Below are 56,328 nucleotides of genomic sequence, written 5' to 3'. Positions count from 1 at the left end.
GAGATCGGCGGGCGCAACGCCGCGGAGCTGATCGACGACCAGGCCTGGATCGAGAACGAGTTCCTGCCCACCGTGCAGAAGCGCGGGGCGGCCATCATCGAGGCCCGGGGCTCCTCCTCGGCGGCCTCGGCGGCCAACGCCACCGTCGAGCACATGCGGGACTGGGTGCTCGGCACCCCCGAGGGCGACTGGGTCTCCATGTCGGTGCCCAGCGACGGCTCCTACGGGGTGCAGGAGGGGATCATCTCCTCCTTCCCCTGCACCGTCACCGACGGCGAGTACAGCATCGTCCAGGGCCTGGAGATCGACGACTTCTCCCGCGCCAAGATCGACGCCAGCGTGGCCGAGCTGGTCGAGGAGCGCGACGCCGTCACCTCGCTCGGCCTGATCTGAGCCAGCCGCACCCGAGGGGGCGCCGACCGCGACGGTCGGCGCCCCCTCGGTTCCCCGGGGGAGCAGTCGCACGACACGTCGCCCAGCAGCCGGCGGATTTGGCCCGACGACCCCTCGTTACGCCACACTTCTGCCCATGAGCAACCCTTACGGTCAGAACCCTGGAGACCCCCAGAACCCCTACGGCGGGCAGCCGGCCGCCGACGCCCCCGGCATCGGTCTCGGCAAGGTGGGCTTCATCCTCGCCTGCATCCCCTGCGTCAGCAACATCGGCCTGATCCTGTCGATCGTGGCCTTCTTCCAGTCCAAGAGCGCGAACGTGCCGAACACCAAAGCCCGCAACGGCATCATCGTCGGCATCGCGTGGATCGTGCTGAGCATCATCCTCTACGTCATCGGCATCGCCGTGGGGCTGGCCAGCGGGGGCATGAGCACCTACTGACCTCCGCTCCTCTCTCCGAGTCGACCGTCAGCAGGGGCCGGGCCGTGCGGCCCGGCCCCTGCTGCGCCCGCGCTCTCCGCGTCCTGCTGGGCGTGCCCGCCGACGCGCTGCCCCACGGATGCGCCACACTTCTGCCCATGAGCAACCCGTACGGTCCGCCCAGCGACCCCAACGACCCCGACGCCCAGCGTCCCGGTGGCCAGCAGGACCCCTACAGCCAGCCCTCCGCCGGCCAGCCCGACCCCTACAGCCAGCCCGCCGCCGGCCAGCCCGACCCCTACGGCCAGCCCGCCGGCGGTCAGCAGGACCCCTACGGGCAGACTCCGTACAGCCAGCCCTCGGCCGGCCAGCCCGGCCCCTACAGCCAGCCCTCGGCCGGCCAGCCCGACCCCTACAGCCAGCCCTCGGCCGGCCAGCAGGACCCGTACGGCCAGCAGGCCGCCTACGGCCAGCAGGGTGCCTACGGGCAGCAGGCCGACTACGGCCAGCAGAACCCCTACGCGCCCGAGGCGTACGGCCAGAACCCCTACGGGCAGAACCCGTACGGGCAGGGCGCGGCCACCAAGCCCCCGGGTGAGACCCTCGGCCTGGTGGGTCTGATCCTGGCCTGCATCCCCTTCTGCTTCCTGCCGCTGATCGGTCTGATCCTGTCGCTGGTGGCGCGCTCGCAGTCCAAGGCGGTCGGCTACGAGAACAAGAAGGCCAAGATCGGCATCATCGTCGGCAGCATCCTGGTCGCCCTGTGGTTCGTGCTGGTCGTGCTCGGCTTCGTCAGCGGAGCCCTCGAGCAGTGACCCGCTCCGGGGTCGGACGCCGTCGGCGCCCGGCCCCGGCGCCCGGTCGCCCCCTGCCGGCGCCCGGTCCAGCGCGGACGGCAGGTCCGTCAGCGCAGGTAGGCCAGCACGGCCACCGCGAGCCCGCCGGCCCCCAGCAGCAGGACGTCCACGGCGCGGTGGCGGACCCGCAGCAGCCCCGCGGACCGCGAGGGCAGCACCAGCCGGAGCAGCGCGCCGAGCAGCAGCCCGCCGGCGCAGGTCCACAGCCCTCCGCGCCACCAGCCCAGACCGACCAGCACCAGGCCGACGACGAAGACCCCCAGCGCCGCCGCGAGCGGCGCGAGGCCGAGCGAACGGGGCGTCCGGGCACCGCGGCGCGGGGGCACACCGGCGGTGGCCGGCGCACCGGTCGGCTCGGGTGGCAGCACGGCCATCTCAGCCGGCGACCGGGTGGCGCTCGGCGAGCTCGACCACGTTGCGCAGCAGCATGGCCCGGGTCATCGGCCCCACACCCCCGGGCACCGGCGCGACCAGCGCCGCCTTCTCCAGCACCGAGGGGTGGAAGTCCCCGACCAGCCCGTCCTCGGTGCGGGTGATCCCCACCCCCACCAGCACGGATCCCTCGGCGACCATGTCGGCGTCCACCAGCCCGGCCACGCCGGCCGCCGCGACCACGACGTCGGCCCGGCGGGTGTGGGCCGCGAGGTCGCGCGTCCCGGTGTGGCACAGGGTGACGGTGGCGTTCTCCGAGCGCCGGGTCAGCAGCAGCCCCATCGGCCGGCCGACGGTGGTGCCCCGGCCGATGACGCAGACCTCGGCGCCGTCCAGCTCGACGTCGGAGGCCCGCAGCAGCTCGAGGACCGCTGCGGGGGTGCACGGCAGCGGGGCGGCGGTCCCCAGCACCAGCCGTCCGAGGTTGGTGGGGTGGAGCCCGTCGGCGTCCTTGTCGGGGTGCACCAGCTCCAGCACGGCGCTCTCGTCCAGGTGGGCCGGGAGCGGCAGCTGGACGATGTAGCCGGTGCAGGCGGGGTCCTCGTTGAGCTGCAGCAGCCGCTCCCGCAGCTCGGCCGGGTCCACGTCGGCGGGGAGCCGCACCTGGACGGAGGCCAGACCCACCTCGGCGCAGTCGCGGTGCTTGCCACGCACGTAGGCGAGGCTGCCGGGGTCGTCGCCGACCACCACCGTGCCGAGCGCGGGCACGCTCCCCCGCTCGGCGAGCGCGGCCACGCGGGCCCTGAGGTCCTCCTTGACGGCGGCCGCCAGCGGCTTGCCGAGCATGGTCTGTGCGGTCATCCTGCGGTCCCTGCGGTTCAGTGGAAGAAGTGGCGGGTGCCGGTGAGGTAGAGGGTGACGCCGGCCGCGCGGGCGGCCTCGACGGTCTCCTCGTCGCGCACCGAGCCGCCCGGCTGGACGATGGCGCGCACGCCGGCGTCGATCAGGATCTGCGGTCCGTCGGCGAAGGGGAAGAACGCGTCGGAGGCCGCCACGGCGCCGCGGGCGCGCTCGGCACCGGCCCGCGACACGGCGAGCCGGCACGAGTCCACCCGGTTGACCTGGCCCATGCCGATGCCCACCGAGGCGCCGCCGGAGGCGAGCAGGATGGCGTTGGACTTCACCGCCCGGCAGGCCCGCCAGGCGAAGGCGAGGTCGGCCAGGGTCGCCTCGTCGGCGGGTTCACCGGCGGCCAGCGTCCAGTTGGCCGGGTCGTCGCCGTCGGCGTCCACCCGGTCGGTCTGCTGCAGCAGCAGCCCGCCGCTGACCGCCCGCATCTCGATCCCGCTGTCCGCTCCGACAGGGCAGCGCAGGATGCGGATGTTCTTCTTGGCGGTCAGCACCTCCAGCGCGCCGTCCTCGTAGCCGGGGGCGACGACCACCTCGGTGAAGATCTCGGCCACCTGGCGGGCCATCTCGACCGAGACCGGCCGGTTCACCGCGATGACGCCCCCGAACGCCGACGTGGGGTCGCAGGCGTGGGCGCGACGGTGGGCCTCGGCCACGTCGGCGCCCACGGCGATCCCGCACGGGTTGGCGTGCTTGATGATGGCCACGGCCGGCTGGTCGAAGTCCGAGGCGGCCCGGCGGGCGGCGTCGGTGTCGACGTAGTTGTTGTAGGACATCTCCTTGCCGTGGAGCTGCTCGGCGGTGGCCAGCCCGGACCCGCCGGGGCTGCGGTAGAGCGCCGCGTCCTGGTGCGGGTTCTCGCCGTAGCGCAGCACGGACGCCCGCTCCCAGGTCGCCCCCACGAAGCGGGGGAAGCGTCCCTCCTCCTCGACCGCACCCAACCCGGAGGCGAACCACGACGCGACGGCCACGTCGTAGGCAGCCGTGTGGGCGAACGCCTCGGCGGCCAGGCGACGGCGCTGCTGCAGGGTGAAACCGCCCTCGGCCAGCGCCGCGGTGAGCTCGGGATACTGCTCGGGCGAGGTCACGATGGCCACCGACGGGTGGTTCTTCGCCGCACCCCGCACCATCGACGGACCGCCGATGTCGATCTGCTCGACACACTCGTCGGGGGTCGCACCCGAGGCGACGGTCTCGGTGAATGGGTACAGGTTGCTGACCACCAGGTCGAAGGGCTCCGCGCCGAGCTCGGCCAGCTGGCGGCGGTGGGTCTCCAGCCGGCGGTCGGCCAGGATCGGGGCGTGCACCAGCGGGTGCAGGGTCTTGACCCGGCCGTCCAGGCACTCGGCGAACCCGGTGACCTGCTCCACGGGGGTGACGGGCAGCCCGGCCCCGGCCAGCGTGCGGGCGGTGGAACCGGTGGAGACCAGCTCGACGCCGGCCTCGTGCAGCGCCCGGCCGAGCTCGACCAGACCGCTCTTGTCGTAGACCGACACCAGCGCCCGGCGGAGCGGGATCCGGTCCGGCTGCTCCAGCTTGTCGCTCGTCATCGCTTCGCTCACGTCTCCCTCGCTCGCTGACCGCCCGGGCGGGCCGGTCTCACTGGGTCGACCGGCGCCAGCCGGTCTGGTCGCGGTCGTGCCGGGCGGCCAGGGCGGCCACCGTCTCGACCAGGATCGCGCGCTCCACGACCTTGATCCGCTCGTGCAGCGTCTCCACGTCGTCGCCCTCGAGGACGTCGACGGCCCGCTGGGCCAGGATCGTCCCGGTGTCGACGCCCTCGTCGACCAGGAACACCGTGGCACCGGTGACCTTCACCCCGTGGGCCAGCGCGTCGCGCGGGCCGTGCATGCCCGGGAAGGACGGCAGCAGGGCGGGGTGGGAGTTGATGGTGCGGCCGCCGAAACGACCCAGGAAGGCCGGCCCCAGCAGCTTCATGAACCCGGCGCAGACGACGAGGTCCGGCTGGTGGGCGGCGACCTCGGCGGTCAGCCGGGCGTCCCAGGCGGCGCGGTCGGCACCCTTGGCCAGCGGCACCACGAAGGTGGGCACACCGGCGCGGGAGGCGCGGTCCAGGCCGGCGATGCCGTCGCGGTCCGCGCCGACGGCCAGCACCCGGGCCGGCAGCGTGCCGGCGGCCTGCGCGTCCAGCAGCGCCTGCAGCAGGGTGCCCGATCCCGAGACCAGCACGACCAGGCCGAGCTCCGGCTGCCGACTCTCCTCCGCCACCCGACGACCCTATCGTCTGGCGCCGCCGCTCACCGACGTCGCCGCAGCGGCACCGTCCACCCGGCCCGTCCCGCCGCCCCGCCGCGCAGGCGGAGCAGCCCGACGACCAGACCGGTGGCCAGCCCCGCCAGCCCCATCACGGTCGTCGACATCACCGCGAGCTCGGTCAGCCGCGGGCCCAGACCGACCAGCCGCCCGGTGCCGAGACTCCCCCGGGAGGCCGCGGCGACCACGGTGACCACGAGACCGGTGAGGACGCCGGCGAGCCCGCCGACCAGCGCGCTGAGGTCGAAGCGGGCGCCGCGGTGCCCCCGCACCACCCACAGCGCCGAGAGCGCCCCGGCGAGCGCGCCGCTGCCCAGCCACAGCCACTGGGTCCAGCCGCCGAGCCCCTCGGCCGGCAGCGCACCCAGCACCGGGAACCCCGGCAGCAGCCCGAGCTCGGTCACCGTCGGCGAGACCAGCGAGCCCTGCCCCACCGTGAACCCGGCACCGAGGGCGTAGCTGACGCCCCACAGCACCAGGTTGGGCAGGTAGGCCAGCTGGGCCAGCACGAGCACCACCAGCGACAGCAGCTCCGGGGTCGCCGAGCTGGTCAGCGCGCGGACCTGGTCGAAGCGCACCACCAGGGCGCACACCAGCAGCACCAGGCCGGTGGCCGCCATCGTCAGCAGACCGATCCCGACCGCCGGCGGAACGGGCCGCGCCCACCACGGCAGGTGCTGCAGCACGGGCAGCCCCAGGCCGCGCACCGCGCCCCACAGCGCGCTCGGCACGGCCACCAGCAGGCCACCCGCCAGGCAGCGGGCCAGCTGCTCGGGGCCGCCGACCACCGTGGTGGCCACGACCAGCGGGACGAGGTAGCCGACGGCGACCAGCGCCGCGACGCGGGCCGCCGTGGCGGTGGTCGCACCGGCCCGGTCCGCCCGCTGCCGGGCGGCGAACTGGCTGACGCCGGAGACCACCACGAGCTGCACCAGCGTGAGCCCCAGCGGGACCACCGTCCACGTCGTCGCGCCGAGCTCGGCCCGGCCCCCGTGGACGGAGAACCAGAACTGGGTCGCCACGGTCAGGGCCAGGCCCATCGACCCGGCCATGTCGGCCAGCCAGCCCAGCAGCACCAGGGCGGCGACGACCATCCACCCGACCACGCCGGCCGCGACCCCGCCGCCCGCGGCGGCCAACCACCAGGGCAGGACGACGGGGTGGTCGTCGTCCGGACCACGGCGGTCGCGGTCCGGCTCGGTCACGCTGAGGGCCAGCGGGAGGCGGTCGCGGAGGGTGCTGGTCGGTGGAGTCATGGCCCCGTCATGGTCCCCCGCCGAGGCGGGAGGACTCGCCTGACACGCCCGGACGGGCTAAAGTTTGGCGGCGCCGGTTGTGGGAGGGGTACGCTCGACGGTTTTGGCGGGGGAAGACGGGCCACGTACAGTTGGCTCCTTTGATCGAGTGGAAGGGTATGACGCGTGGCCGACCAGGACGCCGCGGGGCACCGTCCTCGAAGGGCACTGTTCTCGACCGACGACACCACCGTGGACGCCGACGGCGGGCAGCGTCCTCCTGCCCCGCCCAGCCGTGCCCGGCGCAGCGCCGACCCGTGGCCCGAGGACGACGACCACGACGGTCCGGCCGAGCCGCCCCGCAGCACCCCTGAGGCGCCGCGCAGCACGCCTGAGCCCGTGGCGATCCAGCCCGCCACCCCGCCGGCCCGCGACGTCCGCATCACCCCGGCCGGCTCCACCGGGCCCGCCTTCACCCCGCCCGGGAGCGGCAGCGAGGGCCTGAGCATGGCCCCGGCCGCCTGGGGCCGTCCCGGCCCGATGCCCACCGACCCGCGGCCCCACGCCCCCGAGCACCACCACGCGCAGCGCTCGGCCAGCTCGCCGCCGCCGATGTGGCAGGAGCCGCACCGCCACGTGGTCGACAGGCGGACCCGCACCGGGCTGCTGGTCTCGGCGCTCGCGCTGGTCGTGGTCGCCTGCCTGTCGGTGGGCTTCGCCGTGTGGGCCAACCAGCGTCCGCAGACCGCCGGCCAGGCGCCCACCACCGGCGCCCCCACGCCCTCCCCGACCCCCGTGCTGAGCGAGGCGTCGATGCTGACCGACGCCGACGCCCGCGCCATCGACGAGGACGCCGGCTGGAAGATCTCCCTCGACACCCAGGGCGTCACCCAGGACTCCCCGCAGGTGACGTGCATCGTCCGCGACGAGGCCGGCATGCCGATCCCGGAGATGACCCGGCTGCGCACGCTGACCACGGCGAACGAGTCGCGCACGGCGGCCCTGCACCAGGCCGACCTCTACCCCACCGCCGAGGACGCCCAGCGGGTGTACGAGGCGCGGCTCGGCCAGCTCGGCGGCTGCGCCAAGCAGCCCGTCTACCTCGACAGCGGCTGGGCACCGGCCGACCTGGGCAACCAGTCCGGTGGCGTGGTGGCCGTGGTGCAGGACGAGGTGGCGACGTTCCACTCGCTGCTGCTCGTCCGCACCGGTCGCATGGTCAACGTCATCGACGTGGCCCAGGAGCGCAAGGCGGTGCCCTACGCCGGGCTGGTGGAGGCGGCCGCGGAGGTCGTCAACAGCCAGTGCGGCAAGACCGGCGGCCGCTGCGCCACCGACGCGGAGTCCCGCGAGAGCATCCCGCCGCTGGGCACCGACCAGCCGGGCTTCCTCGCCGGCGTCGACATCCCGCGGATCACCCCCGCGGCCGGCGAGTGGGGCGGCACGCCCGTGGAGTCGGAGTTCGACGTCATCACCAGCCAGTGCGAGGGTCTGGACCCCGCCACGGTGAGCGGGCCGACCAGCCGCGCGAAGGTCACCTACCTGCTCAGCAACGACCCCGACGCCCCGCCGCAGTACGGCTTCGACGAGGTCGTGCTGACCATGGAGGACGCCGAGGCCGGGGCCGGGCTGCTGGAGCGCTTCGACGACTCGGTCCGGGAGTGCCCGGACAACCTGCGCACCGCCGACGTCTCGGAGCGGACGGCCATCGAGGGCAAGGTCGGCAAGGCCGAGATCCGCGGCAGCGCCTACACCGTCACCCAGACCGTGGACGACGAGCGGCTGCCCTTCCGGATCGCCCTGGTGACGATCGAGGAGAAGGTCGTCTACCTGCTGCTGCCGACCACCGAGGACTTCGACTTCACCGACGAGCAGTGGGCCGCGGTGGCCCAGCGCGCCGCCGAGCGGACGACCCAGGGCAGCTGAGGTCCCGCGCACCCGGGCCCCTGCCCCGGGGCGCGTCACCCGCCTGATCGCGCCACGCGCCCCCGGAGCACGAGACGGGCCGCACCCCGGAGGGTGCGGCCCGTCGCCGTTCGTGGTGGAGGTCAGCCCAGGCTGGCCATGATCTCGCGCATCAGCGCGGCGGTCTCGCTCGGCGTCTTGCCGACCTTGACCCCGGCGGCNNNCCCATCGTCTTGCCCTCGGGGGCGGTGAAGCCGGCCACGTAGCCGACGACCGGCTTGGTGACGTTGGCCTTGATGTAGTCGGCGGCCCGCTCCTCGGCGTCGCCGCCGATCTCGCCGATCATCACGATCGCGTCGGTGTCGGGGTCGTCCTGGAAGGCCTGCAGGCAGTCGATGTGGGTCGTCCCGATGACCGGGTCGCCGCCGATGCCGACGGCGGTCGAGATGCCGAAGTCCCGCAGCTCGTACATCATCTGGTAGGTCAGCGTGCCGGACTTCGAGACCAGGCCGATGCGGCCCGGCTTGGTGATGCTGGCCGGGATGATGCCGGCGTTGGAGGCGCCGGGGGTGATCAGGCCCGGGCAGTTGGGGCCGATGATGCGGGTCTTGCTCCCCTTGGCCAGGGTCCAGAACTCGGCGGTGTCCTTGACCGGGACGCCCTCGGTGATCACCACGGCCAGCGGGATCTCGGCCTCGATGGCCTCCACCGCGGCGGACTTGGTGAAGCGGGCCGGGACGAAGATCACCGACACGTCGGCCTGCGCCTGCTCCACGGCCTCGCGGACGGTGCCGAAGACGGGGACGGTGACGCCGCCCTCGAACTCGACCGTGGTGCCGGCCTTCTTGGGGTTGACCCCGCCGACGATGTTGGTGCCGGCCTTGAGCATGAGCTGGGTGTGCTTCATGCCCTCGGAGCCGGTCATGCCCTGGACGATGACCCGGGAGTCGGAATTCAGGAAGATTGCCATGTCAGTCGCTCCTCAGTTCGCAGCCAGCTCGGCAGCCCGGCGGGCCGCACCGTCCATCGTGTCGACCTGCTCCAGGCCCGGCAGGGCGGCCTCGGACAGGATCTGCCGGCCCAGCTCGGCGTTGTTGCCGTCCAGGCGGACGACCAGGGGCTTCACCTCGGCGCCGTGGGAGCGGAGGATCTCGAAGGCCTGCACGATGCCGTTGGCCACCGCGTCGCAGGCGGTGATGCCGCCGAACACGTTGACGAACACGCTCTTGACCTGGGCGTCGCCCAGGATGATCTCCAGCCCGTTGGCCATCACCTCGGCGCTGGCACCGCCGCCGATGTCGAGGAAGTTGGCCGGCTTGGGCGCACCCGGGAACTCCTCGCCGGCGTAGGCGACGACGTCCAGCGTGCTCATCACGAGCCCGGCGCCGTTGCCGATGATGCCCACCGAGCCGTCGAGCTTGACGTAGTTGAGGCCCTTCTCCTTGGCGGCCAGCTCGAGCGGGTCGGCGGCGGCCACGTCGTGCAGCTCGGCGTGCTCGGGGTGACGGAACTCCGCGTTCTCGTCCAGGGTCACCTTGCCGTCGAGGGCCACGATGGAGCCGTCGCCGGTCTTCACCAGCGGGTTGACCTCGACGAGGGTGGCGTCGCTGTCGACGTAGACCTTGCCCAGCGTGACCAGCACCTCGGCGATCTTGTCCCGGTCGGCCTCGGCGAACCCGGCGGCGGCGACGATCTCGTCGGCCTTGGCCCGGTCCAGACCCACCACGGGGTCGACGGCCACGCGGGCCAGCGCCTCGGGACGCTCCACGGCCAGCTGCTCGATGTCCATGCCGCCCTCGACGCTGCACATGGCCAGGTAGGAGCGGTTGGCGCGGTCCAGCAGCAGCGAGAAGTAGTACTCCTCGGCGATGTCGGCGCCCTCGGCGATCATCAGCTTGCGGACCACGTGGCCCTTGATGTCCAGACCCAGGATCTCCTCGGCGCGCTGCGCCGCCTCGGCCGGGCTCTTGGCGATCTTGACGCCGCCGGCCTTGCCTCGGCCGCCGGTCTTGACCTGGGCCTTCACCACCACGACGGGGGTGCCCAGCTCGGCAGCCGCCGCCTCGGCCTCCTCGGGGGTGGTGGCGGTGATGCCCCGCAGCACCGGTACCCCGTGCGCCTCGAACAGGTCGCGCGCCTGGTATTCGTAGAGATCCACGACGATTCCATCCTGATTCCGGGGACGGTGCGCCCCCTTGTCTGCCTCGATCGGTCGTCGGCGTCCGTGCGACCGGCGCCCGTAGCGGGATCGAACGGGCCTGACCCGCTCGTCGCCGCCGGGCCACGGTGCCCGGTAGCGCGGTGCGAGCCTAACGTTCCGACGGCGGCTCGAGCGAATGAGTCCACCACCACCACAGGTATCACGCCCGGGCGCGGGCCGGCCCCGCGGGGAGCCGGTCAGCCGGGGTGGCGGGTGCGGCAGTGGGCCTCCACCCAGGCGACGATCTCGGCCATGGTGGCGCCGGGGGTGAAGATCTGGGCGACCCCCGCCTCGGCCAGCGGCCCGCGGTCGGCCTCGGGGATGATGCCGCCGCCGAACACCACGATGTCCTCCGCCTCCTCCTCGCGCAGCAGCTCCACCACGCGGGGGAAGACGGTCATGTGCGCCCCCGACAGCACCGACAGCCCGATGGCGTCGGCGTCCTCGGCCAGAGCGGTGGCCACGATCTGCTCCGGCGTCTGGTGCAGACCGGTGTAGACGACCTCCATGCCGGCGTCGCGCAGCGCACGGGCGACGACCTTGGCGCCGCGGTCGTGGCCGTCCAGCCCGGGCTTGGCGACGACGACGCGGATCGGCGGCAGCGGACGCTCCTCCGCGGCCTGCGCGGGCTCCGGCGGCACGACGCTGTTCACGTCCTCACCCTACCCAGCGGTGCCGTCGACGGGGCCCTGCGGGTGAGCCTGCTCACACGCTTGCGATCCGTCCGGAGGGGTAGTTGGCGATGATCCTGAGAAATGCTAAGTTTCATCCTCAGTGAGGGTCGGTGAGTCGTTCCAACGTCTGTCCGGCACTCCGGGTTGTCGGGAACCCCGTGATGCCTGAAGTAGACGTCCGCGTTGAGGAGTAGTGCGTGTCCGTAGGAACGTTCCGCCGAGCCAAGGCTCGCAGGGCGCTCGTTGACGACGAGTCATCGCACTCCTCCTCGACCGTGAGCCCGCGCAGCATCCTCAGCCACGGTCTGGCCGCGCTGGCCATCTCGGTGCTGGGTCTCGGCGTGGCGGGCTCGGTCAGCCTCACCTCCGCCGCCCAGTCCACCCAGGTGGACGCCCGCGCCTCGCTGACCGCCGACAACCCCGACGTCACCCGCGCCGAGCCGGCCACCAAGGCCGCCGGCCTCAGCGTCGCCAACCAGGCGGCCGTCCAGCAGAGCCAGGCCTCCACCGAGGACCCCACCGGTGAGAGCGGCACGCTCGACTCCTTCAGCGGTCGCGATGCCCGCGAGACCCGCAACTCCGTCCGCGCCGAGCTCGACCGCGCGATCGCGGCCAAGCAGGTCGCCGAGCGCGCCAGCGAGCTGAGCAAGCTCGACGAGGAGGTCGTCACCAGCTCCCGCAAGGCGATCCAGGACGACCGCGCCAAGGAGCTCCAGGCCACCGGCCAGGAGATCGAGGAGGAGGACGAGCGGATCAAGGCCGAGGAGAAGCGCAAGGCCGAGGAGCGCAAGCGCAAGGCCGAGCAGGCCACCGGCACCCTCGTCTCCCCCCAGTCCGCCGCCCCCGCCGCCGAGGACTACGAGTTCGAGGGCGAGCTGGGCAAGGGCGGCGGCGCCGCGCCGATCGCCTCCGGCAGCTACTCGATCGCCGCCCGCTGGGGCGCCGTCGGCTCCTGGTCCCGCTACCACACCGGCATCGACCTCTCGGCCCCGATCGGCACCCCGATCCGCGCCGCCGCCGACGGCGTCGTGGTCTCCCCCGCTTCCGGCGCCGGCTGGGCCGGCGTGCACGTGGTGATCAAGCACGCCGACGGCAGCCACACCCTCTACGCCCACATGGCCAGCACCGCCGTCCAGCCCGGACAGCAGGTCAAGGCCGGCGACCTCGTCGGCGTGGTCGGCATGACCGGCCGCACCTTCGGCCCGCACCTCCACTTCGAGTGGTATCCGGCGGGCACCACTCCTGGGGACGTCTACTCGTCCAAGGATCCCTACGTCTGGATGCTGGCCCTCGGCGTGCGCCTCTGATCAGGTCCGTCGCTGGCCCGTAGCCAGATTGCACAGACACGGCCCCCGCCGATCAGGTGGGGGCCGTGGTGCGTCTCCGCCCGCTCCCCACCCGGCTCGGGCGGGGTCGGGCGGCTGTCGCCCCGGCGCCCCAGCGACACGGTGGAGGACGGCTCGTGCCGAGCGCACCCGGGCAGCAGCGGTGGCTCCAGCGGAGGGGTGTCGGGGTGTGGCGGGCGTTGGCGAACTCGTCCGAGGAACGAGGACGAGGCTCGCCGGGCGGGACACCCCTCCGCTGGAGTCACCGCGGACTCGACCGCAGGAGCCACCGCGGCGGGACCAGCCCCTCGGGCCCGGGCCCCTAGAGCTTCTCGAGCGGAGCGTGCTTCAGCGACAGCCGCTTGACCCCGACCGAGCCGAAGTCCACGTCGGCCTTGGTGGCGTCGCCGCTGCCGGAGGTGGCGATCACGGTGCCCATCCCGAAGGTGGTGTGCAGCACCCGGTCGCCGGCGTCCAGACACGGCACCGCACGCGGGGTGGGCCGGGCGCCGTAGCCGACGGTGCTGCGCCAGCGGCCCAACGAGCTGTCGGCCTCGTTGCGCCGGGTGGCCGAGGTGGTGGCCCAGCTGGCGACGGCGGCGCCGGTGCGGCGCCAGTCGATGAGGTGGTCCGGGATCTCCTCCAGGAACCGGCTGGGCGGGTTGTACTGCGGCGCACCCCAGGCGGTGCGGACCACGGCGCGGGAGACGTGCAGCCGCTTGCGGGCGCGGGTGATCCCCACGTAGGCCAGCCGGCGCTCCTCCTCCAGCTCGGAGCGGTCGGTCAGGGCGCGCTGGTGGGGGAAGACGCCGTCCTCGCAGCCGGTCAGGAACACCGTGTCGAACTCCAGACCCTTGGCGGTGTGCAGCGTCATCAGGGTGACCACGCCGCCGTCGCCGGCGTCGGGGATCTGGTCGGAGTCGGCCACCAGCGCGATCCGCTCCAGGAAGGCGGGCAGCGAGTCGTCGGGCTCGGGGGCGGCCTCGGCGAGCGCGTCCCCCAGCTCGCCCGCCTCGTCCTCCTCGCCGGTCCCGTCGTCGGCCGCCTCGGCCTGCAGCTCGGCCACGTCGGCGGTGATGTCCTGGGCGTGCGCGGCGGCGACGAACTCCGCCGCGACCGAGACGAGCTCGACGAGGTTCTCCAGCCGGGTCTCGTCCTGGGGGTCGGAGCTGTTCTGCAGCTCCTCCAGGTAGCCCGACTCGTGCAGGATCGAGCTGAGGATCTGGTCGGCCGGGACGCCGTCGGCGACCATCTGCTCGTGGGCGTCGAGCACCGCGGTGAAGCCGGCGATCTGCTTGGCCGAGCGGGTGGCCAGCCCCGGGGCCTCGTCGCTGCGCCGCAGCGCCTCGCCGAAGGGGATCTGCTCGCGCTCGGCCAGCTGCGCGATGGCCTCCTCGGCCCGGTCGCCGATGCCCCGCTTGGGGACGTTCAGCACCCGGCGCACCGACACGTCGTCGGCCCGGTTGGCGATGGCCCGCAGGTAGGAGATGGCGTCGCGGACCTCACGCCGCTCGTAGAAGCGGACGCCGCCGACGACCTTGTAGGGCAGCCCGACCCGGATGAACACGTCCTCGAACGCCCGTGACTGGGCGTTGGTGCGGTAGAAGACCGCGGTCTGGCCGGGCGTGGTCTCGCCGGCGTCGGTCAGCCGGTCGATCTCGCCGGCGACGAACTGCGCCTCGTCGTGCTCGGTGTCGGCGACGTAGCCGGTGATCAGCGCGCCGTCACCCGCGTCGGACCACAGCCGCTTGGCGGGCCGGTCCGGGTTGCGGACGATGACCGCGTTGGCCGCGTTGAGGATCGTCTGGGTGGAGCGGTAGTTCTGCTCCAGCAGGATCGTCTCCGCGCCGGGGAAGTCGCTGCCGAAGTCGAGGATGTTGCGGATGGTCGCCCCGCGGAAGGCGTAGATCGACTGGTCGGAGTCGCCGACGACCATCAGGCTCGGCGCCTCGATCGTCGGCCCGTCGGCCTCGACGTCCTCACCGCAGAGCTCGCGGACCAGCGCGTACTGGGCGTGGTTGGTGTCCTGGTACTCGTCGACCAGCACGTGGCGGAACCGGCGGCGGTACTGCTCGCGGACCTCGGGGAAGGCCTGCAGCAGGTGCACGGTGGTCATGATCAGGTCGTCGAAGTCGAGCGCGTTGGCGGCCCGCAGCCGCTGCTGGTAGCTGCGGTAGGCCTCGACGTAGGGCTCCTCGTTGGGCGAGGCGACCGCCGAGCCGGCCGACTCGTGGTCGACGAGCTCGTTCTTCAGGTTCGACACCCAGTTCATGACCCCGCGCACCGGGTAGCGCTTGGGGTCGAGCTCGAGGTCGCGGCAGACCAGCGTCATCAGCCGCTTGGCGTCGGTGTCGTCGTAGATGGAGAAGGTGCGGGTGTAGCCGAAGCGGCCGATCTCCTGGCGCAGGATCCGCACGCAGGCGGAGTGGAAGGTGGACACCCACATCAGCCGGGCGCGGTTGCCCACCAGGTCGGCCACCCGGTGGCGCATCTCGGCGGCGGCCCTGTTGGTGAAGGTGATGGCCAGCACGGACCCGGGGTGCACACGTCGCTGGCTGACCAGCCAGGCGATGCGCCGGGTGAGCACCCGGGTCTTGCCCGAGCCGGCTCCGGCCACCACCAGCACCGGCCCGCCCTCGTGGGTGACGGCCTGGCGCTGCGGCCCGTTCAGCCCCGCCAGCAGCTGCTCCTCGGTGGGAGCCGGCCGGCGTGCGGGCCGCTCGGCGGCGTCCTCGTCGAGGGCCTGCACCGGCGCCGGCGGGGGCGCGCTGACGGGCGGGAGGCTGGCGAACAGGTCTGGCTGGGTCATGACCCGTCCACCCTAGTCGCAGCCACCGACAGCGGCCTGCTCGCTACACTCCTGCCCATGCGGCTGCCCCGGTTCTCCCTTCGGCGGCTGCTGACGCGGGTGCTGCTCGCGGTCCTCTCGGTGCAGGGAGCGACGCTGGCGGCGCTGATGCTGATCGACCAGCGACGCAAGCGGCTCCGCGCCCCCGCCCGCTTCCCGAAGACCAAGCCGACCACGGTGCCGACCGGCGGCGGCGAGCTGACGGTCTTCACCTACGGCCAGGACCTCTACGACGACATGCTCGAGGGGATCCGCTCGGCCCGGCGCCGGGTCGTGCTGGTCACCTTCATCTGGAAGGCCGACCGCACCGGCCGGGCGTTCAAGAAGGCGCTGATCGAGGCGGCCGAGCGGGGCGTGGAGGTGTGCCTCGTCTACGACGAGTTCGCCAACCTGGTGGTGCCGCGGCCCTTCTTCCACTTCCCCGCCTCGGTCAACGTGGTGCGCCACCCGCTGGTCTGGAGCGGTGTGGGGCTGCTCAACCCCCGCAACCTGGGTCGGAACCACAACAAGCTGCTGGTGGTCGACTCCGAGGTGGCCTGGGTGGGCGGCTACAACATCGGCTCGCTCTACGCCACGGACTGGCGCGACACCCACGTCCGGGTCACCGGGCCGGTGGTCGCCGACCTGGAGGACGCCTTCGTCGACCACTGGAACCAGCTGCCGGGACGCCACCGGGCGCTGCCCGACGTGTCGACCCGGTCCTGGCACAGCTCGATCCGGGTGCACCGGAACGTGCCCCGGCAGGCGCTCTACCCGATCCGCGGGATGTACCTCGAGGCCATCGACCGCGCCGCCCACCACATCTGGCTCACCCACGCCTACTTCGTCCCCGACGACGACCTGGTGCGGGCGCTGCTCGGGGCCGCCCAGCGCGGGGTCGACGTCCGGCTGATCGTGCCCGACCAGTCGAACCACATCGTCGCCGACTGGTTGTCGCGCGGCTTCTACTCCCAGCTGCTCGCCGGCGGGGTGCGGCTGTTCCTGTACCAGGGCGCGATGGTGCACGCCAAGACCGCCACCATCGACGGGCAGTGGTCGACCATCGGCACCGCCAACCTCGACCGGCTCAGCCTGGCCGGCAACTACGAGACCAACATCGAGGTCACCGACGCCACCGTGGCGGCCAAGCTGGAGGAGGTGTTCGCGATGGACCTGTCCAACTGCCGCGAGCTCACCCTCGAGGAGTGGGTGCGGCGCCCGTTCATGGTGAAGTTCTCCGAGACGGTGCTGCGGCCCTACCGGCGCTTCCTCTGAACGAGGTCCGGGTGCTCACGCTCACCCGAGCACGGACACCGCGAGGTTGGCCAGCACCAGCCCGGTGATGAGGGCCCACAGCCCCTTGGGGATCGAGTCGAAACGGCGGTTCGCGACCACCAGCAGGGTGACCAGCAGCGTGAGGACCAGCTTCACCCCGAGCGTGAGGAGGTCCAGCTCCACGTCGGCGTACAGGTCCACCCCGACCAGCGCCAGCCCCGTCACCAGCTGGATGAGCGAGCCGTGCAGCATGGCGTCGTTGACGAGCGGCTCCCGGTCGCGCAGCTGCACGACCGCCCCTCCGAAGAGGGCACCGAAACCGACCAGGTGCAGCAGCAGCAGGATCTCGCGGGCCCAGGTCAGCGCGTCCATGCGCGGAGAGTAGCCGCTCCCCCGCCCCCTCGCCCGCTGCGCCTCACGCCCTCCCGGCAACTGCTCGGGAACGACCTCCCGCAGGCCCGGAACGGCGGGTTCCGGCGCCGTCCCCGACCACTTGCCGGCGGAGCCGGGAGGATGTCGCCGGGGCGGGACACGAAAAAGTGGCGGCTGATTGCAGTTTCAACTGCTCGCCGAGGGGTTACTGTCCAGGCATGACGATTCTTTTCTACGTGATCATCGGTCTCATCGCCGGTGCCATCGCCAAGGCGATCATGCCCGGCAAGCAGGGTGGCGGGATCATCGCCACCATCATCCTGGGGGTCGTCGGTGCGCTGGTGGGCGGGCTCATCGGCAACCTGATCTCTGGCAACGGCTTCGACTTCAGCCTCCAGGGCAACTGGTTCATCAGCCTCATCATCGCCATCCTCGGTTCGCTCCTCGTGCTCTTCATCTACGGGGCGGTCACCAAGCGTCGTCGGGTCTGACCCAAGGGCTCACGCTGCGCGACGAAGCCCCGCAGTCCACACCGGTGGACTGCGGGGCTTCGTGCGTCCGGTCTGACCAGCGGCCCGGACCAGCAGGCGGCTCAGACCAGCCGGCGGTCGGTGGCCCAGCGGGTGAGCTGGTGGCGGTTGGACAGCTGCAGCTTGCGCAGCACGGAGCTGACGTGGGTCTCGACGGTCTTGATCGAGATGAACAGCTCCTTGGCCACCTCCTTGTAGGCGTAGCCGCGGGCGATCAGCCGCAGCACCTCGCGCTCGCGGACGGAGAGCCGGTCCAGGTCCTCGTCCACGCTGGCGATGTCGATGGCGCCGGAGAACGCGTCCAGCACGAACCCCGCCAGCCGGGGGGAGAACACCGCGTCGCCCTCGGCGACCCGGCGGATGGCGGCGATGAGCTCCTCGCCGTCGATCGACTTGGTGACGTAGCCGCGGGCGCCGGCGCGGATGACCCCGATGACGTCCTCGGCCGCGTCGGAGACCGACAGCGCGAGGAATCGCTGGTCGGGGTTCACGGCCAGCACCTGCTTGAGCACCTCGACCCCGCCCCCGCCAGGCAGGTGGACGTCGAGCAGGACGACGTCCGGACGGGTGGCGGTGATCGCCGCCACGGCCGTGGGGACGTCCTGCCCCTCCCCCACGACCTGCACCGCCCGGCCGATCTCGGACTTCACCCCGGTGCGGAACATCGCGTGGTCGTCCACCACCACGACCCGCAGCGGGCGGGCGGGGTTGGCCGTCGCCGGTGGGGCGCTCTGGGGGCTGAGGGGGCGCTGAGGCTCGGTCATCGTCGTCTCTCCAGTCGTACTTCGGTCCCGGTCTCGGGGTCCGACGTGATGGTGGCGGTGCCGCCGTGGCGTCGCACCCGGTCCATGATGCTGCCCCTGACGCCCAGCCGGTCCTCGGCAATCGCGTCGAGGTCGAAACCGCGGCCCCGGTCGCGCACGAAGACCTCGACCAGGTCCTCGCCGGCCTCGCCGAAGACGTCGATGCGGTCGGCGCCGGAGTGCTTGGCCGCGTTCACCATCGCCTCGCGGGCCGCCTGCACCAGCGCCTGCAGGTCGGGGTCGAGGGGGCAGTCGCCGACCATGACGACCTCGACCGGCACGCCGCGCTCGTCCTCGACCTCCGCAGCGGCCGTGGTCAGCGCGGCCCGCAGGGTGGACTCCTCGACGGCGTCCCCGTACAGCCAGCCGCGCAGCTCGCGCTCCTGCCGGCGGGCCAGCCCCTGCACGGCGCGCGGGTCGTCGGCCTGCCGCTGGATCAGCGCCAGCGTCTGCAGCACCGAGTCGTGCAGGTGGGCGGCCATGTCGGCGCGGGCGTCGGCGCGGACCCGCTGCTCGCGGGCCTCGTTGAGCGCACGGCGGCCGCGGTAGAGCCACGGCGCCGCGGCCACCACCACACCGGCCACCGCCAGCAGCACCATCAGCAGCACCGCGGGCACCTGGTTGACCCCGATCTGGGAGGCCAGCACGAGCCCGAACGCCAGCGCCACCAGCGCGAGCCCGACCACCAGGCGCAGGATCGCCTGCCACCCGGTGCGGGCCAGGAAGGGCGCCACCAGCGGGTGGGTGCTGTCGCGGCCGCCGGCTGCGTCGCGCGGGGCGGGGGTGTCGGCCTGCCGCCAGATCAGCGCCAGCCCGGCGCAGGCCACCGCCAGCGGCCAGAAGACCTGGGAGGAGAAGCCGAACCCGGTGACCTGCGACAGCCACAGCATCCCCGCGCCGATCGCGACCAGGGCGACCAGCACCCCGCGGTCGCGGCTGCGGGCCGAGGGGTCGGCACCGCGCAGCCCGCGCCGGGTGGCGGACTCCAGGCCGAGGGCCCGCACGGTCTCGGCCCGCGGAAGGGTGAGCCAGAGGATGGCGTAGACGACCACGCCGACGAACTGGGCCAGGGCCAGCGCGACGAAACCGACCCGGAGCACGGTCACCGACCAGCCGAGGTGCTGGGCCAGCCCGGCGCAGACGCCGCCGACCAGCCGTCCCTCCAGCACCCGGGTGGCGCGGGGACGACCGGCGGCGGGCGCGACCTCGTCGGCGCGGCGGGCGACCTCGGGCGCGACCGTGGGAGTCGGCACCGGCGCAGCTGGCGTCTCGGTGCCGACCCCGGTGGGGCCCGCCTCGGTGGTTCCCGTCGGGGCGGGGCGCTGGTCGGTCATGGTGCTCCCAGCCTCACACGTCTCGGCGTCGCGGACCACGGGGATGACCCTGTGCCGCCCCCGATCCCGCGGGGCGGGCCGTGGGTCAGCCCGCCCGTGCCCCGCTCAGCGCTCCCGGCGGGCGAGCAGCAGAAGCGCCACCACCACGGCGTCGACGGCGAGGAAGACCCCGCCGGCGGCCTCGTCGTACACCGCGACCTTGACCACCGTGAGCACGACACCCAGGGCGACGGCCAGGAGTCCCACGGTGATGCGGCGTGCCGGGCGGATGCCAGGGGCGAGGGCGAACACGAGCTTGAGCGCGATCGTCGTGAGCGTCAGGGCGACGACCGGGACGTCGACGAGGGGACCGATCCAGACGGCCTCTTCCCTGGCCAACCCGAGGAAGAAGATCGCCCCGGCGAGCTGGACCGCGCCGACGAGGCCGGCGAGCACGCGTGCCGCGACGAGGGTCCGGGGCTGTCGGGCCGTCGCGGGGACGGCCGTGGTCGTGGTCATGGTGGTGTCCTTTCGTGGGTGCTGGTGCCCCTGAGGTGCTGACGCTCGAACGCTAGGCGGGACGGGTCGGCGTCCACATGGCGTCAGAGGCTGAGATCGGGCTCATCCCACGGGTTGAGGACGGCTGGGGCCGCGCGGGCCTACGCTCGGGCGTGTGGCGATCCGGGACGGCCTGGCCCGCGGGCTGCGACGCGATGACGCGCTGCTCGCCGTCGTCTTCCTCGCGGTCAGCCTGGTCCAGGTGCTGCTGCAGCCGGTCGAGGTGCTGTGGCTCCCCGGCAGCCGGTGGTTCGGCCCGCTGCTGGTGGTCGTGTCCGTGCTGCCGCTGGCATGGCGACGTTCCCGGCCGGTGGCCGCGGCCCTCGCGGGGGCCGCGTTGTGGTGGGTACCGACGGACGGCTTCCTCTACCTGGGCTACGTCACGGCCATCCTGCTCCTCTTCGCCGTCGGGCGCTGGGGAGGCGGCGGTCGCCCGGCTGTCGCGGCCGTCGGCTGGGCGCTGCTCAGCGGCACGAGCGGCATCGTGGCCATCGAGCAGGCGCACGACCGTCTCGTCCCGCTGGTGTTCGACGTCGACCTCCGAGAGCACCTGGCCGCGCTCCGGCTGCCCGGCTCCGACGCCCTCCTCAGCGCGGCGGGGTTCTGGGTCGTGATCCTGGTCCCCTACGCCGTGGGTCGGTTGATGGCAGCCCAGCAGAGGGTCTCCGACGAGCGCGTCGTGGCCGAGCGCGAGGCGGCACGACGCAGCGCCGTGGAGCAGGAGAGAGCGCGGATCGTCCGCGAGCTGCACGACGTCGTGGGCCACGAGGTCACCTTGATGTCCATCCAGTCGGAGGCGGCCGCCCAGGCGCTCCGGCACGCGCCGGAGCGCGCGGCCCAGCCGGTCGAGGCGGTCCGGGAGACGGCCCACCGCGCGAGCCGGGAGCTGCGGGCGATCCTCGACCTGCTCGGCGACGGCGAGCTGCCGGTGGTCCCCGACGAGCGCGGCCTGCAGGAGCTGGCCGACCGGGCGGCCCGTCTGGGCATCGCCAACCGCCTGAGCGTGGTCGGCGACCCGTGGAGCGACGCCCCCCGCCACTGGCTCGCGGTCAACCGCATCGTCCAGGAGTGCCTGACGAACGCCGGCAGGCACGCTCCCGGGGAGGAGGTGGACCTCCGGCTGGAGTGGTCGCCGGCAGGGGTCTCGGTGCGGGCGAGCAACCCCGTCCCGGCGCCGGCACCAGGCGGCTCCCCCCATCTCGGGCGCGGCGTACCCGGCATGCAGGAGCGGGCCCGTTCCCTCGGCGGCACCCTGGAGGTGGGGCACGTCGCCGGCCACTTCGTGGTGACGGCCTGGCTCCCGGCCGAGGAGGGCCGCCGGTGACCCGCGTCCTCGTCGCCGACGACCAGGAGCTGGTGCGCGGTGGGCTCCGCATGATCCTGGAGCTGGCGGGGATCGAGGTCGTCGGTGAGGCGGGGGACGGAGCCCGGGCGGCTGAGCTGGCGGAGCAGCTGCTTCCCGAGGTCGTGCTCATGGACGTGCGCATGCCGGGCACCGACGGCATCGAGGGGACCCGGCGCATCGTGGCCGCCGGACTGCCGTGCCGCGTGGTGATCCTGACGACCTTCGACCTGGACCAGCACGTCTACGACGCGCTGGTCGCGGGAGCGGCGGGGTTCCTGCTCAAGGACGCCTCCGCCGACCGCCTCGTCGCCGCGGTCGAGCAGACCGCAGCGGGTGAGGCCCCCATGGCACCGCAGGTGCTGTCCCGTCTCATCGACCGGTTCGTGGGACGGACGGCCCCGGACGCGCCGGCGCCGGCGGGCGTGCAGGCACTGAGCCCCCGGGAGCGGGAGGTCCTCACCCTGATGGCCACCGGGATGACGAACACCGAGATCGCCGAGCGGCTCGTGGTCTCCCTCGCCACGGTCAAGACCCACGTCCGCAACGTGCTCGCGAAGCTCGAGGCACGCGACCGCGTGCAGGCGGTGCTCCTCGCCCACCGCTACGGGCTGTCCGCACCCGTACGCTGAACCGCCGGCTCGCGCGAGAGGTCCACGAGTCCCGCGCCGAGCGGCGTCACCGGACCCGAGTGCAGCCAGGGTCGGGAATGGGTGCCTTCCCCGATGGTGGGCCGGTACCGGCGCGACGACGATGGAGCCATGGATGAGCTGTGGAGCCTGCGCCGCGGGCCCGACGTCAAGATCGCCGGGGTCTGCGGCGCCCTGGCCGAGCGCTGGCAGGTCGACCCGCTGGTCGTGCGCATCGCGGCCGTCGTCCTCGGTCTCAGCGCCGGGGTCGGCGTCGTGCTGTACGCCTTCGTGTGGGCGCTGACCCCGGCGGTGGACCAGGACGAGTCGCCCGTGCAGCACCACGCTCCGAAGCTGGCCGAGCAGAGCCGCGAGTTCTGGGTGGCCGCCGCCGTGGTCGCCACCGTGGTGGTGGCCTTCACGATCGGGTCGATGGCGCCGCTCGGGCTGATGCCGGCGCTGGTCGTGCTGGCCGTCTGGTACTTCGGGTTCCGCCGGCCGCAGCAGCAGGCCCGCCGCGACGCCCCGGTCGAGCTGCCGGACAGCCACACCGTCCAGCACGACCCCTTCGTCGGACCGCCCACGCCGTTCACGGTGGCCGCCCGCGAGTGGCAGCAGACCGTGCTGCAGCACCGCTCCGGCGCGGCCGCCGGGCAGCCCGGACCCGTACCGCCCACGCGGCCTCCCGCCGCCCCGCCGCGCCCGAGCTGGGCCGCGGCCCCCGCGCCGACGGCGCCCTCCGCCGGTGCGCCGACCTCGGGGCTGCGCTACCGGCTGGACGAGCCGGCGCCGGGCAGCGACGCCCTCTCCGACCACACCGCCTCCATCCGCTCCTACCTCAACGTGGCCGACCCGGCGGGTCTGTACGCACCGCCCAGCGAGCCACCCGCCGCGCGCCCCGCGGCCCGCCGCAACCCGGCCGTCCGCAACGGCTTCTGGGCGGGGCTGCTGGTCGCCGTCGGCGTCGTGGCCGCGGTCGACCTGTGGACGTCGCTGCCGGTGGGTGTCACCACGTACCTGGCGGCGTCGCTGCTGGTGGCCGCGCTCTCCCTGGTCGCCGCCGCCTTCCTCGGACGCTTCCGCGGACAGGCCCTGCTGAGCTGGCTGCTGCTGGGCGCTACCGCGGTCTCGGCGGTGCCGCAGACCGTCCCGGCCGCGGTGGACTGGCACAGCCCCACGTACCGCTACGCCTCGCTGGCCGAGCTGCCGCCCTCCGACCACCTGGAGGTCGGCTCGCTGACCGTCGACCTGAGCCAGCTCGACGTCACCACCCCCACCACCTACCGCGTCAGCGCGGAGGCCGGGCGGATCGAGCTCCGGCTGCCTCCCGGCGAGCACGTCGAGGTCCGCAGCACCGTCGAGGTCGGCAGCGTGGTGGTCGACGGCCACCAGGTGCACGGCACCGACCTCGCCCAGACCCACGTCTTCGGTCCGGGCCAGGACCCCCTGCTCGTGGTCGAGGCCGGCGTCGAGGCCGGCTCGGTCGAGGTGGTGACGAGCCGATGAGCCGCACCCCCGCCCGGACCCGGCACCGGGTCGACGTCGCACCGCTGATGCTCGGTCTGCTGATGCTGCCGCTGTCGTTGCTGGCGCTGTGGATCTCCTTCGGGCTGCAGGTGGCCTGGGGAGACCTGGCGGTGGCCGCACCCGTGGGCCTGATCACGCTGGGCGTCCTCGGCCTGGTGCTCTCCCGCAACTCCTCCTGACCCTCCGACCGACCGAAAGGCACACCGATGACCACCACCCAGCCCCGGCAGCTCCACCGCAGCCGCGACCAGCGCATCGTCGCCGGCGTCTGCGGCGGCGTGGCGGACTACCTCAACATGGACCCGACCCTGGTGCGCGTCGTCTTCGTGGCGCTGACCCTCGTGACGGGCGGCGCGGTGGGCCTGATCGCCTACCTCGTCGGCGCCCTGGTCGTCCCCGAGGAGCCCCTGGCCGACCCGGGGCAGCTCACCTCGCCCGGCAGCCCGTGGACCGCGCCGGCGACTCACCAGGACGCCCCGGCCGCCTCCGCCGAGGAGCCCGGCGACCTGCGCTGAGCCCGTCCACGGGCCGGGCGCTCACTCCCGCTCGCCCGAGCGCGGAGCGCTCACTCCGCCTCACCCGAGCGCGGAGCGCTCACTCCCACTCGCCCGAGCGCGGAGCGCTCACTCCCACTCAATCGTGCCCGGGGGCTTGCTGGTGATGTCGAGGGTGACGCGGTTGACCTCGGGCACCTCGTTGGTGATGCGGGTGCTGATGCGCTCCAGCACCTCGTAGGGCAGCCGCGACCAGTCGGCGGTCATGGCGTCCTCGGAGCTGACCGGGCGCAGCACCACCGGGTGGCCGTAGGTGCGGCCGTCGCCCTGCACCCCGACCGAGCGGACGTCGGCCAGCAGCACCACGGGGAACTGCCAGATCTCGCGGTCCAGGCCGGCCGCGGTCGCCTCGGCCCGGGCGATGGCGTCGGCGGCGCGCAGGATCTCCAGCCGCTCGCGGGTCACCTCGCCGACGATGCGGATGCCCAGCCCGGGGCCCGGGAACGGCTGCCGCCACACCATGGCCTCGGGCAGGCCCAGCTCCTCGCCGACCTTGCGGACCTCGTCCTTGAACAGGGTGCGCAGCGGCTCGATCAGGGTGAACTGCAGGTCCTCGGGCAGACCGCCCACGTTGTGGTGGCTCTTGATGTTGGCCGCACCCTCGCCGCCGCCGGACTCGACGACGTCGGGGTAGAGGGTGCCCTGCACGAGGAACTCGATGTCGTGCTCGGCTGCGATCTGGCGGGTGGCGGCCTCGAAGGTGCGGATGAACTCCCGGCCGATGATCTTGCGCTTCTGCTCGGGGTCGGTCACGCCGGCGAGGGCGTCGAGGAACTGGTCGGCGACCTCGCTGACGACCAGGTCCACCCCGGTCGCGGCGACGAAGTCCTTCTCGACCTGCTCGGCCTCGCCGGCCCGCAGCAGCCCGTGGTCGACGAAGACGCAGGTGAGCTGGTCGCCGATGGCGCGCTGCACCAGAGCGGCCGCCACGGCGGAGTCGACGCCTCCGGAGAGGGCGCAGAGCACCTGCTTGTCCCCCACCTGCTCCCGGATGGCCTCGACGGTCTCCTCGACGATGTTGGCCGGGGTCCAGTCGGGGCGGCAGCCGGCGATGTCGAACAGGAAGTGCTCGAGGGTGGTCTGGCCGTGCTCGGTGTGCATCACCTCGGGGTGCCACTGCACCCCGGCGAAGCCGCGCTCGCGGTGCTCGAAGGCCGCGATCGGCGCACCCGGCGAGGTGGCGAGCACGGTGAAGTCCTGCGGTGCCCGGGTGACGGAGTCGCCGTGGCTCATCCACACCCGCAGCGACGGGTCGACCTCCGACAGCAGCGCGCCGGGCTCGACCACGGTGGCGGGCGTGCGGCCGAACTCGCGACGGCCGGTGTGCGCCACCTCGCCGCCGAGCGCCTGGGTCATGGCCTGGAAGCCGTAGCAGATGCCGAAGGTCGGCACCCCGAGGTCGAAGAGCCCGGTGTCGATCTGCGGGGCACCCTCGGCGTAGACCGACTGCGGACCGCCGGAGAGGATGATCGCCTGCGGCTTCCTGGCCGCCAGCTCCTCGGTGGAGATGGTGTGCGGGACGATCTCGGAGTAGACCCGGGCCTCCCGCACCCGGCGGGCGATCAGCTGGGCGTACTGGGCCCCGTAGTCGACGACGAGGACGCAGTCATGCTCACGCGGGCTCATGGCGGCCCAGTCTAGGCCGTCCGCGCCGTGCGGCCGACCCGGCGCCGGGGGCGGGACGGACCCCGCTAGTCGTCGCGGGCGGAGAGCACGCAGAACTCGTTGCCCTCCGGATCGGCCAGCACGACCCACGTCGGCGGCTGGTCGGCGCCGGGCCGCTCGGACTGGCCGACGTCGACGCGGCGGGCACCGAGCCCGACCAGCCGCGCCACCTCCGCCTCCTGGTCGTCCTCGCCCCACGGGGCGAGGTCCAGGTGCAGCCGGTTCTTGACCTGCTTGCCCTCCGGCACGGGGACGAAGACCAGCCCCGGACCGCGGTGCTCGCGGGGCATGGTGGCCGCGTCGGTCAGCGCGTGCGGCGGCACCAGCACCACCTCGTCGGGCTCCTCGACGACCGGCACCCAACCCAGCGCCTGGCCCACCAGGCGCCCTGGGCGCGCACGTCGTGGCAGTCGACGACGACGCTGTACCACCGCACCGCCACGGGCTCCTCCTCCTGCGTCGCTGCCGGACCGGCCGGGGCCGTCGTCGCACCTCTAGGGTCGAGGTGTGCAGGTCCCGCCCGGTTTCCTCACCATGCCCCGGTGGTGGCACGACGAGCCCGGTCGCGCCTGGCTCGAGGAGCTGCCCGGGCTGGTGGCGGCCCGGCTGCGGGAGTGGGGGCTGACGGCCGACGGCGCGCCCTGGCACGGCTCCAACGCGCTGGTGCTCCCGGTGCGCCGGGGCGAGGAGCCGCTGGCCCTGCGGCTGTCGCCACCCGGGGACGACGTGGCCGCCGAGGCCGCCGCGCTGCTGTGGTGGGACGGCCGCGGCACCGTGCTGCTGGTGGAGGCGGACGTGCCCGCCCGGGCGCTGCTGCTGGAGCGCCTGGACGGCTCCCACACGCTGCGGCGGGAGCCGGTGGAGTGGTCGGTGGAGGTGCTGGCGACCCTGATGCGCGAGCTGGCCGTGCCGGCACCCGGGACGGCGCTGTCGACGGCCGAGATCGCCGCCGAGGACGCCGCCTCCTTCGAGCGCCGCTGGCAGGCCGTGGGCGGGCCGACGCCGCGGAGCCAGCTGACCCGGGCGGTCGCGGCTGCCCGCGAGCTCGCCGCCACCGACCCCGGCGGCGACGCGGTGGACGGCGACCTGCACGCCGACCAGGTGCTGCGCGGGCGGCGCACCCCCTGGCTGGTGGTGGACCCGGTGCTGCTGCGCGGCGACCGCGAGCACGACCTGGCCCGGGTGCTGTGGACCCGCCTCGACGAGCTGCCGCGCGACGCCGACGTCCGCCGGGCGGTGGCCACCGCGGTGACGGTCGCCGAGGTGCCGCGGGAGCGGGCTGAGGCGTGGCTGGTGGTGCGCTCGATGTCCTACCTGCTGTGGGGACTCGAGCGCGGCCTCACCGAGGACCCGGTGCGCTGCCGCCGGCTGCTCGACCTCTTCGCCCGCTGACCCCCTCCCTCCCTCCCTCCCTCCCCCTGACCCGCTGTATGTCGTCGCGGTCACGCCCGGTGTGTCGCGGCGTGTCCCGCTGTCCCGGCAGCACCGCGTACACGTTCTCAGGGGGCAGGCCCCGACCCATTCGCGAAGCCCGTCCGCGGTCACCGGGCACAGGCGATCTGGGGGCGCCGGCGGCAGCGCGAGCGCCGTTCCCTGAGGACGTGTACGCCGTCACAGCCGGACACCGCGACACGCCGCGACACACCGGGCGTGACCGCGACGACATACAGCCGGGCAGGGTGGGCGCGGGGAGACGGGAGGGTGGTGGCGCGGGCGGGCGGGCGGCGGCGGCCTGGGCGAGAATTGGTCCCATGATGTGAGACATCGCTGCGTGGTTGGAATGCGGCCGCCGGACTCCGATGTTCTTTGCCGCATGCGAATCTATGACGACGTCACCCAGATCGTCGGGGGCACTCCCCTCGTCCGGCTCAACCGGATCACCGACGGCGCCCAGGCCACCGTCCTGGCCAAGATCGAGTTCGTCAACCCGGCGCACAGCGTCAAGGACCGCATCGGCGTGGCCATCATCGAGGCCGCCGAGCGCTCCGGGCAGCTGCAGCCGGGCGGCACGATCGTCGAGGGCACCTCCGGCAACACCGGTATCGCGCTGGCGATGGTGGGCGCCGCCAAGGGCTACAAGGTCGTGCTCTGCATGCCCGAGACCATGTCGGCCGAGCGCAAGACGCTGCTGCGCGCCTACGGTGCCGAGCTGGTGCTCACCCCCGGCTCGGAGGGCATGCGCGGCGCGGTGGCGAAGGCCGAGGAGATCGGCGCCGAGCGCGGCGCCGTGCTGGCCCGTCAGTTCGCGAACCCGGCCAACGTCGAGGTGCACCGCCGCACCACCGCCGAGGAGATCTGGAACGACACCGACGGCACGGTGGACATCGTCGTCGGCGGCGTCGGCACCGGCGGCACCCTGACCGGTGTCGGCCAGGTCCTCAAGGAGCGCAAGCCCGAGCTGAAGATCGTCGCGGTGGAGCCCGAGGAGTCCCCGATCCTGTCCGGCGGCCAGCCCGGCCCGCACAAGATCCAGGGCATCGGCGCCAACTTCATCCCCGAGATCCTCGACCGCTCGATCATCGACGAGGTAATCCCGCAGAACGCCGACACGGCCGTCAAGTGGGCCCGTCGCGCCGGTGCCGAGGAGGGCATCCTCGCCGGCATCTCCTCCGGTGCCGCCCTCGCCTCGGCCGTCGCCGTGGCGCAGCGCCCCGAGAACGCGGGCAAGACCATCGTCGTGGTCATCCCGTCCTACGGCGAGCGCTACCTGTCGACGATCCTCTACGCCGACCTGCTCAACTGATGCTCGCAGGGTTCCTCACGCGTCTGCCGCTGCTGGCCCGCACCAGCGCGGACGCCCCCGCACCCGGGTCGCCGGCCGCGCTGGTGACCCGGGCGTGGGCGCGTTGGCGTGAGGACACCGACACGGCGATCAGCCACGACCCCGCAGCCCGGAACCGCGCCGAGATCACCCTCGCCTACTCCACGGTGCACGCCGTGTGGGCGTACCGGGTGGCGCACCGGCTGTGGGGTCGTGGCCACCGGCTGTCGGCGCGGATGCTGTCCCAGGCGGCCCGGGCCGCCACCGGCGTGGAGATCCACCCCGGCGCGGTGATCGGACGCCGTTTCTTCATCGACCACGGCATGGGTGTGGTCATCGGCGAGACCGCCGAGATCGGTGACGACGTGATGCTCTACCACGGCGTCACCCTGGGCGGACGCAGCCCGCTGGCCCGGGGCAAGCGCCACCCGACCCTGCGCGACGGCGTGATGGTGGGCGCCGGCGCCTCGATCCTCGGCCCCGTCACGGTGGGCGCCGGCGCCAAGGTGGGGTCCAACGCCGTGGTCACCCGCGACGTCGCCCCCGGCGCCACGGTGGTCGGCGTGCCGGCCCGCGAACGGACCCCGGCCGAGGCCGCCACCGAGCCCGAGTGGCACATCTGAGCTGCCCGGGCGGCTCCCCGGCCGGGACCGGCCGGTCAGCCCCGGCCGTCGACCGGTGAGCCGGCCAGCGGGCGCTCGGAGGCGATCGCCTCGTGGTGGCGGACGACCTCGGCCACCACGAAGGTGAGGAACTTCTCGGCGAACTCCGGGTCCAGCCGCGCGTCGGCGGCCAGCGCCCGCAGCCGGGCGATCTGACGTGCCTCCCGCTCCGGGTCGGCCGGCGGCAGCCCGTGGGTGGCCTTCAGCTCCCCCACCCGCTGGGTGATCTTGAACCGCTCGGCCAGCAGGTGCACCAGCGCGGCGTCCATGTTGTCGATGCTGCTGCGGAGCCGGTTCAGCTCCTCGAGCACCTCCGGAGCAGCGCCCGACCCGGCGGTCACGAGATGACCACCTCGACGCGCTGGAACTCCTTGACCTCGGTGTAGCCGGTGGTGGCCATGGACCGTCGCAGCGCCCCCACCAGGTTCATCGAGCCGTCCGGGCGGCGCGACGGCCCCAGCAGGATCTCCTCCAGCGGGCCCACCTGCTCGAACCGGACCCGCTCGCCGCGCGGCAGCGTGCCGTGCCAGGCCTCCGGGCCCCAGTGGTATCCCTGGCCGGGTGCGTCGGTGGCGCGGGCCAGCGGGGAGCCGATCATCACCGCGTCGGCGCCGCAGGCGATGGCCTTGGCGATGTCGCCGGAGTGGCCCACCGAGCCGTCGGCGATGACGTGCACGTAGCGGCCGCCGGACTCGTCCAGGTAGTCCCGCCGGGCCTCGGCGACGTCGGAGATGGCCGAGGCCATCGGCACCGCGATGCCGAGCACCGCCCGCGTGGTGTGGGTCGCCCCGCCACCGAAGCCGACCAGCACCCCGGCCGCGCCGGTGCGCATCAGGTGCAGCGCGGCCTGGTAGGTGGCCACCCCGCCGACGATCACCGGCACGTCGAGGTCGTAGATGAACTTCTTCAGGTTGAGCGGCTCCCGCTCGTCGGAGACGTGCTCGGCCGAGACCGTGGTGCCGCGGATGACGAAGAAGTCCACCCCCGACGCCTCCACCGTCGCCGCGTGCTCCTGGGTGTGCTGCGGCGAGAGCGCCCCGGCCACCGGGACGCCGGCGGCGCGGATCTCGGCCATCCGGGCCTTGATCAGCTCGGGCTTGATGGGCTCGGCGTAGATCTGCTGCATCCGCCGCGTCGCCACGGCCGAGTCCTCGATGCCGGCCAGCTCGTCCAGCAGCGGCTGCGGGTCCTCGTAGCGCGTCCACAGCCCCTCGAGGTTCAGCACGCCGAGCCCGCCCAGGCGTCCCATCGTGATGGCGGTCGCCGGCGACATCACCGAGTCGACCGGCGCGGCCACCATCGGGAAGTCGAAGGTCTGGGCGTCGATCTTCCAGCTCAGGTTCACCTGGTCGATGCCCCGGGTGCGCCGGGAGGGGACGATGGCGACGTCGTCGAGCGCGTAGGCGCGCTCGGCTCGCTTGCTCCGGCCGATCTCGTACATGCGCTGTCCTCACCCCGGGCGCTGGGCCCGCTCGTGCGGTGCCGGCTCAGCCCGAGTAGTTGGGGGCCTCGACGGTCATCTGGATGTCGTGCGGGTGCGATTCTCGCAGACCGGCGGAGGTGATCCGGACGAACCGGCCCCGTTCCTTCAGCTCGGCCACGGTGCGGGCACCGGTGTAGAACATCGCCTGCCGCAGCCCGCCGACCAGCTGGTAGGCCACCGCGCCCAGCGGGCCGCGGTAGGGCACCTGACCCTCGATGCCCTCCGGCACCAGCTTGTCGTCGGAGGTGACGTCGCTCTGGAAGTAGCGGTCCTTGGAGTAGGACGCCTTGCGGCCGCGGGAGGCCATCGCCCCCAGCGAGCCCATCCCCCGGTAGGACTTGAACTGCTTGCCGTTGATGAACACCAGCTCGCCCGGGCTCTCGTCGCAGCCGGCGAGCAGCGAGCCGAGCATCACCGTGTCGGCGCCGGCCACCAGGGCCTTGGCGATGTCGCCGGAGTACTGCAGGCCGCCGTCGCCGATCACCGGCACCCCGGCCTCGCGGCAGGCCAGCGCGGCGTTGTAGATGGCGGTCACCTGCGGGACGCCGACGCCGGCGACCACCCGGGTGGTGCAGATGGAGCCCGGACCCACGCCGACCTTGACGGCGTCCGCGCCGGCCTCGACCAGCGCCTGGGCGCCGGCCCGGGTGGCCACGTTGCCGCCGATGACGTCGACGTCGCGGGCGGCCGGGTCGGACTTGAGCCGGCGGATCAGGTCGATCACGCCGCGGGCGTGGCCGTTGGCGGTGTCGACCACCACGACGTCCACACCCTCCTCGACCAGCGACATGGCCCGCTCCCAGGCGTCGCCGAAGAAGCCGACGGCCGCCCCCACCCGCAGCCGGCCCTGGGGGTCCTTGCAGGCGTTGGGGAACTGGTCGGACTTCACGTAGTCCTTGAGGGTGATGAGTCCCGTCAGGCGACCCTCGCCGTCGACCAGCGGCAGCTTCTCGATCTTGTTGGCCGCCAGCAGCGCCAGCGCGTCGTCGGGGGCGATCCCCTCGGGGCCGGTGACCAGCGGCATCCGCGTCATCACCTCGCCCACCTTGCGCGAGGGGTCGGTCTCGAAGCGCATGTCGCGGTTGGTGATGATGCCCAGCAGCACGCGGTCGGCGTCCACCACCGGCACGCCGGAGATGCGGAACTGGCCGCACAGCTCGTCGGCCTCGGCCAGCGTGGCGTCGGCGCTGATGGTGATCGGCTCGCGCACCATCCCGGCCTCGGACCGCTTCACCAGGTCGACCTGGTGGGCCTGGTCCTCGATCGACAGGTTGCGGTGCAGGATGCCGATGCCGCCCTCGCGGGCCATCGCCACGGCCATCCGCGCCTCGGTCACGGTGTCCATGGCCGAGGAGAGCAGCGGGATCCCGACGCGGATGCGGCGGGTCAGCTGGGAGGAGGTGTCGGCCTCGCTGGGGATGACGTCGGTCTCGTTGGGTTGCAGGAGGACGTCGTCGAAGGTGAGGCCGAGAGGGGCGAACGGTTCGGGCACGCCAGCGAGGGTGAGGTCACCGGGCGGGATCGACAACGTGGCACCTTTCGGGGGAGCAGCGGCGGTGTGGCCATCGTATCCCGCGGCACCAGCGCCTCCGGACGTCCGGACGGCGCTCAGAGCAGCGCGGCCAGGGTCTGGGCCAGGTCGGTGTCGCGGTGGGTGAAGCCGAGCTCGACCAGCCGCGCCGGCAGCGCCCGCTGGCTGGCCAGCAGGGCCTCGGTGACCAGCTGGGGCCCGAGCAGCAGCTGCAGGGCCGGCAGCGGGGTGGGGACGACCGCGGGCCGGTGAACCGCGGCGGCCAGCGCCCGGGTCAGCTCGACGTTGCGCACCGGCCGGGGACCGACCAGGTTGACCGGTCCCTCGGCGTCGCCGTCGAGCAGGTGGAGCACGGCGCGCACCTGGTCGGCCATGCTGATCCACGGCATGTACTGCTGCCCGTCCCCGATCCGCCCGCCGGCGCCGAGGCGGTACACCGGCGAGAGCCGCCCCAGCAGCCCGCCGTCGGCGGAGAGCACCAGCCCGGTGCGGAGCAGCACGGTGCGGACGGGGGCCCGCAGCGCCGCCAGCTCCCACTGCTCCACCAGCTCGGCGAGGAAGCCCTGCCCGCGCGGCGAGGCCTCGGTGAGCTCCTGGTCGCCGGCGTCGCCGTAGTAGCCCACGGCGGAGCCGGAGAGGAAGGTGCGGCACCGGCCCTGGGGACGCAGCGCGGCCACCACGGTGCGGGTGGTGTCGACCCGGCTGGAGAGCAGCAGCGCCTTGCGCCGCTCGCTCCAGCGCTTGTCGGCGATCCCGGCACCCGCCAGGTTCACCACGGCGTCGACGTCGTCGAGCCCGGGGCCGCTGATGGCTCCCCGGCCGGGGTCCCACTCCCGCTCCTCGGGCGCGGCGGGGGCCCGGCGCACCAGCCGGACCACCTCGTCCCCGCGTCCGGTGAGCGCGGCGGTGAGCGCGGTGCCGATCAGTCCGGAGCTGCCTCCGATGGCGATCCTCATCGCCTCATCGTGCCACCCGGTCCGGGCCGGGCCGCGGGCGGTCAGCCGGGCCAGTCGGCCAGCAGCCGGTCGGCCACCCGCAGGCAGTTGGCCAGCACGGTGAGCGCGGGGTTGACGCTGCCGTTGGTGGGGTGCAGCGAGGCGTCGGCCACGTGCACCCGCCGGGTCCCGTGCAGCCGTCCGTCCGGGCCGGTCGCCGAGGTGCGGGGGTCGGTGCCCATCCGCGCCGTGCCGCTGGAGTGCTCCCCGGCGGCCGAGGCGGTCGCCGCCCCCCGCCGCCGGGCGACCCCGTGGACGCCGGACGCCTCGAGCCACCGCGCCCCCACGTCGGCCATGCCCTGCTCCACCTCGAGCGAGGCCGGGTGGGTGTCCTTGCGCAGCCGCGCCCCCGGCCGTCCCCAGCGGTCGCGGACCGGGGCCAGGGTGACCCGCGAGGTCGGCAGCGGGATCTCCTGGCCCATGCCGAAGACGCCGAACACGTGGCGCCGGCCCTCCCGCATCCACCGCTTGTGCTCGGCCCCCCACCGCGGCACGCCGGGCACCGGCGGGTCCGAGGCCATGGTCAGCGGCAGGATGCCCATCAGGTCCACGATCACGCCGCCGCCCCACGGGATGGTCCGGGCGTGCTCGTGGTCGCGGGTGGCCACCGAGTGGCCGGGACCGCGGAAGTCCTTGACCGGGGTGTCCACGGTGCCCAGCACGGTCACGAAGCGGTGGTCGTGCAGGTGCCGGCCCAGCTCGTCGTTGCCGAGCCCGCTGGCCAGCAGCAGCCGGGGTGTCTCGACCGCGCCGGCGGAGACCACCACCACCGACGCGGAGACCTCCAGCTCCACCGGCGTTCCCGCCCGCGCGCCCGCCACCAGCCGCACGCCGGCGGCCTGCCGGCCGTCGAGCACCTGCACCACCTCGGCGTCGGTCAGCAGGTCGCACCGCCCGGTCCGCAGCGCCCGCGGCAGCAGGGTGTTGTGGCTGCCGTTCTTGGCGTCCACCGGGCAGGCGTGGCCGACGCACTGGGGGCAGCGGACGCAGGCGGGCCGGCCGTCGTGCGGGACGCTGTTCAGCGACAGCGGGATCGGACCCCAGCCCCAGCCGAGGCGGCGGGCGCCCTCGGCCAGCAGCTCGCGGGCCGGCTCGGTGCCCATGGCCGGCATCGGGTAGCCCGACGTCCGCCGCGTCCGGGTGGTCAGGGCGCCGGTCTCCCCCGCCACCCCCAGCTCGCGCTCGGCCTCGGCGTAGTAGGGCTCCATCTCGTCGTAGTCGACCGGCCAGTCGGCGAGACTGGCCCCCTCCGGGTTGCCGTAGGTGGTGACCATGGCGAAGTCCTCGGGCATGAAGCGCCAGGACATGCCCTGCCACAGCCGGGTGCCGCCGCCGACGAGCATGGCGTTGAGCCCGTAGGCGCCGGCGTCGCCGTCGCCGTCGACGAGCAGCTGGCCCCGCTCGGACTCCAGCACCCGCGGGTGGCCGGGCCCCGGTCCGGCGCTCGGGGCGTAGACGGCGTTGCGCTTGCCGTGCAGGTGGTCGCCCCGCAGCGCCGAGTTGGGCGCTCCCGGCGCCCGCTCCACCACCAGCACGTGCTTCCCGGCGGCCGTCAGCCGGCGCGCCACCGCTCCTCCACCGGGGCCGGAGCCGACGACCACGGCGTCGTAGTGCCGGGCCACCGCGGACGGGGAGACCGAGGGCAGCGGTTCCGGGTCGACCGGCTCCACCCCGGCTGGCACGGCCCGGAAGTCGATCATCGCCAGCCCGGCCGGGTCGGCTCCCGGGCGGGCCGCGTAGTAGCCCTCCCAGCAGACCCGGCGGAGCGCCGCCAGCTCCGCCGCGGCGTCCAGGTCCTCCTCCAGCCGGGCCAGCACGGCGTCCTGGCCCGCGGCGTCCAGGTCGGCGAAGCCGCACGACTCCAGCCGGTCGGTCAGCGAGGCGAGCCGGGGTGCCGCCCAGCTCAGGTCGGGGTTGGGCGCCTGCAGGTACTGCCCGACCCCGCCGTCCCAGCCGCCGGGCCACTCGTCGGCGGGGATGATGCGGTCGACGGCCAGCCGCAGCACGGCCGGGGTGGGCAGCGCCGCTGCCTGGCTGGAGGTGCTCATCGGCCGGCCAGCGACCCCCCGATGCCCCCGACGCTGAAGTAGCGGTTCAGCGCGGCGAACACGATCACCGGCGGCAGCATCATGATGACCGCCACCGCCATCACGAGACCCCAGTTGGTGGCGTTCTGCTGGAAGAAGGACTGCACGCCCACCGGCAGCGTGAAGTTGGCCTCCGAACGCAGGAACACCAGCGCGATCAGGTAGTCGTTCCAGGCCAGCAGGAAGCAGAAGATGGCCGTGGAGAGGATGCCGGGCAGGGAGTTGCGGAGCACGATCCGCAGGAAGCCGCTGAACACCGACGCCCCGTCGATCCAGGCCGCCTCCTCCAGCGCGATCGGGATGGAGTCGTAGTAGGCGGTCATCATCCAGATGGCCACCGACATGGTGGAGCCGACGTAGATCACGGTGATCCCGGTCAGCGTGTCCACCATCTGCAGCTCGGCGAAGAGGATGAACAGCGGGATGGCCGCGGTGACCACCGGCAGCGACTGGATCACGAACAGCAGCAGCGAGTAGGAGGAGATCAGCCGGCTGCGCCCGCGCGAGAGCACGTACCCCGCCGGCGCCGCCACCAGCACCGAGATCAGCACGGTGACCAGCGCCGTCGACAGGCTGTTGGTCAGCCAGGTGCCGACGCCGGTGCGCTCGAAGATGATGACGAAGTTCTCCAGCGTCAGCCCGGTGGTGGGGCTGCCGAGACCGGGCTGCAGCGACAGCCACAGCACCGCCAGGATCGGCACCAGGACGACCGTGGTGACCACCAGGATGAGCAGGAAGCGCCACCACTGGCCGCGGGCGGCCATCTCGACCTCACGGTGGCGCAGCTGCTGCTGGGGCTGCGGGTCCCCGACCACCAGGCCCGGGGTGGGAGTCAGCGAGGCGCTCATTCGATGTTCACCTTCTTGAGCTGGCGGTAGAGGAGCACCGACACGACGACCAGGGTCAGCGTCATCACGAAGGCGATGGCCGTCCCGGGACCGGTCTGGAACTCCGCGAACACCTTGCGGTAGGAGAGCACGACCAGCGAGCTCGTCGCGTTGACCGGCCCACCCCCGGTCAGCAGGAAGATGGTCGGGAAGTCGTTGACGCAGAAGATCGTCATCAGGATCCAGCTGATGTAGGTGGAGCGCGAGATCAGCGGGAGCGTGACGTGGGTGAAGATCTGCCCCCGGCTGGCCCCGTCCACCCGGGCGGCCTCGTAGACGTTGTCGTCCACGGCCGCCAGGGCCGAGGCCATCATCATCATCATGAACGGGAAGCTGATCCACACCTTGAACACGCAGACCGTCACCTGCGCCAGCGTGGGGTCGGCCAGGAACAGCACCCGGCCTAGCCCGATGGCCTCGGTGATGATGGGGAACGGGCTCTGCGGGGTGGCCACCAGCCAGTTCCACGAGGTGGCCGAGACCACCACCGGCACCACCCAGGGCAGCAGCAGCAGCACCTTGAACAACCCGCCGGCGGGGATCTTCGTCCTCAGCAGCAGGGCGAGCGCCAGACCGACCGCCCAGCTGCCGAAGACCCCCACCAGGGTGAAGACCAGCGTGAACCCGGTGGAGTCCCAGAAGGCCTCCGAGGTCAGCACGTCGGTGTAGTTCTCCAGGCCGACGAAGTCGCCGGCGGCGATGAGCGACCCGTCGCGCAGGCTCTGCATCCCGGCGTACAGCACCGGGTACAGGTTGAGCAGCAGGATCAGCAGGACCGACGGCATGACGAACAGGATCAGCGTCAGGGTCCCCGCGGTGGGACCCCGGCGGCCGTGGTGCGCCGGCACGGCACCACGGCCTCCCCCACCCGGGGCGACGCCGCGTCCGGCCCGTCTGATCTTGTCGGTGACTGTCGCGCTGGACATGACCACCCCCTCGTGACCGGGCCGACTCAGCCGCCGATGGTGTCCTCGAGCCCCTGCTGCAGCTGCTCCAGAGCGGCCCGGGCCTCGATGTCACCACCCAGGATCGACTGCGTGAAGGTGTCCATCGCCGGCGTGGCGTCGGCGGCGGTGACGCCCTGGAAGAGCGCGTTCCCGCCGGGGGCGGCCCAGGTGCGGGCGATCGGCTGGTACTCCTCGATGATCTTGACGTTGTTCTCGTCGGACTGGAACTCCGGCGTCTCGGTGATCGAGCGCAGCGGCGGCAGGCCGATGCCGGTCTTCTCCGTCCACAGCCGGGACATGTTCTGGAAGTAGTACGTCAGGAACGCCTCCGAGCCCTCCTGGCTGGGGGTGTCGGCGTACATCATGATGTTGTTGGGGAAGAACAGCATCCCCTGGCTGCCGGCCGGGCTGGTCAGCGGCGATCCCACCACCAGGTCCGAGCCCACCTCGCCGCCGACGTTGTTGGCCAGGCCGCCGGTGTCGAAGCCCATGCCGAAGCGGCGCTCCTCCCACTGCGTCTGGGCGTTGTCGCTGGTGTAGGAGGCCGAGGCGGGGTCGACGTAGCCCTTGGCCACGCACTCCAGCACGAACTCCATCGCCTCGATGTTGGCCGGCGTCACGCAGTCGGGCTGCTGGTCGGCGTTGAACAGGCCGCCGCCGTTGCCGATCATCCAGCTGACCAGGATGTGGCCGCCGGTGTAGGCGCCCGCCCCGGCCGCGGTGCCGTAGCCGTAGACGTCGTTCTTCTTCAGCGCCTCGCAGGCGTCGAGGAAGGACTGCCAGTCGGTGGGAGGCTCGGCGCCGGCCTCCTCGAGCAGGGTCTTGTTGTACCAGAGCACCCGCATGTCCAGGTTGTACGGGACGGCCGCGTAGCCGTTCTCGGTCTTCATCGTGTCGATCAGACCGGGCAGGAAGTCGTCGTAGAGGCCGTTGCCGCGCCACGACTCCAGCAGGTCGTCGGCGTAGGCGATGGCGCCCTGGGCCTCGAACAGGAACGCCTGGGTGCCGCCGCCGGAGCTGACGGCCGGGCCGGTCCGCGACGCGACCGCGGAGGAGAACGTCTGGGTGAAGTTGGCCCACTGCACCACCTGGTAGGTGGCCGGCGGGAGCCCCTCCGGAGGCTGGTAGGCGAGCGTGATCTCCTCGTCCATGGGGTTGAACTCGGTGTTGCCCCACGGCATGTTCCAGAACGCGATGGGCTCGTCGCTGCCGCCCCCGCCACCGCCGGAGCCGCCACCGCCGCACGCGCTGAGCGCGGCTGCTGCCGAGACACCCCCTGCGGCTCCCAGCAGTCCCCGCCGGCTGAGCCTGAACCCGGATTGCGACACGATGAATCTCCTCCTGCCGGGAGGGTCGGCCGCAGCCGGCCCTCGACGTCGTTGTCGGGCACCCCCACGTCGTGGTGGGTGAGGAAGCGCTGCGACGGTGGGCCCCGCCCCGTGGTGGGACCGTCGCTGATCTCGATACTGGGACACCCGGCAGACGCCGTCAAGGAAAATCGCGGGACCTGCAACATATTCGTGACCAAGCGCCCGGACGCACCGGGCCGGGACGCCGACGGGCCCCGCCTGCCGCAGCAGACGGGGCCCGTACCGGTCCTCGGGGAGGGACGATCAGTGGCTGTGGCCCTGCTCGCCGTCCTCCTCCTCGGGCTTCTCCACCACCAGGGTCTCGGTGGTGAGCAGCAGCGAGGCGATCGAGGCCGCGTTGGCCAGCGCCGAGCGGGTGACCTTGACCGGGTCGATAACCCCGGCCGCGATCAGGTCGCCGTACTCGCCGGTCGCCGCGTTGTAGCCGTTGCCCGGCTCCAGGTCGGCCACCCGGCTGGTGATGACGTAGCCCTGCTCGCCGCCGTTCTCGGCGATCCAGCGCAGCGGCTCGGCCACGGCGCGCTGGACCAGGCGGACGCCCACCAGCTCGTCACCGGTGGCCCCCAGGCCGTCGGAGAGCACCTTGGCCGCGTGGATGAGGGCGGAGCCGCCACCGGCGACGATGCCCTCCTCGATGGCCGCACGGGTCGCGGACACGGCGTCCTCGATCCGGTGCTTCTTCTCCTTCAGCTCGACCTCGGTGGCCGCGCCGACCTTGATCACGCAGACACCGCCGGCCAGCTTCGCGACCCGCTCCTGGAGCTTCTCGCGGTCCCAGTCGGAGTCGGTGTTGGCGATCTCGGCCTGCAGCTGGGCCACCCGGTCGGCCACGGCGCTGGACTCGCCGGCGCCGTCGACGATCGTGGTGTTGTCCTTGGTGACGACCACGCGACGGGCGCGGCCGAGCACCTCCAGACCCACCTGGTCGAGCTTCAGCCCGACCTCGGGGGCCACCACCTGGCCGCCGGTGAGGATCGCGATGTCCTCCAGCATGGCCTTGCGACGGTCGCCGAAGGCCGGGGCCTTGACCGCCACGGAGGTGAAGGTGCCGCGGATCTTGTTGACCACCAGCGTCGACAGGGCCTCCCCGTCGACGTCCTCGGCCACGATGAAGAGCGTGCCCGAGGCGCCGATGACCTTCTCCAGCAGCGGCAGCAGGTCGCTCATCGAGCTGATCTTGCCGGAGTGGATGAGGATGTACGGGTCCTCCAGCACGGCCTCCTGACGCTCGGCGTCGGTGACCATGTAGCCGGAGATGTAGCCCTTGTCGAACTGCATGCCCTCGGTGAACTCGAGCTCGGTGCCGAAGGTGTTCGACTCGTCGACGGTGATGACGCCGTCCTTGCCCACCTTGTCGAAGGCGTCGGCGATGAGGCGGCCGATCTCCTCGTCACGGCTGGAGATGGTCGCCACCTGCGCCATGTCCTGGGTGGTCTGGACCTCGCGGGCCTGCTCGCGCAGACGCTCCTCGACGGCGCGGACGGCCTGGTCGATGCCCCGCTTCAGGCCGACCGGGTTGGCCCCGGCGGCGACGGCGCGCAGACCCTCGTGCACCAGCGCCTGGGCCAGCACCGTCGCGGTGGTGGTCCCGTCACCGGCGACGTCGTTGGTCTTGGTCGCCACCTCCTTGGCCAGCTGCGCACCCAGGTTCTCGTAGGGGTCGGACAGCTCGACGTCACGGGCGACGGTGACACCGTCGTTGGTGATCGTCGGGGCGCCCCACTTCTTGTCCAGGACCACGTAGCGGCCCTTGGGGCCGAGCGTGACCTTGACGGTGTTCGCGAGGATGTCGACACCGCGCTCGAGCGAGCGACGGGCCTCCTCGTCGAACTGGAGGATCTTCGCCATGGTGTGCTTTCTCCCTCAGTCGGTGGTCACTTGGAGACGACGGCGAGGATGTCGCGCGCGTTGAGGAGCAGGAGCTCCTTGCCGTCGTACTTGACCTCGGTGCCGCCGTACTTGCTGAAGATGACGGTGTCGCCCTCGGCGACGTCCAGCGGGACGCGGTTGCCGTTGTCGTCCACGCGGCCGGGGCCGGTCGCCAGGACCTTGCCCTCCTGCGGCTTCTCCTTGGCGGTGTCAGGAATGACCAGGCCAGAGGCAGTGGTCTGCTCGGCCTCCAGCGGCTCGACGAGGATCCGGTCCTCGAGCGGCTTGATCGTGACTGCCACGTCAAACCCCTTTCACGGGTGTCAGGTGTTCACAGGTTGTCCAGCCGGGGCGTCGTCGCGGGTGCCGTCCCGTGCTCTGGCACACTCAGGTCGAGAGTGCCAATCACGAATCTAGGGCCGCATTAGCACTCGGTCAAGCCGAGTGCCAACGACGATGAGTTCTGGCGGCCGAGGAGGTCTCATCCGGCATGACGACACGCACCCTCTCCACCGACGGCGCCCAGCTCTTCTTCGACGTGTCCGGTCCGCTGCCCCCCGCCGGCGGCCGCCCGCCGCTGCTGCTGGTCGGCCAGCCCATGGACGCCAGCGGCTTCCAGGCCCTGGTCGCCCAGCTGCCCGACCGGACGACCGTCACCTACGACCCGCGCGGCCTCGGCCGCAGCACCCGCAGCGACGGCCGCACCGACCACGTGCCCGAGATCCAGGCCGCGGACCTGCACGCGGTCGTCGAGGCCCTCGGCGGCGGCCCGGTCGACGTCTTCGCCAGCAGCGGCGGCGCCGTGACGGCGCTGGCCCTGGTGGCCGCCCACCCCGGCGACGTCCGCACGCTGGTGGCCCACGAACCGCCGCTGCTGGAGCTGCTGCCCGACGCGGCCGCCGCGGTCCGTGCCTTCGAGGGGGTTCGCGCGGCCTACGCCGCCTCCGGCTCCGGAGCGGGGATGGCCGCCTTCATCGCCATGACGTCCTGGCGGGGGCCCTTCACCGAGGAGTTCTTCGCCCAGCCGCCGGCCGACCCCGCCACCTTCGGCCTGCCCACCGAGGACGACGGCCGCCGCGACGACCCGCTGCTGTCGGACCGCTCCGACGCCGTGGTCCGCTTCCGGCCCGACGTGGCCGCGCTGGCGCAGGCGCCGACCCGGGTGGTGGTGGCCGTCGGCGAGGAGTCGCGCGACGTCCTCACCGGCCGGACCGCGGTGGCCACCGCCGAGCTGCTCGGCCAGGAGGTGACGGTCTTCCCGAGCCACCACGGCGGCTTCATGGGTGGCGAGCACGGCTACGCCGGCCAGCCCGAGGCCTTCGCGCGGCGGCTGGAGGAGGTGCTGGGCGACTGACGCGGCCGGTCAGGGGGCCGCGACCGGTGCTGGCGGCTCGGCGACCCGGTCCGCCAGCACGGCCCGGGCACCCTGCGGGGTGCGGGTCAGCAGCAGGGTCGCCGCCTCCGGGCCCGACGGCTTGAGCCGGCGGCGGAGCACGGCGGGGTCCAGGTCGAGGCCGCGCTTCTTGATCTCCAGGCGGCCGACCCGGTGCTGCTGCAGCCAGGCCCGGACCGTCTTCTCCCGCCAGGGCAGCACCTCGCGGACCCGGAAGACGTCCACGAACGAGGAGTCCGGCGGGGTCGAGGTGGTCAGGTAGGCGATCTGCGGGTCGACCAGGTGCGCGCCCAGCTGCTCGGCCAGCACGGCCACCCCACCGGCCCGGATCACCGACCCGGCCGGCTCCAGCAGGTAGGAGCCGATCGGCCCCACCGGTGCCCGCCGGGAGCGCTCCCCCGCCCCCACCCGCAGCCGGTCCCCTCCCGGGAGCAGGGTGGCGGTCCGGGTGCCGGGCTCGACCCCCGGACCGGACCACAGGCAGACCTCCACCGTGTCGCCGCGGTGGGTCACCCACTCCGCCTCGACCTCCTCGGGCAGCATCGCGTGCGGCAGCGCGGGCCCGAGCTTCACCGCCGCCGGCTCGGCCCGGCTCAGCAGCGACCGGACGAGGTCCCAGCCGGGGCTGAACTGGCTGACGTCCCAGAGCCGGCCGCGGGCGTCGCGCCGCGCCGGGTCGCAGTACGCGGCGACGCCGGGACCCAGCAGGTGGGTGACGTCCTCCGCCGCAGCCTCGACGACCTCGGCGAGCCCGGCCAGGTTGGCGCGGGCCACCGCGGCGGTGCCGGGGTCGCGCTCCACCGCCACCACCCGCAGACCCGCCCGGACGAAGGCCAGGGCGTCGGCACCGATCCCGCAGCCCAGGTCCACCACCGCCCGGGCACCGGTGGCGGCCAACCGCCGGGCCCGGTGGTCGGCGACCTCCGGCCGCGAGGCCTGCTCCAGCCCGTCCGGGGTGAGCAGCAGCCCGGCAGCGGCAGCGCCGAACTTGGCCGCGGCCCGCCGGCGCAGCGTCTCCTGCTGCAGGGCCGCCGACGACAGCTCGGCGTCGACCGAGCGGCGCAGCGTGGTCACCGCCGCGGGGCTGCTGGGGTCGCGCTGGGCGGCGGCCAGCTCGAGCGCGGAACGGCCCTCCGGCGCGGTCAGCCGCTCGACCAGGGCGGGGTCCATCAGACCAGGATGCGGCTGACCGGCAGGCCCGGGTCGGCACCCAGGTCCGGCGCCGACGGGCGTCCGCCGGCGCGGACGACCTCGGCGCCGAGGGCGGCCATCATCGCCCCGTTGTCGGTGCACAGCACCGGCCGCGGGGTGCGCAGGGTGATCCCGGCCTCGGCGGTGCGCTCGGCCAGCAGCGAGCGCAGCCGCGAGTTCGCCGCCACGCCGCCGCCGATCAGCAGGTGGTCCGCCCCGACGTGGCGGCAGGCGTCCACCGCCTTGGCGCTCAGGACGTCGCAGACCGCCTCCTGGAAGGAGGCCGTCACGTCGGCCAGCGGGATCTCGCGGCCCTCCAGCCGCGCCGTCTCCACCCACCGGGCGACCGCCGTCTTGAGCCCGGAGAAGGAGAAGTCGAAGCGGTGGCGGACCAGGTCCTTGGGGGCGGTGAGCCCGCGGGGGAAGCGGATCGCGCGCGGGTCGCCGTCGCGGGCGGCCCGGTCGATCACCGGACCTCCGGGGTAGGACAGCCCGAGCACCCGGGCCACCTTGTCGTAGGCCTCGCCGGCGGCGTCGTCGATGGTGGCGCCCAGCTCGGTGATGTCGGTGGCGATGTCGCCGACCCGCAGCAGCGAGGTGTGCCCGCCCGAGACCAGCAGCGCCACGCAGGGCGTCGGCAGCGGACCGTGGTCGAGCAGGTCGACCGCGACGTGACCGGCCAGGTGGTTCACCCCGTACAGCGGGACGCCGGTGGCCGCCGACAGCGCCTTGGCGCCCGCCAGGCCGACCACCAGGGCCCCCATCAGCCCAGGCCCGGCCGTGACGGCGATGCCGTCGAGCTCGGAGAGGTCGACGTCGGCGGTGCGGCAGGCGCGCTGGATGGTGGGCACCAGGGCCTGCAGGTGGGCGCGGCTGGCCACCTCGGGGACCACGCCGCCGAAGCGGACGTGCTCCTCGACGCTGGAGGCGACCTCGTTGGCCAGCAGGGTGGTCCCGGAGACGATGCCGACACCGGTCTCGTCGCAGGAGGACTCGATGCCCAGGACGAGAGGCTGTCCCGCTTCGCGGGAGGGGCGGGCGTCAGTCATCGTCGTCCTCCAGACGTCGGCGCATCACCACGGCGTCGCTGCCCCGGCCGTAGTAGCCCGGGCGGCGGTCGACCTCGCTGAAGCCCAGCCGGCGGTACACCGACAGCGCCGCGGCGTTGTCGGCGCGCACCTCGAGCAGCATGCGGCGGGCGCCGGCCGCCCGGCAGCCGGCCAGCGCGTGCGTCAGCAGGGCGGTGCCGATCCCCTGCCGGCGCACGGAGCTGTCCACCACCACCCGGTGCAGGTCGGCGGTGTCGCCGACGACCCGGCAGCTCACCACGCCCAGCACCTCGCCGGCGCCGCTGCGGGCGACCCACACCCGGCGGTCGTGACCGTGCAGCTCCTCGGCCCAGGCGCCCTCGCTCCACTGCTCCCGCGGGTCGAAGCTGGCCTCCTCGAGCTCCATCACGAGCTCCAGGTCGTCGGGGCGGGCACGGTCCAGCTCGGGGACGCTCACCGCTCGCCGTCCTGGGGGCGCCGGCGGGCGCGGAGCGCGGCCGGCGGGGGCGACAGCCGCGCCGTCCGCGGCGGCTCGACCAGCGTGGACTTGGGACGTCCCGGCACGGTGGCGTCGGGGCGCCGCAGGTACAGCGGCTCCAGGCCGGCGTCGGGCAGGTGGTCGGCGGAGCAGGCCATCACGCCGGCGTCGAGGACGGCGGCCAGACCCAGCCGGCGGGCCGGGTCGGGGTGCAGGGCGCTGCCCGGCCCCACCACCGGCAGGTCGGGCAGGACCTCGGCCGGGCCCACCTCCGGGCCGGCGGTGCGGCGTCCGGCGGCGTCGTGGCGGGACCAGTAGAGCTCGCGGCGGCGGGCGTCGGTGACCACCAGGAAGTCCCCGTCGAGCGGCCCCTCGGCGACGGCCTGGGTGGCCAGCACGTCCAGGCTGCAGACCCCGCGGACCGGGACGCCGAGGGCCAGACCCAGCACCTCCGCGGTGGCGAGGCCGACCCGCAGGCCGGTGAACGGGCCGGGTCCGGTGCCGACGACGATCCGGCTGACGTCGGCGAGGGTGTGACCTACCTCGGCCAGCACCGAGGTGACCAGCGGCGTGGTCTGCTCGACGTGGGCGCGGGTGTCGTCGAAGCGGCGGGAGGCGACCAGCTCCGTGCCGCGGGCGAGACCGACCGCGGCCACGGTGGAGGTGTCCAGCGCGAGGGTGAGGCTCATCGCGCCACCGCCGCGGCTCCGGCCTGCTCGGCGCGCCGGTCGGGGTCGAGCACCGCGGCCAGGTCGACACCGGCCCACCGCTCCCCCACCGGGGTGACGACCACCGTGCGGGCGTCCGTGGTGGGGTCGTCGCGGTGGACCTCGACGTCGAGGCGGTGCTCGGAGAGCTGCTCGGCGCGGCCGCGTCCCCACTCGACCAGCAGCACGCTGCCGGCGCCGCTGCTGGGCAGGTCGAGGTCGTCGAGCTCCTCGGCGGAGCCGAGCCGGTAGGCGTCCACGTGCACGAGACCGGGGCGCCCGCCCAGCGGCCGGTGGACCCGGGAGAGGACGAAGGTGGGGCTGATCACCGGGTCGGCCACCTGCAGCCCGCGTCCGATGCCCTGGGTGAGGGTGGTCTTGCCGGCACCCAGCGGGCCCTCGGCGATGATCAGGTCGCCGGCCTGCAGGACGTCGGCCAGCCGCTCCCCCAGCTGCTGCATGTCCTCGGCGGTGGGGACCCGGAGGACGACGGGCACCGCGCGGGAGAGGATCACCCCGTGGTCGCGGTGGTCGACCACCCGGTAGCCCCGGCGCAGCCACCAGTCCACCAGGGCGGGGAACTCCTCCCGCGCCAGCAGCTCGACCTCCCGGCAGCCCAGCTCGGCGGCCAGCCGGTGCGCGGCGGCCACCATCTCCCCGGCCAGACCCAGCCGCTGGAAGTCGGGGTGGACCGAGACCCGCTGCAGGGTGGCGACGCCGTCCGGTCGGGGCACCAGCAGGATGACGCCGGCGAGGCGCTCGCCGACCCACGCCGTCACGCCGCTGCCCCGACGCAGGGTCTCGCGGACGGTCTCGGCCGTCTCGCGGTCCGCGGTCGACGGCGGGTCGACCGGGGGGCGGGCGGCGAAGGCGGCGCGGATGACCTCGACGATGGCCTCGGCGTCCTCGGGGACGGCGAGCCAGAGCGAGCGCTCGGGCGCCGCAGCGCCCTCCGCCGTGGGTACGGGCTCAGCGGGTGGCACCGGCACAGTCTAGGGAATCCTCAGACGGGCCGGTGACCACCGCGGGGACGGCCACCACCCTGACGACCGCCCTGGGCGCGACCGCGACCGCGGAACTGGCCGCCGGGGCGGCGGCTGCCGCGGGCCTTGACCGGGGGCGCGATCATCCGCTCGTACTCGGCGTCCTCGATGGCGGGCCGGGACGGCTTGCGGGCCCCGGTGGCCCGGTAGACCTGCTCGTCGTCGGCCGAGACGTCCTGGGCGACGGTGGCCACCCCGGCCTGCTTGACCAGGCGGGCCACCTCGCGCCGCTGGTGCGGCAGGGAGAGGGTCACCACGGCGCCCTCACCACCGGCGCGGGCGGTGCGCCCGGCGCGGTGCAGGTAGTCCTTGGGGCCCATCGGCGGGTCGACCTGGAGCACCAGCGAGACCTCGTCGACGTGGATGCCACGGGCGGCCACGTCGGTGGCCACCAGCACCGGCACCGTCCCCTCCTTGAAGGCGGAGAGGATCCGGCTGCGGGCGCCCTGGGTGAGGCCGCCGTGCAGCGCACCGGCCATCACGCCGACCTCGCGCAGCTGGCTGGCGACCCGGTCCGCCCCGCGCTGGGTGCGGACGAACAGGACCGTGCGGCCCTCGCGGTTGGCCACCTCGGCGGTGATCGTCTGCTTCTCGTAGGGCTTCACCTGGAAGACGTGGTGGGCCATCGTGCTGACGGTGGCCTGCCCGGAGTCGACCTCGTGGGTCACCGGGTCGTCGAGGTACTCGCGCACCACGGTGTCCACGCCCCGGTCCAGGGTGGCCGAGAAGAGCAGCCGCTGACCGGTCGGCGGGACGGAGTCCAGCACCCGGCGGACGTCGGGCAGGAAGCCCAGGTCGGCCATGTGGTCGGCCTCGTCCAGCACGGTGATCTCGACCGAGCTGAGGTCGGCGGCGCCCTGGTCCATCAGGTCGATCAGCCGGCCCGGGGTGGCGACGACGACGTCGACGCCGCGGTCGAAGGCCTTGAGCTGGGGCCCGTAGGCCATACCGCCCGCCACCAGCACGACCGAGAGGCCGACGGTGGAGGCCAGCGGGGAGAGCACGTCGGCCACCTGCATGGCCAGCTCGCGGGTCGGCACCAGGACGACGCCGCGGGTGCGGCCGCGGGGTCCGTCGGCGAGGCGGCTCAGCATCGGCAGCCCGAACCCGAGCGTCTTGCCCGAGCCGGTCTGGCCCCGGCCGAGGACGTCGCGCCCGGCGAGCGCGTCGGGGATGGTGGCGGCCTGGATCGGGAACGGCGTGGTGATGCCCTGGCTGGCCAGGGCCCCGACGAGGACGCCGGGCAGGCCGAGGGCGGCGAAGCCGTTGCCCTCCTCCGCGGTGGCCAGCTCGGTGACGTCGACCGCGGCGGCCTCGGTCCAGCTCATCTGGTCCTCGGTGCCTTCGACGACCTGCTGCCACTCGGGACGCCGGTCGCCGGCCCCGGAGGCGCGCTCGGCGAACCGGTGCGGACGGGACTCGTGGCGGCGGCCGCCGTGCTGGTCGACGGGGGGACGGCTGGCGCCACGGCGGTGCTCGCGGTCGCCCGAGGGGCGGTCGTCGCGGTCGAACCGACGCGGACGGTCGTCGCGCTCGAAACGGGGACGGTCGTCACGCTCGAAGCGGGGACGCTCGTCACGGTCGAACCGACGCGGACGGTCGTCACGCTCGAAGCGCGGCCGGTCGTCGCGGTCGAACCGACGCGGACGGTCGTCGCGCTCGAAACGGGGACGGTCGTCACGCTCGAAGCGGGGACGCTCGTCACGGTCGAACCGACGCGGGCGGTCGTCACGCTCGAAGCGCGGCCGGTCGTCGCGGTCGAACCGACGCGGACGGTCGTCACGCTCGAAGCGCCGCCGGTCGTCACGTTCGAAACGGGGACGGTCGGTGCGGGCGCGGTCGTCGCGGTCGGAGCGACGGGGGGCGTCCTCGCGGTCGGAGCGACGGGGGGCCTCGTCGCGGTCGAAGCGCCGCGGGGTCTCGTCACGGCCGGGGCGGTCGGCGCCGAAGCCGGACTCGCTGCGGGGTCGTCCGCCGCTGCGCCGCGGGCCGTGGCCGCGGTCGGCGCGCTCGGCGGCCGACCAGCGCTTCTTGGCGGTGCCGTCGGCCTTGTGGCTCTTGGGTGCCTTCTTGGCGGCGGCTGCGCCGGCGGGACGTGAGGAGGTGGAACGGTTGGGCACGTGTAGCTCTCATCCGGGTCGGAGACCCTGTCGTGGGCACGCCGATCCCCGTGGCTGTGCGACGGGGGTGGGTTGGCGAACCGCGTGCGCCACGACCTCTGGGCCTACCGGAGTGGTGGCTGAGTCAGGCGCTGCACTTCCCGCACTGCGCTGCGCAGCCGGGCATGGAGAAGAGCCTACCAGCCGGGCCCCAGGAACCAGAATCGCGCTGCGCCGGTCGAGGTGCCGGGGCGGGTGGACGTCGCGTGACACCATGGGGACCGGTCCGGCACCGGGTCGTCACCCAGCGTTGGGCGACGTGACCGGAGCCGGTCCCGGAGTCGTCACCGGACGAGGATGGAGTCGTGGTTGTGCGCGTAGCGATCGTGACAGAGAGCTTCCTGCCGTCGGTCAACGGCGTGGCCCACTCGGTGATGCGGGTGCTGGAGCACCTGCGCGACACCGGCCACCAGGCCCTCGTGATCGCCCCCTCCAGCGGTGGACAGGCGCCGTCCAGCTACGCCGGCTTCCCCGTCGTGGCCGCACCCTCGGGCACCTTCCCGGGCTATCCCGACCTCCCGTTCGGGGTGACCACCAGCCTGCGGCTGGAGACGGTGCTGGCCGACTTCCAGCCCGACGTGGTGCACGCGGCGGCCCCGATCAGCATGGGCCACAAGGCCGTCACGGTGGCCCACCGGATGGGCATCCCCAGCGTGGCCGTCTACCAGACCGAGTACGCCTCCTTCGCCACGCGGTACTGGATCGGCCCGGCGCAGTCGTTCATCTGGCGGCGGGTCCGCAACACCCACTCCCTCGCCACGATGACGCTGGCCCCCTCCTCCTACACCCGGCAGGTGCTGATCAACCGCGGCATCCCGCGGGTGGGCATGTGGGGCCGCGGGGTGGACGCCGTCCGGTTCTCCCCCGGCAGGCGCGACGAGGAGCTGCGTCGCCGTCTCGCCCCCGGCGGTGAGCGGATCGTCGGCTACGTCGGCCGGCTGGCGCCGGAGAAGCAGGTCGAGGACCTGCGGGTGCTGGCCGACCTGCCCGGCACCCGGCTGGTGGTGATCGGCGACGGCCCGCGGCGCCCGGAGCTCGAGGCGGAGCTGCCCGGGGCGGTGTTCCTGGGCCAGCTGACCGGCGACGACCTGCCGCGGGCGATGGCGAGCCTGGACGTGTTCGTCCACCCGGGCGAGATGGAGACCTTCTGCCAGTCGGTGCAGGAGGCGCTGGCCAGCGGGGTGCCGGCGATCGCCCCGGCCCGCGGCGGCCCCATCGACCTGATCGACCCCAGCCACACCGGCTGGCTCTACCCGGCCGGCGACCTGGCGACGCTGCGCAGCCAGGTGCAGGACCTGGTCGGTGACGAGCGCAAGCGGCTGGCCTTCAGCCGCGCGGCGCGCGAGTCGGTGCGGGGACGGACCTGGTCGGCGGTCTGCGAGCGGCTGGTCGGCCACTACCGGGCGGCCGTCGAGGCGCACCGGCTGCAGCAGGTGGTCTGAGCCGTCCGGGCCGGCTCAGGCGGCCTCGCGACGGTTGCGCTCGACCCTGACCAGCAGGGCGTCGATCACCTCGTCGACCTGCAGGTGGTGCTCGATCAGCGCCATGTGACCGGAGTTCTCCAGCACCAGCGCGTCCGCCCCGGGCAGCAGGCCGATGATCACCTCGGTGTGCTCGATCGGGGTGATCGTGTCGTCCTGGCCGCCCACCACCGCGGTCTCGACGCCGGCCAGCACCGGGAAGGCGGCGATCTCGTCCAGCTCGGAGAACGCCGGGTAGAAGTCGGCGACCACCTGCAGCGAGGTCTCGGCCAGCATCTCGCTGACGAACTCGACGTAGGACGGTGGCACCTCGGTGCCGAAGGCGAGCTGCTTGGTGGCCACGAAGCCGAGGTCGGACCCGGCCCGCCGGCTGCGGGTGACCAGCTCCGGCACCCGGTTCAGCAGGGCCAGCGTGGGCGGCACCACCCGCGAGAACGCCCGGCCGGGGATGCCGCGGATGGGTGAGTGCTCCCCCAGGTCGGCCGGGGAGGTCGACAGCAGCACGACGCCGGCGACCAGGTCGCCGAACAGCTCGGGGTGGCGGCGAGCCAGGTTCATGACGGTCATGCCGCCCATGGAGTGCCCGATCAGCACCACGGGCCCGGTGACGCCGGTCTGCTGCAGCACGGCCAGCAGGTCGTCCCCGAGCTGGTCGATGCGGCAGCTCTTCGGGTCCGCCATCGGTGAGCGTCCGTGGCTGCGCTGGTCGTAGAGGACGAGCCGGGCCCGGCCGCGCAGGTGCTTGCGCTGGAAGTGGAAGCAGTCGAGGCTCAGCGCGTAGCCGTGGACCATCACCACGGTGAGCTCGGGGTACACCGGCCCGTCCCCGAGCGGCTGGTGGTCGGCGAGCTCGTCGACCTCGGTGTGCAGCACCAGCCCGTCGGAGGTGGTCACCGCCGGCCCGTCGGAGCGGAGGCCGAAGAAGTCCTCGGCGGGGACGTCCCGGTCGCGGGAGCCGCGGCCGACGATGCGGCGCTCGAGCTCGAGCCCGGCGGCCACCCCGCCTGCGGCGAGGGCGGTGAGTCCGGCGAACACGCCCACCGCCCGGGCCAGCCCGCCGGGCTCACGGTGCCGTCCCACCCGGAAGGGGATGGACGGCACGACGGGACGACGCGGGTGGGGAGGGTTCTGCCGGGCGGCCTGGGGGGTCCGCACGGGCGCGGGCCGGGCAGCCGGGAGCGGCCGGCCGCGGCGGCGGTCGGGCACGCCCCGGCTCACCGGGTGTCCCGTCCCTGCCCGCGACCAGGGGCGGCCGCGCCACCGGCACCGACGTGGTGCCGCGGCACCCGGGCGCCGATCCGGGCGACGATCTCGTAGCCGATGGTGCCGCACACCTGGCCCCACTCCTCGGCCGTCGGCGCGGGCGGGGCGCCGAAGAGCACCACCTCGTCGCCCACCTGCTCGGGCGCGTCGGGGCCGAGCTCGATGACGAGCTGGTCCATGCACACGCTGCCCCGCACCGGAGCGCGCCGGTCGCCGACCCAGACCTCGGCCCGGGAGCTGGCGTGGCGGGGGATCCCGTCGGCGTAGCCCAGCGGCACGAGCCCGACGCGGGTGTCGCGGTCGGCCACCCAGGTGTGGCCGTAGGAGACGCCCTGCCCCTCGGCCACGTCCTTGACGTTGACCAGCTGCGCCCGCAGCCTCATCACGGGCCGCAGCGCCACCCCGGCGGACGCGGCCACCCCGGGCGCCGGGTCGACCCCGTAGCCGGCGATCCCCACCCGCACCATCTGGTGGTGGCTGCGTGGCAGCAGCAGCGCGCCGGCGGAGTTGGCCAGGTGGTTGGTGGCCGGCTCCAGACCCTCGGCCCGGGCGATCTCGAGGGCCTCCTCGAAGGCCTGCAGCTGGGCGTCGGTGCTGGGGTGGTCGGGGTCCTCGGCGGCCGCCAGGTGTGACCAGACGCCGACGACCTCGAGCGCGCCGAAGCGCTCGGCCTCGGCGGCGGCGCCCACCAGGGCGGGCCACTCCTCCAGCGGGCTGCCGTTGCGGTGCAGACCGGTGTCGACCTTGAGGTGCACCCGGGCGGACCGCTCGCAGGTCGCGGCCGCGGCCACCAGGTCGCTGACCTGCTCGACCGAGGAGGCGGAGACGTCGACGTCCGCGGCGACCAGCGACGTCAGGTCCTCATCGGGGCCGTACAGCCAGCACAGCAGCCGCCCGGTGTCCCCGGACTCGCGCAGCGCGAGGGCCTCGCCCGGGGTGGCGACGCCGAGCCACGGGACGCCGGCCTCGCGGGCCGCCCGGGCGCAGGGCACCAGCCCGTGGCCGTAGGCGTCGGCCTTCACCACGGCCAGCAGCTCGGCCGGGGCGACGTGGGCGGCGAGCTGGCGCAGGTTGTGCTGGTAGGCCTCGAGGTCGATCTCGGCGGAGGCGGTGGCGGGGTGGATGAGCCCCGCCGCCGGACCTGGGGAGACGTTCACGGGCCCCATTGTGCCCCGACCTCGGCGGTGCCGGCCCGGCGCCGCGTCGCCCCCGGCGCCGAGGTGAGCCCGGCCACCAGCTCGGGCAGGCGCTCGGCCAGGGTCTGCGGCGGCTGCGGGCCCGGGTGACGGGCGGCCGCCAGGGCCTGCAGGGACGCTCCGGCGGCGGCCGCGTCGCCGGCGGGCAGGCCGCCGGCCAGCAGCGACCCGCAGATCCCGGCGAGGACGTCGCCGGAGCCGGCCTGCCCGGTCCACGCGGGACCCGGCAGGGCGACGTCGACGACGTCGACGCCCGGCCGGACCACGTACTGGCTGGCCCCCTTGAGCAGGACGGTCGCCCCGTACCGGGTCGCCGCCTCCCGCGCGGCGCCGAGGGGGTCGGTCTCGACGTCGTCGCGGTCGCGGTCGAGCAGCCGGGCCAGCTCGCCGGCGTGCGGGGTGAGCAGCAGCCGGTCCGGGGCGGGCCGCGGCGTCGGGTCCTCGACCAGCGCCGGCAGGGCCGCGAGCGCGTCGGCGTCCAGCAGCAGGGCGGACCCCTCGTCGTGGGTGCGGGCGAAGGCCTCGCGCAGCCGGCGTGGTCCGTCCTCGTCGGCACCCCAGCCGGAGCCCAGGACGAGGGCCTGCACCCGACCGGCGGCGGTCACCACGTTCGGCAGGCGCGCGGTGACCGTCTCGGCGGCCGAGCCGAGGTAGCGGACCATGCCCACGCCGGTGTGCACGGCGCCGAGGACCCCCAGCAGGGCCGCGCCGGGGTACTGCGCCGAGCCGGTGTCGAGACCGACCACCCCACGGCTGTACTTGTGGTCGGTGGGGCCGGGGACGGGCAGGGCGGCGGCCAGGTCGGCCACCTCCCAGCCGCGGAGGTCGGGCTCGGGGAGGCGCAGCCCGATGTCGGCCACCTCGACGCGTCCGCAGCGCGACGCCGCCGGCTGCTGCAGGTGGACCAGCCGCCGGGTGCCGAAGGTGACGGTGCGGGTGGCGGTGAAGGACTCGTGCACCGCCCCGCTGTCGGCCACCAGCCCGGAGGGCAGGTCGACCGCGAGCACGCGGGCACCGGTCCGGGCGCAGACCTCGGCCAGCCGTGACGCCGTCCCCGTCAGCCCGCCGCGTCCGCCGATGCCGAGCGCCCCGTCGAGCACCAGGTCGACCCGGCCCGCCTGCAGCAGGGCCTCGGCCTCGCCGAGCTCGACCGTGCGGCCGCCGGCCGCCAGCAGGGCGTGGGCCCCACCCCGGTGGAGCCCTTGGCTGCTGGTGGCGCAGGCACGGACCGCGACCCCGCGGCGGAGCAGCCGCGCTCCGGCGTGCAGGGCGTCCCCGCCGTTGCCCCCGGAGTTGGCCAGCACCAGCACCGACCGGCCGTAGCCGCCGCCCAGCTCGTCGAGCACGGCGGTGGCCAGCGCCGCGGCGGCGCGCTGCATGAGCTCCCCGGCCGGGCGACCGGACGCCTCCAGCGCCGCCATCTCGCTCTCCTCCGCGGCACGGATGTGGTCGACGCGGTGGGCTACCAGCACAGGTCCTCCCGGTCCGGGCTCGGTGGTGGGTGGGTCAAGCCTCGCAGACGACCATGGCGATGGCGTGGCCGGCGTCGTGGGACAGCGACAGGTGCACCCGGGTCACGCCGAGGGACTCGGCCCGGGCGAGCACGGTCCCCCGCATGACCAGCGAGGGTGCACCGCTGGCCGAGGTGACGACCTCGGCGTCGTGCCAGGCCAGCCCACCGGGTGAGGTGAGCGCCTTGGCCAGCGCCTCCTTGGCCGCGAACCGGGCGGCCCGCGAGGCCAGCGAGGTCGCCGCCTCGGCCGGGGTCAGGCACCGCCGGGTCAGACCTGGGTGCCGTCGTTCCGCTGCCTCGAACCGTGCGATCTCGCACAGGTCGACGCCGACCCCGACGATCACTCGACGGTGACCGACTTGGCCAGGTTGCGCGGCTGGTCCACGTCGTGGCCCTTGAGGGTGGCCAGCTCGCAGGCGAAGAGCTGCAGCGGGACGATGGCCAGCATGGGCTGCAGCAGGGTGGACACCTTGGGCAGCTTGATCAGCACGTCGGCGAAGGGCTCGACCTCGGGGTCGTCGGCCTCGGCGAGCACGATGGTGCGGGCGCCGCGGGCGCGGACCTCCTGGATGTTGGAGACGACCTTGTCGTGGAGCATGTCCCGGCCCTGCGGCGGCACCACGACGAACACGGGCAGGCCGTCCTCGATCAGCGCGATGGGGCCGTGCTTGAGCTCGCCCGCGGCGAACCCCTCGGCGTGGATGTAGGCCAGCTCCTTGAGCTTGAGCGCCCCCTCGAGGGCGATCGGGTAGCCGACGTGGCGGCCCAGGAACAGCACGGACGGCCGGTCGACCAGCTCCTGGGCCAGGTCGAGGGCCTGCTGCTGGCCGTCGAGGACGTGCTGGATCTTCTCCGGCAGCGCCTCCAGCTCGGCCAGCACCGCGGCGATCTCGTCGCCGAACTTGGTCTGGTGGACCTGGGCCAGGTAGAGGCCCAGCAGGTAGCAGGCCACCACCTGGGTGAGGAAGCCCTTGGTCGAGGCCACCCCGATCTCGGGGCCGGCGTGGGTGTAGATGACCGCGTCGGACTCGCGCGGGATGGTGGAGCCGTTGGTGTTGCAGATGGCCAGCACCCGGGCCCGCTGCTCCTTGGCGTGGCGGATGGCCATCAGCGTGTCGGCGGTCTCCCCGGACTGGCTGATGGCGACCACCAGCGTGGAGGGTCCGACGATGGGGTCGCGGTAGCGGAACTCGCTGGCCAGCTCGACCTCGCACGGGATGCGGGTCCAGTGCTCGATCGCGTACTTGGCCACCAGCCCGGCGTAGGAGGCCGTGCCGCAGGCGATGATGACGATCTTGTCGACGCGGCGCAGCTCGTCGGGGCTGATGCGGATCTCGTCGAGCTTGAGCGCGCCGTCGAGGGTGAGCCGGTCCAGCAGGGTGTCGGCCACCGCCTTCGGCTGCTCGAAGATCTCCTTGCGCATGAACCAGTCGTGGCCGCCCTTCTCCGCGGCCGACAGGTCCCACTCGACGCGGTACGGCGTGGTCTCGGCGGGGCGGGCCTGGAAGTCGGTCACCTCGACGGAGTCGGCGGTCATCACCACGACCTGGTCCTGGCCGAGCTCGACCGCGTCCCGGGTGTGCTCGATGAACGCGGCGACGTCGGAGGCGACGAAGTTCTCGCCGTCGCCGAGGCCGACCACCAGCGGCGAGTTCCGCCGGGCCGCCACCACGGTGCCGGGGTGCTCGGCGTCCACGGCCACGAGGGTGAACGCGCCGTGCAGCCGCTGGCACACCGTCCGCATCGCCTGAGCCAGCTCCGACCCCGACTCGAGCTCCCGACCGAGCAGGTGAGCCACCACCTCGGTGTCGGTCTGCGACGTCATCGTGATCCCGGAGCTCTGGAGCTCACGACGCAGCGCGACGAAGTTCTCGATGATGCCGTTGTGGATGACCGCCACGCGACCGCTGTCGCTGCGGTGGGGGTGGGCGTTGACGTCGGTCGGGGCCCCGTGCGTGGCCCAGCGGGTGTGCCCGATGGCCGTGCCGCTGTCGGGCAGCGGCGACGACTCGATCTCCCGCTCCAGGTTGGCCAGCTTGCCGGCCTTCTTGGCCACGGCCAGGCCCCCCTCGGCGGGCACCGCCACGCCGGCGGAGTCGTACCCGCGGTACTCCAGCCGCTTCAGCCCGTGCAGCACGACCTTCGTCGCCGGCTGGGGACCGACGTAGCCCACGATTCCACACATGGGCCCCACCCTAAGCGCCCGACGGCCGCTGCACCGCGTCGTGGGCAGGACCCGCCCCCGCGGTGTCGTGCACGCGCGCCGGCGCACGTCGCGGACCACGGCGAAAAGGCCCTGGAAA

The 56,328-nt window shown here is 73.8% G+C and carries 53 protein-coding genes and 1 pseudogene (1 of these 54 cut by a window edge); 18 read left to right on the top strand and 36 right to left on the bottom strand.

The window, feature by feature from the left end:
* The 3 genes from GC722_RS10225 to GC722_RS10215 form a co-directional block, all read left to right on the top strand.
* On the top strand, positions 1-393 hold the 3' portion of the coding sequence (locus GC722_RS10225; RefSeq protein ID WP_331714660.1) for a malate dehydrogenase. The gene continues 597 nt to the left of window position 1, outside the view; the window shows 393 of its 990 coding nt (coding positions 598-990); its start codon lies off the left edge, out of view; its stop codon occupies positions 391-393.
* A gap of 136 nt (positions 394-529) precedes the next feature.
* Positions 530-835 carry a hypothetical protein gene (locus GC722_RS10220; protein ID WP_156609960.1) on the top strand — a complete coding sequence of 102 codons (306 nt, stop codon included), beginning with the start codon at positions 530-532 and terminating at the stop codon, positions 833-835.
* A gap of 137 nt (positions 836-972) precedes the next feature.
* Complete coding sequence (locus tag GC722_RS10215) at positions 973-1,629, top strand: DUF4190 domain-containing protein (protein WP_156609959.1); 657 nt, start codon at positions 973-975, stop codon at positions 1,627-1,629.
* Positions 1,630-1,718: 89 nt separating this feature from the next.
* Here the strand turns inward: GC722_RS10215 and GC722_RS10210 are convergent, their stop codons facing one another.
* From GC722_RS10210 to GC722_RS10190, 5 genes are read right to left on the bottom strand one after another with little or no spacing between them, the layout of a single operon-like run.
* On the bottom strand, positions 1,719-2,045 hold the full coding sequence (locus GC722_RS10210) for a DUF3017 domain-containing protein (protein ID WP_156609958.1): 327 nt from the start codon (positions 2,043-2,045) through the stop codon (positions 1,719-1,721).
* 1 nt (position 2,046) lies between these two features.
* Complete coding sequence (locus tag GC722_RS10205; RefSeq protein WP_156609957.1) at positions 2,047-2,904, bottom strand: bifunctional methylenetetrahydrofolate dehydrogenase/methenyltetrahydrofolate cyclohydrolase; 858 nt, start codon at positions 2,902-2,904, stop codon at positions 2,047-2,049.
* Positions 2,905-2,921: 17 nt separating this feature from the next.
* Complete coding sequence (gene purH, locus GC722_RS10200) at positions 2,922-4,502, bottom strand: bifunctional phosphoribosylaminoimidazolecarboxamide formyltransferase/IMP cyclohydrolase (RefSeq protein WP_156610066.1); 1,581 nt, start codon at positions 4,500-4,502, stop codon at positions 2,922-2,924.
* Positions 4,503-4,551: 49 nt separating this feature from the next.
* Positions 4,552-5,181 (bottom strand): phosphoribosylglycinamide formyltransferase, encoded by a 630-nt coding sequence (gene purN, locus GC722_RS10195; protein ID WP_331714659.1) that lies wholly within the window; start codon positions 5,179-5,181, stop codon positions 4,552-4,554.
* A 29-nt stretch (positions 5,182-5,210) separates the two neighbouring features.
* Entirely contained in the window at positions 5,211-6,482 is a 1,272-nt protein-coding gene (locus GC722_RS10190) for a cell division protein PerM (protein ID WP_156609956.1), read from the bottom strand.
* A 165-nt stretch (positions 6,483-6,647) separates the two neighbouring features.
* Here GC722_RS10190 and GC722_RS10185 point away from each other — a divergent pair, with 165 nt between their 5' ends.
* Entirely contained in the window at positions 6,648-8,387 is a 1,740-nt protein-coding gene (locus GC722_RS10185; RefSeq protein WP_156609955.1) for a hypothetical protein, read from the top strand.
* Between the two features lie 122 nt (positions 8,388-8,509).
* Here the strand turns inward: GC722_RS10185 and sucD are convergent.
* From sucD to GC722_RS10170, 3 genes and pseudogenes are all read right to left on the bottom strand, one after another.
* Positions 8,510-9,336, bottom strand: a pseudogene (sucD, locus tag GC722_RS10180) (succinate--CoA ligase subunit alpha).
* A 12-nt stretch (positions 9,337-9,348) separates the two neighbouring features.
* A complete protein-coding gene (gene sucC, locus GC722_RS10175; RefSeq protein ID WP_331714658.1) occupies positions 9,349-10,524 on the bottom strand; it encodes an ADP-forming succinate--CoA ligase subunit beta in 1,176 nt (391 codons plus the stop codon).
* Between the two features lie 239 nt (positions 10,525-10,763).
* Complete coding sequence (locus GC722_RS10170) at positions 10,764-11,219, bottom strand: cobalamin B12-binding domain-containing protein (protein WP_331714657.1); 456 nt, start codon at positions 11,217-11,219, stop codon at positions 10,764-10,766.
* Positions 11,220-11,515: 296 nt separating this feature from the next.
* Here GC722_RS10170 and GC722_RS19250 point away from each other — a divergent pair, with 296 nt between their 5' ends.
* On the top strand, positions 11,516-12,547 hold the full coding sequence (locus GC722_RS19250; RefSeq protein WP_156609954.1) for a M23 family metallopeptidase: 1,032 nt from the start codon (positions 11,516-11,518) through the stop codon (positions 12,545-12,547).
* Between the two features lie 340 nt (positions 12,548-12,887).
* On the opposite strand, the gene GC722_RS10160 is transcribed toward GC722_RS19250, so the two are convergent.
* Positions 12,888-15,374 carry a UvrD-helicase domain-containing protein gene (locus GC722_RS10160; RefSeq protein WP_156609953.1) on the bottom strand — a complete coding sequence of 829 codons (2,487 nt, stop codon included), beginning with the start codon at positions 15,372-15,374 and terminating at the stop codon, positions 12,888-12,890.
* Between the two features lie 57 nt (positions 15,375-15,431).
* Between GC722_RS10160 and GC722_RS10155 the strand changes: the two genes are divergently transcribed.
* On the top strand, positions 15,432-16,667 hold the full coding sequence (locus GC722_RS10155; protein WP_156609952.1) for a phospholipase D-like domain-containing protein: 1,236 nt from the start codon (positions 15,432-15,434) through the stop codon (positions 16,665-16,667).
* 21 nt (positions 16,668-16,688) lie between these two features.
* On the opposite strand, the gene GC722_RS10150 is transcribed toward GC722_RS10155, so the two are convergent.
* Positions 16,689-17,039, bottom strand: a complete 351-nt coding sequence (locus GC722_RS10150) for a hypothetical protein (RefSeq protein WP_156609951.1) — start codon at positions 17,037-17,039, stop codon at positions 16,689-16,691.
* Positions 17,040-17,257: 218 nt separating this feature from the next.
* On the opposite strand from GC722_RS10150, the gene GC722_RS10145 reads away from it, so the two are divergent.
* A complete protein-coding gene (locus GC722_RS10145; RefSeq protein ID WP_156609950.1) occupies positions 17,258-17,530 on the top strand; it encodes a GlsB/YeaQ/YmgE family stress response membrane protein in 273 nt (90 codons plus the stop codon).
* 101 nt (positions 17,531-17,631) lie between these two features.
* Here the strand turns inward: GC722_RS10145 and GC722_RS10140 are convergent, their stop codons facing one another.
* The 3 genes from GC722_RS10140 to GC722_RS10130 form a co-directional block, all read right to left on the bottom strand.
* The gene (locus tag GC722_RS10140; protein ID WP_231747720.1) at positions 17,632-18,234 is read right to left on the bottom strand and encodes a LuxR C-terminal-related transcriptional regulator; all 603 of its coding nucleotides are present in this window, start codon (positions 18,232-18,234) and stop codon (positions 17,632-17,634) included.
* Between the two features lie 95 nt (positions 18,235-18,329).
* Entirely contained in the window at positions 18,330-19,706 is a 1,377-nt protein-coding gene (locus tag GC722_RS10135; protein ID WP_156609948.1) for an ATP-binding protein, read from the bottom strand.
* Positions 19,707-19,811: 105 nt separating this feature from the next.
* Positions 19,812-20,204: a hypothetical protein gene (locus GC722_RS10130; protein ID WP_156609947.1), complete on the bottom strand. Its 393-nt coding sequence runs from the start codon at positions 20,202-20,204 to the stop codon at positions 19,812-19,814.
* Positions 20,205-20,358: 154 nt separating this feature from the next.
* On the opposite strand from GC722_RS10130, the gene GC722_RS19245 reads away from it, so the two are divergent.
* From GC722_RS19245 to GC722_RS10105, 5 genes are all read left to right on the top strand, one after another.
* Complete coding sequence (locus GC722_RS19245) at positions 20,359-21,567, top strand: sensor histidine kinase (protein WP_156609946.1); 1,209 nt, start codon at positions 20,359-20,361, stop codon at positions 21,565-21,567.
* Positions 21,564-22,217, top strand: a complete 654-nt coding sequence (locus tag GC722_RS10120; protein WP_331714656.1) for a response regulator transcription factor — start codon at positions 21,564-21,566, stop codon at positions 22,215-22,217. Before GC722_RS19245 ends, GC722_RS10120 begins: the two co-directional genes overlap by 4 nt.
* Before the next feature lie 129 nt (positions 22,218-22,346).
* Positions 22,347-23,720 carry a PspC domain-containing protein gene (locus GC722_RS10115; RefSeq protein ID WP_197429982.1) on the top strand — a complete coding sequence of 458 codons (1,374 nt, stop codon included), beginning with the start codon at positions 22,347-22,349 and terminating at the stop codon, positions 23,718-23,720.
* On the top strand, positions 23,717-23,920 hold the full coding sequence (locus tag GC722_RS10110) for a hypothetical protein (protein ID WP_156609944.1): 204 nt from the start codon (positions 23,717-23,719) through the stop codon (positions 23,918-23,920). Before GC722_RS10115 ends, GC722_RS10110 begins: the two co-directional genes overlap by 4 nt.
* A 27-nt stretch (positions 23,921-23,947) precedes the next feature.
* Complete coding sequence (locus GC722_RS10105) at positions 23,948-24,256, top strand: PspC domain-containing protein (RefSeq protein WP_156609943.1); 309 nt, start codon at positions 23,948-23,950, stop codon at positions 24,254-24,256.
* 108 nt (positions 24,257-24,364) lie between these two features.
* On the opposite strand, the gene guaA is transcribed toward GC722_RS10105, so the two are convergent.
* Positions 24,365-25,921 carry a glutamine-hydrolyzing GMP synthase gene (gene guaA, locus GC722_RS10100; protein ID WP_156609942.1) on the bottom strand — a complete coding sequence of 519 codons (1,557 nt, stop codon included), beginning with the start codon at positions 25,919-25,921 and terminating at the stop codon, positions 24,365-24,367.
* A 65-nt stretch (positions 25,922-25,986) separates the two neighbouring features.
* A complete protein-coding gene (locus GC722_RS10095; RefSeq protein ID WP_331714655.1) occupies positions 25,987-26,340 on the bottom strand; it encodes a VOC family protein in 354 nt (117 codons plus the stop codon).
* A gap of 127 nt (positions 26,341-26,467) precedes the next feature.
* Between GC722_RS10095 and GC722_RS10090 the strand changes: the two genes are divergently transcribed.
* The 3 genes from GC722_RS10090 to epsC all read left to right on the top strand — a co-directional run bounded on the left by GC722_RS10090 (position 26,468) and on the right by epsC (position 29,344).
* Positions 26,468-27,352, top strand: coding sequence for an aminoglycoside phosphotransferase family protein (locus GC722_RS10090; protein WP_331714654.1), 885 nt, complete (start codon positions 26,468-26,470; stop codon positions 27,350-27,352).
* A gap of 421 nt (positions 27,353-27,773) precedes the next feature.
* A complete protein-coding gene (gene cysK, locus GC722_RS10085; RefSeq protein WP_156609941.1) occupies positions 27,774-28,703 on the top strand; it encodes a cysteine synthase A in 930 nt (309 codons plus the stop codon).
* Positions 28,703-29,344 carry a serine O-acetyltransferase EpsC gene (gene epsC / locus GC722_RS10080; RefSeq protein ID WP_156609940.1) on the top strand — a complete coding sequence of 214 codons (642 nt, stop codon included), beginning with the start codon at positions 28,703-28,705 and terminating at the stop codon, positions 29,342-29,344. Before cysK ends, epsC begins: the two co-directional genes overlap by 1 nt.
* A gap of 35 nt (positions 29,345-29,379) precedes the next feature.
* Here the strand turns inward: epsC and GC722_RS10075 are convergent, their stop codons facing one another.
* From GC722_RS10075 to groES, 10 genes are all read right to left on the bottom strand, one after another.
* Complete coding sequence (locus tag GC722_RS10075; protein ID WP_331714653.1) at positions 29,380-29,724, bottom strand: chorismate mutase; 345 nt, start codon at positions 29,722-29,724, stop codon at positions 29,380-29,382.
* Positions 29,721-30,824, bottom strand: a complete 1,104-nt coding sequence (locus GC722_RS10070; RefSeq protein ID WP_156609939.1) for a GuaB3 family IMP dehydrogenase-related protein — start codon at positions 30,822-30,824, stop codon at positions 29,721-29,723. The genes GC722_RS10075 and GC722_RS10070 overlap by 4 nt, the downstream gene beginning before the upstream one ends.
* 46 nt (positions 30,825-30,870) lie before the next feature.
* Entirely contained in the window at positions 30,871-32,358 is a 1,488-nt protein-coding gene (gene guaB, locus GC722_RS10065; protein ID WP_331714652.1) for an IMP dehydrogenase, read from the bottom strand.
* A 116-nt stretch (positions 32,359-32,474) separates the two neighbouring features.
* Positions 32,475-33,353: a TIGR01777 family oxidoreductase gene (locus GC722_RS10060; protein ID WP_156609937.1), complete on the bottom strand. Its 879-nt coding sequence runs from the start codon at positions 33,351-33,353 to the stop codon at positions 32,475-32,477.
* A gap of 41 nt (positions 33,354-33,394) precedes the next feature.
* On the bottom strand, positions 33,395-35,440 hold the full coding sequence (locus GC722_RS18970) for a GMC family oxidoreductase N-terminal domain-containing protein (protein WP_156609936.1): 2,046 nt from the start codon (positions 35,438-35,440) through the stop codon (positions 33,395-33,397).
* A complete protein-coding gene (locus GC722_RS10050) occupies positions 35,437-36,327 on the bottom strand; it encodes a carbohydrate ABC transporter permease (RefSeq protein ID WP_156609935.1) in 891 nt (296 codons plus the stop codon). Before GC722_RS10050 ends, GC722_RS18970 begins: the two co-directional genes overlap by 4 nt.
* Complete coding sequence (locus GC722_RS10045) at positions 36,324-37,292, bottom strand: carbohydrate ABC transporter permease (RefSeq protein ID WP_156609934.1); 969 nt, start codon at positions 37,290-37,292, stop codon at positions 36,324-36,326. Before GC722_RS10045 ends, GC722_RS10050 begins: the two co-directional genes overlap by 4 nt.
* 26 nt (positions 37,293-37,318) lie before the next feature.
* Positions 37,319-38,641, bottom strand: a complete 1,323-nt coding sequence (locus GC722_RS10040; protein ID WP_197429981.1) for an ABC transporter substrate-binding protein — start codon at positions 38,639-38,641, stop codon at positions 37,319-37,321.
* Between the two features lie 285 nt (positions 38,642-38,926).
* Positions 38,927-40,531, bottom strand: a complete 1,605-nt coding sequence (groL, locus tag GC722_RS10035) for a chaperonin GroEL (protein ID WP_156609933.1) — start codon at positions 40,529-40,531, stop codon at positions 38,927-38,929.
* A 26-nt stretch (positions 40,532-40,557) separates the two neighbouring features.
* Positions 40,558-40,854, bottom strand: coding sequence for a co-chaperone GroES (groES, locus tag GC722_RS10030; protein WP_331714651.1), 297 nt, complete (start codon positions 40,852-40,854; stop codon positions 40,558-40,560).
* Between the two features lie 188 nt (positions 40,855-41,042).
* On the opposite strand from groES, the gene GC722_RS10025 reads away from it, so the two are divergent.
* Positions 41,043-41,906: an alpha/beta fold hydrolase gene (locus GC722_RS10025; RefSeq protein WP_156609932.1), complete on the top strand. Its 864-nt coding sequence runs from the start codon at positions 41,043-41,045 to the stop codon at positions 41,904-41,906.
* Between the two features lie 9 nt (positions 41,907-41,915).
* On the opposite strand, the gene GC722_RS10020 is transcribed toward GC722_RS10025, so the two are convergent.
* The 6 genes from GC722_RS10020 to GC722_RS09995 are packed head-to-tail and all read right to left on the bottom strand — an operon-like array spanning position 41,916 to position 47,741.
* Positions 41,916-43,115 (bottom strand): class I SAM-dependent methyltransferase, encoded by a 1,200-nt coding sequence (locus tag GC722_RS10020; RefSeq protein ID WP_156609931.1) that lies wholly within the window; start codon positions 43,113-43,115, stop codon positions 41,916-41,918.
* Positions 43,115-44,185, bottom strand: coding sequence for a tRNA (adenosine(37)-N6)-threonylcarbamoyltransferase complex transferase subunit TsaD (gene tsaD / locus GC722_RS10015; protein WP_156609930.1), 1,071 nt, complete (start codon positions 44,183-44,185; stop codon positions 43,115-43,117). The genes GC722_RS10020 and tsaD overlap by 1 nt, the downstream gene beginning before the upstream one ends.
* Positions 44,178-44,642: a ribosomal protein S18-alanine N-acetyltransferase gene (rimI, locus tag GC722_RS10010; RefSeq protein WP_156609929.1), complete on the bottom strand. Its 465-nt coding sequence runs from the start codon at positions 44,640-44,642 to the stop codon at positions 44,178-44,180. The genes tsaD and rimI overlap by 8 nt, the downstream gene beginning before the upstream one ends.
* Positions 44,639-45,352, bottom strand: coding sequence for a tRNA (adenosine(37)-N6)-threonylcarbamoyltransferase complex dimerization subunit type 1 TsaB (gene tsaB / locus GC722_RS10005; RefSeq protein ID WP_156609928.1), 714 nt, complete (start codon positions 45,350-45,352; stop codon positions 44,639-44,641). Before tsaB ends, rimI begins: the two co-directional genes overlap by 4 nt.
* Entirely contained in the window at positions 45,349-46,353 is a 1,005-nt protein-coding gene (gene tsaE / locus GC722_RS19240; protein WP_331714650.1) for a tRNA (adenosine(37)-N6)-threonylcarbamoyltransferase complex ATPase subunit type 1 TsaE, read from the bottom strand. Before tsaE ends, tsaB begins: the two co-directional genes overlap by 4 nt.
* A 20-nt stretch (positions 46,354-46,373) precedes the next feature.
* Positions 46,374-47,741 carry a DEAD/DEAH box helicase gene (locus tag GC722_RS09995; protein WP_231747707.1) on the bottom strand — a complete coding sequence of 456 codons (1,368 nt, stop codon included), beginning with the start codon at positions 47,739-47,741 and terminating at the stop codon, positions 46,374-46,376.
* 93 nt (positions 47,742-47,834) lie between these two features.
* On the opposite strand from GC722_RS09995, the gene GC722_RS18310 reads away from it, so the two are divergent.
* Complete coding sequence (locus GC722_RS18310; RefSeq protein ID WP_231747706.1) at positions 47,835-48,512, top strand: hypothetical protein; 678 nt, start codon at positions 47,835-47,837, stop codon at positions 48,510-48,512.
* 371 nt (positions 48,513-48,883) lie between these two features.
* Positions 48,884-50,014 carry a glycosyltransferase family 4 protein gene (locus tag GC722_RS09990; RefSeq protein ID WP_331714696.1) on the top strand — a complete coding sequence of 377 codons (1,131 nt, stop codon included), beginning with the start codon at positions 48,884-48,886 and terminating at the stop codon, positions 50,012-50,014.
* Positions 50,015-50,029: 15 nt separating this feature from the next.
* Here the strand turns inward: GC722_RS09990 and GC722_RS09985 are convergent, their stop codons facing one another.
* The 5 genes from GC722_RS09985 to glmS all read right to left on the bottom strand — a co-directional run bounded on the left by GC722_RS09985 (position 50,030) and on the right by glmS (position 56,210).
* Entirely contained in the window at positions 50,030-51,154 is a 1,125-nt protein-coding gene (locus GC722_RS09985) for an alpha/beta fold hydrolase (RefSeq protein WP_331714649.1), read from the bottom strand.
* A gap of 113 nt (positions 51,155-51,267) precedes the next feature.
* Complete coding sequence (alr, locus tag GC722_RS09980; protein ID WP_331714648.1) at positions 51,268-52,473, bottom strand: alanine racemase; 1,206 nt, start codon at positions 52,471-52,473, stop codon at positions 51,268-51,270.
* A complete protein-coding gene (locus tag GC722_RS09975) occupies positions 52,470-53,984 on the bottom strand; it encodes an NAD(P)H-hydrate dehydratase (protein ID WP_331714647.1) in 1,515 nt (504 codons plus the stop codon). The genes alr and GC722_RS09975 overlap by 4 nt, the downstream gene beginning before the upstream one ends.
* Positions 53,985-54,018: 34 nt before the next feature.
* Positions 54,019-54,369, bottom strand: a complete 351-nt coding sequence (locus GC722_RS09970) for a holo-ACP synthase (RefSeq protein ID WP_331714646.1) — start codon at positions 54,367-54,369, stop codon at positions 54,019-54,021.
* Complete coding sequence (gene glmS, locus GC722_RS09965) at positions 54,366-56,210, bottom strand: glutamine--fructose-6-phosphate transaminase (isomerizing) (protein ID WP_156609926.1); 1,845 nt, start codon at positions 56,208-56,210, stop codon at positions 54,366-54,368. The genes GC722_RS09970 and glmS overlap by 4 nt, the downstream gene beginning before the upstream one ends.
* Between the last annotated feature and the right edge of the window lie 118 nt (positions 56,211-56,328).

This window comes from Auraticoccus cholistanensis, from assembly GCF_009742705.1.
Classification (GTDB): domain Bacteria; phylum Actinomycetota; class Actinomycetes; order Propionibacteriales; family Propionibacteriaceae; genus Auraticoccus; species Auraticoccus cholistanensis.
Note: the sequence above shows the minus strand (reverse complement) of the source record. Positions and strands in the feature narration are given on the sequence as shown.

Bases quoted from the DNA above. Each gene is read 5' to 3' on its own strand.
- GC722_RS10220 (WP_156609960.1), top strand. From the start codon at position 530: ATGAGCAACCCTTACGGTCAGAACCCTGGAGACCCCCAGAACCCCTAC.
- GC722_RS10215 (WP_156609959.1), top strand. From the start codon at position 973: ATGAGCAACCCGTACGGTCCGCCCAGCGACCCCAACGACCCCGACGCC.
- GC722_RS10210 (WP_156609958.1), bottom strand. From the start codon at position 2,045: ATGGCCGTGCTGCCACCCGAGCCGACCGGTGCGCCGGCCACCGCCGGT.
- GC722_RS10205 (WP_156609957.1), bottom strand. From the start codon at position 2,904: ATGACCGCACAGACCATGCTCGGCAAGCCGCTGGCGGCCGCCGTCAAG.
- purH (WP_156610066.1), bottom strand. From the start codon at position 4,502: ATGACGAGCGACAAGCTGGAGCAGCCGGACCGGATCCCGCTCCGCCGG.
- GC722_RS10190 (WP_156609956.1), bottom strand. From the start codon at position 6,482: ATGACTCCACCGACCAGCACCCTCCGCGACCGCCTCCCGCTGGCCCTC.
- GC722_RS10160 (WP_156609953.1), bottom strand. From the start codon at position 15,374: ATGACCCAGCCAGACCTGTTCGCCAGCCTCCCGCCCGTCAGCGCGCCC.
- GC722_RS10155 (WP_156609952.1), top strand. From the start codon at position 15,432: ATGCGGCTGCCCCGGTTCTCCCTTCGGCGGCTGCTGACGCGGGTGCTG.
- GC722_RS10150 (WP_156609951.1), bottom strand. From the start codon at position 17,039: ATGGACGCGCTGACCTGGGCCCGCGAGATCCTGCTGCTGCTGCACCTG.
- GC722_RS10145 (WP_156609950.1), top strand. From the start codon at position 17,258: ATGACGATTCTTTTCTACGTGATCATCGGTCTCATCGCCGGTGCCATC.
- GC722_RS10140 (WP_231747720.1), bottom strand. From the start codon at position 18,234: ATGTTCCGCACCGGGGTGAAGTCCGAGATCGGCCGGGCGGTGCAGGTC.
- GC722_RS10135 (WP_156609948.1), bottom strand. From the start codon at position 19,706: ATGACCGACCAGCGCCCCGCCCCGACGGGAACCACCGAGGCGGGCCCC.
- GC722_RS10130 (WP_156609947.1), bottom strand. From the start codon at position 20,204: ATGACCACGACCACGGCCGTCCCCGCGACGGCCCGACAGCCCCGGACC.
- GC722_RS10115 (WP_197429982.1), top strand. From the start codon at position 22,347: ATGGATGAGCTGTGGAGCCTGCGCCGCGGGCCCGACGTCAAGATCGCC.
- GC722_RS10110 (WP_156609944.1), top strand. From the start codon at position 23,717: ATGAGCCGCACCCCCGCCCGGACCCGGCACCGGGTCGACGTCGCACCG.
- GC722_RS10105 (WP_156609943.1), top strand. From the start codon at position 23,948: ATGACCACCACCCAGCCCCGGCAGCTCCACCGCAGCCGCGACCAGCGC.
- guaA (WP_156609942.1), bottom strand. From the start codon at position 25,921: ATGAGCCCGCGTGAGCATGACTGCGTCCTCGTCGTCGACTACGGGGCC.
- cysK (WP_156609941.1), top strand. From the start codon at position 27,774: ATGCGAATCTATGACGACGTCACCCAGATCGTCGGGGGCACTCCCCTC.
- epsC (WP_156609940.1), top strand. From the start codon at position 28,703: ATGCTCGCAGGGTTCCTCACGCGTCTGCCGCTGCTGGCCCGCACCAGC.
- GC722_RS10070 (WP_156609939.1), bottom strand. From the start codon at position 30,824: ATGTACGAGATCGGCCGGAGCAAGCGAGCCGAGCGCGCCTACGCGCTC.
- GC722_RS10060 (WP_156609937.1), bottom strand. From the start codon at position 33,353: ATGAGGATCGCCATCGGAGGCAGCTCCGGACTGATCGGCACCGCGCTC.
- GC722_RS18970 (WP_156609936.1), bottom strand. From the start codon at position 35,440: ATGAGCACCTCCAGCCAGGCAGCGGCGCTGCCCACCCCGGCCGTGCTG.
- GC722_RS10050 (WP_156609935.1), bottom strand. From the start codon at position 36,327: ATGAGCGCCTCGCTGACTCCCACCCCGGGCCTGGTGGTCGGGGACCCG.
- GC722_RS10045 (WP_156609934.1), bottom strand. From the start codon at position 37,292: ATGTCCAGCGCGACAGTCACCGACAAGATCAGACGGGCCGGACGCGGC.
- groL (WP_156609933.1), bottom strand. From the start codon at position 40,531: ATGGCGAAGATCCTCCAGTTCGACGAGGAGGCCCGTCGCTCGCTCGAG.
- GC722_RS10025 (WP_156609932.1), top strand. From the start codon at position 41,043: ATGACGACACGCACCCTCTCCACCGACGGCGCCCAGCTCTTCTTCGAC.
- GC722_RS10020 (WP_156609931.1), bottom strand. From the start codon at position 43,115: ATGGACCCCGCCCTGGTCGAGCGGCTGACCGCGCCGGAGGGCCGTTCC.
- tsaD (WP_156609930.1), bottom strand. From the start codon at position 44,185: ATGACTGACGCCCGCCCCTCCCGCGAAGCGGGACAGCCTCTCGTCCTG.
- tsaB (WP_156609928.1), bottom strand. From the start codon at position 45,352: ATGAGCCTCACCCTCGCGCTGGACACCTCCACCGTGGCCGCGGTCGGT.
- GC722_RS09995 (WP_231747707.1), bottom strand. From the start codon at position 47,741: ATGAGCTGGACCGAGGCCGCCGCGGTCGACGTCACCGAGCTGGCCACC.
- glmS (WP_156609926.1), bottom strand. From the start codon at position 56,210: ATGTGTGGAATCGTGGGCTACGTCGGTCCCCAGCCGGCGACGAAGGTC.